Here is a 53,848-nt window from a genome sequence, read left to right on the forward strand (position 1 = left end):
TTTGTAAAACTAGGCCATCCACATCCACTATCAAATTTATCTAGAGAAGTAAACAACGGCTCACCTGAAACGATGTCTACATAAAGACCTTCCTCTTTATGGTTCCAATACTCATTTCGAAATGGTGGTTCTGTACCATTTTCCTGCGTTACATAAAACTGCATCTCATTGAGTTTTTCTTTTAAATGAGCATTATCCTTTGGCCAATGTTGCTTAATAAAAGCATCTCGTCCTGAGCCTTTACGATATAACTCATAACGGAATGTATTTTTCTTATGATATCCTTGATGATATTCTTCAGCTGGATAAAATGTAGCTGCTGGCAATATTTTTGTCGCAATTGGTTTTGAAAAGCGCCCACTCTGCTCAAGTTCTTCTTTTGAGGCTTCTGCTTTTTTATGTTGTTCTTCATTATGATAAAAAATCACTGTTTCATAAGACTGTCCGCGGTCGTGGAATTGTCCTCCAATATCGGTAGGATCAATTTGTCTCCAATATATATGTAACAATTCCTCATACGGCATTTTGTTTGCATCAAATGTAATTTGTACCGCTTCATAATGTCCTGTTGTTTCTGAGCACACTTCTTTATACGTTGGGTCCTCTTTATGACCGCCTGTATAACCTGAAACAACTTGTATAATTCCCTCCATCTCTTCAAATGGAGAAACCATACACCAGAAACACCCTCCAGCAAATGTAGCCACTTCTACCTTTTCATTTACAGCCATTACTTCACCCCTATTCTATATTCTCCTTACAGTATGGCATAAGAAACATAATGTTATAAAAGAAAAAGCATCGAACATCGATGCTTTTTCTCTACTTCACTTTATTTCGTTCCAACATCCTTCTCCATTTCATCACTTGTCACATCTAGGACATCTAATAAGAAAATGAAAATTGGAATACCGATAATCAGTCCCCATACACCTAAGAAGTGCTCTGAGAAAATTAATACCATAAAAGTATAGAAAATCGGTAAATTTGTTTTTTGCGACATAAACTTCGGATTTAATACGTAACTTTCAAGCGCATGAATCACTGTTACGATAATTAAAATATAAACAACGTACATAATACCGCCAATATTGTAAGCAATCATACAAAGTGGGAATAACGAAATGATAACCCCCGCTACTGGAATTAAGCCAAGCAAGAAAATCATTAACGCTAAACCTAATAATTGCGGGAATCCTAATATCCATAATGCGATAACTGAAAGAACACAGTTAACAACAGCAATTAAAAATTGTGCTTCGATTACCTTTCCAAATGAGCGTGCAAATTTCTTTCCAAAGTACTCAATTTCAGTATAGAAAATTGCAAGCCTGCTTTCTTTAAACTTTGCAGTAAAACCAACAATACGAGATTTTTCTAGTAAGAAAAACAAACTCAAAATTAAAGAAAGTAAAACTTGAAGGCCAAATTTACCAACATTCGTAATCGATTTATACAAAATGTCTACGCCTTGTCCTACATATTTAGAAAGCTCCATATGATTGACAGCATTAACTGCATACCTAATTAGTTCACTATCTGGTGGGTTTCTTAAAAATACATTGAATTGGTAAATCAATTGTGAAATTTGTATCGTTAATACTGGTAAATATTTAAATAGCGTAATAGCAATTCCACCAATTAACATTACATATAGAAATGCTATAATAATTTTTCGATTAATAGGCATGAAATGATCTAATTTGCGGGAAATAAACTTTTGGAATCGATCCATTAAATACGTGAGAATAAACGTAATTAATATTAAATTCACCATACTTTGCAGCCCGTATAACACGAGAGCAAGTATTACTAATACGAGTAACCTCTGAAATCCTTTGCTTTGAAACAGGTTTTTTATTTGCATAATCGACGAATACTCTCTCCTGTCCTATAAACTAAAACGTTAATAAGTAGATTTCTCTCTCTTTTCTACTTTTAATTATTCATTCATATTAAGATTTTTATAAACTCATTATATGCCTACCTTAACAGGTATATAGTAGCTTACTTCTTATTTTACAATACAATGACCTAATTCAAAACGTATTCTACATAGTATTAATGAAGATTTAAGGAAACTTACATTTTTTTAAATAGGTCTTACCACTACTGTAACATAAAAAGCAAGCTATCAGTAGAAATCTGTCCTACAAATAGCTTGCTTTTCTTATTTTTTAAGTAAGTTTTACTATCCAATGAATGGCATGAACATTGGGATGACAACTACTGTTACAACCCCAACTACCGTTACAGCAATACTTGCCATCGCTGCCTCTACCTCACCCATTTCAATTCCTACTGCAACTCCTAATGCATGGCCCGCTGTTCCAAGTGCTAAACCTTTTGCAATCGGATGTTTCACTCTAAATGTTTTTAAGAATAATGCTCCTAATGCATATACGATAACTGCGTTGAAAATAACCGCAAACGATGTAATTGCAGGAATACCACCAATACTTTCTGAAATTGGTAACGCAATTGCTGTTGTTGCTGCTTGCGGTAGCATTGAATTCATTACTGCTGTATCTAAACCGATTGCTTTTGCAACAATGAACACGACAATTACTGAGCAAATAGATCCAACCACGATAGCTGATAAAATTTGCCACCAATATTTTTTCAACTTATCAACTTGTTTATATAGTGGGATAGCGAATGCAATTGTTGCTGGCTCTAAGAAGAAACTAATCATTTTTCCACCAGTATTATATTCTTCAAAAGTAAAGTTACCTACCTTTAGAAAGACAATGCCTAATACCATCGCTACGAATAATGGTGTAAATAGGAAGAACCCTTTTGAATGCTTGAATAATAATGTTCCGATTCCGTATGCGATTAATGAAACGACGATTCCGAAATATGGAGTCATTGTGCTTGCCATATTCATTACCTCCTAACAATATATAAATGCAATGGTTACGCAACCTTTCCGTGCTTGCGTCCTTTATTTACTACTTTCAATTCTTTTGTATCTTCTGTTTCTTTTTCATCTTTTCCTAAAATGAATTGTGCAAATAATCCTGTTACAGCGAGTAAAATAACTGTTGCTACAACAATTACAGTTAAAATTTGTACAAAGTATTGCCCCATTACACCAAGAGAATTAATAACTGAAATACCTGATGGGACGAAAAGGAATCCGATAATACCGGTTAAAGCTGTTCCAAGTGATTCAACTTGCTCCAATTTAATTACTTTTAAACATAATAGACTAAATAAAATAACTAACCCGATTACCGATGAAGGCATTGGAATTGGTAAATGCGTTGCAATAATATTTGAAATTAACATAATAGCTGAGAATATAAATGCTTGTGATAAGAAACTATATACTTTTTTCGTACTCATTTTGGCCACCTCTTTCGATTTGGTACCTTTATTGTATAGGATATAAACACCCAAGTAAGCGTTTACATAATGGAACGTCAAATATACAGAATCAGTTACAAATATAAAAGGATGAAATACAAAAGCCGCTTCTTAAATACGAAGCAGCTTCTTGAGTTCTTTTGCATATGTACGGCTAACAGGTACTTTCGATCCTTCTTTCATGATTAAATTATAAGTAGAATTGAACCATGGCTGAATTTCAGTAATATGATTAATATTCGCAATAAAGCTACGATGGATGCGCATGAAGCTTGCTTGTGGTAACTTCTTCTCTAAAATTACAAGTGTATCATGTGTTACATACGTTTCCCTCATTGTTTTTACTGTTACTTTCCCATCTACAAGCCCTACATATATAATGTCTTCAATATTCACAAGTACGATTGATTCTTCAATTGGTAATGCTAATTTATGCATCTCTGCTGCTACATCTGTCCCCTTTATTTCGTGCTTCGTTTCTATTTGCGCTTGTTTTTGTTTTTTATACTTCTTTAATGTTTGCACAATACGTTCTTCATCAAATGGTTTTAAAATGTAGTCTAATGCATCTACTTCAAATGCTTGCAACGCATATTGATCATAGGCAGTAGCAAATACAATTGCAGGTGGATTTTTCATCTTCTTTAATATATTCGCGATTTCAAATCCGTTATCATCGGATAATTGAATATCTAAAAACACAATATCTGGTCTACTTTGCATTAGTTCTTCTAATGCATCTTCCACACAATCAGCCTCACCAACTATCTCAACTTCTTTCGTTCTCTCTAATAAATACTTTAGTTCATCACGTGCTAACATTTCATCGTCAACTACTAATACTTTTAACACCCGGCTCTTCCTCCCCTGCTTTTTTTGGAATAATAAAGGTAATCTCCGTCCCTTTATTTAATTCACTTTCGATATGAAGCATCGTTTCTTTCCCAAATAACCCAATAAGACGTTCATTAATATTATATAAAGCTGTTCCAGTCCCTTTCTTTGATGAAACTACCATCTTTCCTAATTGTTCTAAACGTTCTTCCTCAATTCCCTGTCCATTATCTTTTACTTCAAAGTGAACCATACCCTCTTTTTCAAAAACATGCACTTCCACTTCGCATATTGGTTGCTTCTTCGGAAAAGCATGTCGCAATGCATTTTCAACCAATAGTTGAAGAACAAATGGTGGTACTAAAGTTGTTTTTAGCTCATCCTCAATATACATCTTTACCTCATACTTATTTGGGAACCTTGCTTGTTCTAGTGATAAGTATGCCTGTACGTGGTTTAATTCTTGCTCTAGTGGAATCAATAACTGACGTGCCCCTTGCAAATTACAACGAAAATACACGCTAAGCTGTAATAATAACTTCCTTGCTTTTTCTACATCTGTTCGGCATAAAGCTGATACTGTATTAATCGCATTAAATAAAAAGTGTGGGTTAATTTGCGCTTGTAATGCTTTTATCTCCGCATCTTGAAGTAATTTACTTTGCAACTCAGCTTCTCCTAACTCTAACTGCGTGGAGAATATTTTTGCTAACCCTTCTGCTAATTCTTCTTCAACGCGACTTAACTGGTTAGAATTTTTGAAATACAGTTTTAATGTACCTATCGTATTTCCATGTGAAGTTAGTGGAATAACAATAGCGGCTTGTAAGGGACAGCTTTCATGTTGGCAATTAATAACCTCACGTGATTTCGCCTTCATTATTTGCCCTGTATGTAAAACTTCTTTTGATAAACCAGTTATTAAACTATGTGAAGGAATATGGTGATCTGATGCTAATCCAACGTGCGCTAATATTTTCTCTGTATCTGTTAAAGATACCGCATCCGTTCCTGTAAAGCGGTGAATAATTTGTGCCACATGCTTACACGATTCTTCTGTTAAGCCTTGACGAAAATACGGTAACGTTTTATCAGCAATACGCAATACTTTATGAGTCTGAAGTGCTTTTGCATTCTCCTCCTGACGCAAAATAGCTTGTATCATAGAAAGTAAAATAAAACTCCCAAAACTATTTACAAGAATCATCGGTATCGCTATTGTTTTCACAACGCTAATTCCATCCTCTATAATTAATAAAATCATAACCATTTCTAAAGATACGATAAAAACACTTAAAACTGCTGAAAACTTAGGAGTAATTGTACGATTATATTTTTTGAAAATATATCCGATATAACCAGTTATAATCCCCGCTAAAATAGAAGAGATTGCGCAGCTTAGCGCTGTCGTACCACCAAGCATATAACGATGAATACCAGCAATAAACCCGACTCCAACCCCTACGATAGGGCCACCAAGTAAGCCACTAATACCAACACCCATAATACGCGTATTCGCAATTGTACTTGACGAAGAAACACCTTGTAACCAATTTTCATTCATAATCGTATTTCCTGCTATTTCAATCCCAGTGTAATTGCTTACAATTGTAAATACCGAAAAAATACAAATAAGCTTAAGCTTATCTACATAGCCGTCCTGTTTATGAAGGAGGCGCCTGAAAGTTTTAATATGAGAGAGTAAAAATCCTAAAATAACTATAAGTCCGACTCGTTCAATCATCATGAGTACTAAATTTAGCATCTTTGATTCATTCCTTTTTATTTAGTTAGTTTTATTATGGGAAAATAATGAAGTCGGCGTCAAGAAGAACGAAATGTTTTTTGAAATATTTTACACATAATAATCCCCTCTTTATTTGACAATACAATAGAAGAGTGCTAAAAATAAAGTAATATAATACAGTCCTTTAACACACCCCCGTGAGGTTGAGAAGGAAGTCGGAATACAATATACGTATGTTCTTTTTTGGGGATACGTATGCTTTTTTGGCCTTCTCATCATATCAGGTGAGAAGGCCTTTTGTTATTCTTCCATAGCGACTGTAGAAAATAAGGAGGAGTAATAATGAACGTCATTACTGATGTACAACAAACAACAGAGGAGACGAAAGCGAAAAGGTATAAAACATTATTTGGTTCTGCGCTAGGATATGCAGCAGAAGGTTTAGATATGTTGCTATTATCTTTCGTACTTGTCTATATTTTAAAAGAGTTTCACTTAAGTCCTGTTGAAGGTGGAAACTTAACATTAGCTACCACAATAGGGATGTTAATTGGTTCTTATTTATTTGGATTTATTGCTGATTTATTTGGACGTATTCGTACAATGGCCTTCACAATCTTACTGTTTTCACTAGCAACCGCACTCATTTATTTCGCAACAGACTACTGGCAATTATTAATTCTTCGCTTTTTAGTTGGAATGGGAGTTGGTGGTGAATTCGGAATCGGAATGGCCATTGTAACAGAAACATGGTCTAAAGAAATGCGCGCTAAAGCGACATCGGTTGTTGCACTTGGATGGCAATTTGGTGTACTAATTGCTTCACTCCTTCCAGCATTTATTGTCCCGCACTTTGGATGGAGAGCCGTTTTCTTATTTGGATTAATTCCAGCTTTACTAGCTGTCTATGTCCGTAAAAGTTTAAGTGAACCGAAAATATGGGAGCAAAAACAACACTACAAAAAGGAACTATTGCAAAAAGAAGCTGCAGGTAAATTAACACCTACTGAAGCAGAACAACTAAAACATATAAAAAAATTCCCACTTCGAAAGTTATTTGCCAGTAAAAAAGTAACAATCACAACAATCGGTCTTATTATTATGTCGTTTATCCAGAACTTCGGATATTATGGAATCTTCACATGGATGCCAACTATTTTAGCAAATAAATATAACTATACATTAGCAAAAGCAAGTGGCTGGATGTTCATTTCTACCATCGGTATGCTAATTGGAATTGCAACCTTTGGTATTCTGGCTGATAAAATTGGTCGTCGTAAAACCTTTGCAATTTATTATATTGGCGGTACAGTATACTGTCTCATTTACTTCTTCTTATTCACAGATTCAACATTATTATTATGGGGAAGTGCATTGCTTGGATTCTTTGCAAATGGCATGATGGGAGGATTTGGGGCAATTTTAGCTGAAAACTATCCTGCTGAAGCTCGATCTACCGCAGAAAACTTTATTTTCGGTACAGGACGTGGGTTAGCTGGATTTGGGCCTGTTATTATCGGCTTACTCGCTACAGGTGGCAACCTACTTGGAGCATTGTCCTTGATTTTTATCATCTACCCAATCGGGTTAATTACAATGCTACTATGTGTACCAGAAACAAAGGGAAAAGTATTAGATTAAACATAAAAGAGGAAGCAACTCATTTAAGATGCTTCCTCTTTTACGTTTTTATTTATTTTGATTTACTAGCCTTCTGAAATAAGAATGCAGTTTTATCTTCTTCTTTTACAATACCTTGTTTTAGTGCTAATTCTCCCGCAACTTTAGGCGCTAACCATAGCATTGGGAATAACAAAATTGATACCGGAACTGCCGTCACCACGATAAACGATTGTAGCGCATTAATGCTTCCTTCACCCATATATAAAAGAATTGCTGCAACTGCGCCCATAATAAGCGACCAAAAAATTCGCAAACTAATTCTAGGATCTCCGTCTCCAGTCACTGCCATCGAAATGGAATACGCCATTGAATCTCCTGTTGTCACTACAAACAAAATTGTTAATAAAAGAAATGCTGGTCCAATAATATTAGAAAGTGGCAATTGCCCTGTAATTGCAATCATAGCTGCCGGCATACCAGATTCGCTTAATGCGTCCGAGATAGACCCAGGATTCATTAACTCATAAAACACACCTGATCCCCCTAATATAGTAAACCAAAACGTTGTAATAATAGGTGCGATAATTCCAATTGCAACGATGATTTCTCGAATCGTTCTCCCTCTTGAAATTCGACTCACTAAAATTGCCATCATTGGTCCGTATCCAATAAACCATCCCCAGAAAAAGATTGTCCAAGATCCTAACCAACTTGTATCACCACGGTATGTGCTCATCGGTATAAACTCACTTACATAAAATCCAAACGAAGAAACAAACGAATCAATAATAAATCCACCTGGCCCAAATAGTAATATGAATGCCATTAATAAAATTGCTAATCTAACATTTAAATTACTTATAATTTGAATCCCTTTATCAATACCTGTTACTGCCGATATGGTAGACACGGCCACTACACAAACAATAATTGCTAATTGAGTAGTAAACACATCAGAAATTCCAAATAATTCTTGTAATCCATAACTTGCTTGTAAACCTAAAAATCCAATTGGGCCAATTGTACCTGCAGCTACCGCAATAATTGCAGCTGCATCAATTATCGTTCCAAGCAGGCTCTTTCTTAATTTTTCCCCAAAAATAGGATATAAAAGCGTTCGAGGTTTTAGCGGCATACCTTTATGATAATGTCCATACATCATAACTACCGCACTAATTGTACCTAAAATCGTCCATGCTAAAAATCCCCAATGCATATAACTTTGTGCTAAAGCAGGCATGACTGCTTCTTTCGTTCCAGCAGATATACCGTCATGTATTGGTGGCACCGTCATCAAATGGTACATTGGCTCTGCTGCTGCCCAAAAAACGCCACCTCCGGCAAGTAATGTAGACATAATAATAGCAAGCCATTTTGCCGTACTAATCTCAGGTTTTTCTAAATTACCTAGTTTGACCCTCCCATATTTCGAGAACGCCATACACATCGCAACAATAAATGTACCTAACAATAAAACTTGCCAGAAGGCACCGAAATATTTAATTGAAAAAGCAAAACTGGTATTAATCGCACTCTCTACATAATCCTTATTCAAAAAAACTGCAATTACAAATAATAAAAGTGAACCACCACTAATAATAAATACAGGCCAATCAGTTTTTCGACTCTTCATCCTCATTTACACTTCCTCCTTCCTCAGCAATCTAAAAAAACAACTTTATTATGTTTTATTGTTTAAACCCAAAACATAATAATTATATATGCATAATAATTTATCGGCTTTCCACATACTTATGTTGTCCCTAAAAATATGCCAAATCCCTTATTTAAAAGAAAAAAATCTCTTCCTCTTACATAAAAAAGCAAAACAAAAGACCTTATATTTCTATAAGGTCTTCGAAACAGAAATTTGATTATAACATAAGGAACTCCTTGGTTCAAAAATCCTCTTCCAAAAATAACCGAGAGTAAAGGCTTCCATTTGCTACATAACAGTAATTTAAAAAAATTATATTTTGCAGAAAAAAACTGCACTAAATATTATTTATGAAAGAAATTTGGCTTCAAAATTTCATTCGGATACGGTTTATGATAAATATGAGTGGTAGCTGGAGATAGCGGTGGAATAAGCCACACCCAATTACCTGTTACAACACGACCGCAAGCAGCTTCTTGCTTCTCAAATTGCTGAAATTGTTGTGCAGCAGTATGATGGTCAACAATACTAACTCCTTGTTTTTTAAAAGAGTGTAGTACGGCAATATTCAACTCAATTAGCGCCTTATCTTTCCATAACGTACCGTTTCTCGATGTATCTAAATCCATCATCTCCGCAACAGCCGGAAGTAAATTATAACGATCATAATCCGCTAAGTTGCGCGCCCCAATCTCTGTTCCCATATACCATCCATTGAACGGAGCGGCTGTATAAGAAATACCGCCAATTTCTAAGCGCATATCTGAAATCATTGGAACCCCATACCATTTTGCTCCAAGTGATGAAATAGGGTATTCTGGGTGTTCAATTCGCACTTCTTTTACTTCTTCTCTCGGAATTTCTTTATATATAGGCGCCTGCCCGTTTATAGAAAACACAAGTGGCAATACATCGAAATTCGTACCTTCTCCTTGCCAGCCAAGCTCCTGACAAAAGTCCGTAAATGCAGCGGAATCAGAGTCACCGATCACTCCCATTTCTGTTTTATATCCTGCATATCGAATCAATTGGTGATTATAAATTCGTATATTATTTTCCTCACCTTGATATTGCTTAAAAATCGTAATGGTTGGTTTAACTTTTCCGTCGTTCGTTGCATATTTAATATGATGAATTAATGCATTATATACACCCTCTTCATCATTTACTTCGCGCGCATCTAATATGTGCATCTTACTCCAAAATAGTCTTCCAATACATCTATTACTGTTACGCCATGCCATTCGTGAACCATGAACAAGTTCTTCAAATGTATGCTCATATGTCCCTGTCTTCTCTATCTCAATTTGAACTTCTTTTATACGTTCTTCTATCAATTTCTCTTTATGAAGCTCCTTATAACAAATCGTAATAAAATTACTTGCTTCCTCTATTAATTGTTTCGTTTTACTCATAAACGATCTCCTTCTATTTCAACAAAACGCTACTACTTTACAGTATAAGCAAAAAGGATAGGAGTCACAAATGAAAGTGAGAGTGTTACTTTTATTGTAATATTTTTCAGAAAATTAACAAGCTTACTATTGACTTACATGGAAAATGAGTGTATTTTTGACTCAGGTAAAGTATTTTTACCTAGACCAACTTTTAAATAGAAAGGAGGTAATCTTATGTCTTCATTCCAATTGCCAAAGCTTTCATATGACTATGATGAACTAGAGCCACATATCGATAGCAATACACTTTCCATTCATCATGGAAAGCACCATGCGACATACGTAAATAATTTAAATGCTACTTTAGAAAATTATACTGAATTACATAATAAATCTTTAGAAGAATTGCTATGTAATTTAGATGCTTTACCGAAGGAAATTGTTACGGCTGTACGAAATAACGGTGGTGGTCACTATTGTCATAGTCTTTTTTGGGAAGTGATGAGCCCACGAGGTGGCGGTGAGCCTAATGGAGACGTTGCAAAAGTAATTGATTATTATTTCAATACCTTTGACAACTTAAAAGATCAACTTTCCAAAGCAGCTATTAGTCGTTTTGGAAGTGGCTATGGATGGCTTGTTCTTGACGGTGAGGAACTCTCTGTTATGAGTACACCAAATCAAGATACGCCTTTGCAAGAAGGGAAAATCCCCTTACTCGTAATTGATGTATGGGAACATGCTTATTATTTAAAGTATCAAAATCGGCGCCCAGAGTTTGTTACCAATTGGTGGCATACAGTAGACTGGGACCAAGTAAACGAGAAGTATTTACAAGCAATTCAATCGCAAAAACATTAGTCGTACGTATAAGGTAAATTTGGTAATGTAAAATCAGTATTGTCGAAATCCTCCAGAATCCCCCGGATTGCCACCGGGGGATTTATGATTACTTCATTTTATTTATATAATGTTTTAAAACATTTTTTATTTCTAGTTTCAGCTCTCGGAATAAAAATCCGGATTCACGAGCCTTTCCATTATGTAGCGTACAGTTAGTTACTTCATTATAAGGAGCTATATTTTCCCCAACTTCCTGGATAAGTGCTTTTATTCCCGTCTTCTCTTCTATGAAATGAATAATTTCTTCCGTAGAAACTACTCCGTTACTACAGGCGTTAATTGGTCCTTTCACATTTTCCATTCCGCACCAAGCTAGAAACTCTCCTGCCTCTTTTTCATGTATAAATGACAAAGCTCCATCTATATAATCCACAACGATAGGGTTTTGGTTCACAACACATTCAACGTAAAATTGTAACCTTTTCGTATAGTCATTTTCTCCAATAACAACTGGAAAACGCACTGCAACGACTGGGAATGTTGCATATTGAAATAAAACCGATTCGGCTAATCGCTTTCCTTCACTATAATTAAAATCATTCCTATCTCCATATGTAATTGCATATTCGTATGGATTAAAGTCCTCTTCTAACAAGCTTAATGCAGGTTCATAGACAGCCATTGAAGATGTCATAATATACTTCTTCGTTTTTCCTTTCAAAACTTCACATACCATTTTCGCTGCATTTGAGCTATAGCATAAATTATCGTATACAATATCATAACTTTTTCCTTCTAGACGCTTTTCTAGTAGCTTTCCATCTTCTCTATCAACAATTATTCTTTTTACTGCGCTACCAAAAGAATCTTCAGTAACTCCCCTCGTGGCAATTGTTACATCGTGTCCAGCTTGCAAAAGGTACTCTACTAAATGTTTACCAAAAAACCTTGTTCCTCCTAGCACCAACACTTTCTTCAATTTCATCATCCCCATTTTCATGATTTATGAGATACCACCTTTTTTATTATAAAACGCTAATATATAAAAAAGCATGAAATCAGTTTAACGATTCCATGCTTTTATGCAGATCATATATTAACGTACTCGATATTTATAAATACAATAACAGAAGTACAAAATAGAAATTACTGATACATAAACCCATAGTTCATATACGAATCCCTCTCCCCATACTCCCATAAAATAAAATAGTGAAGGTAAAGTCAATGTTACCCATGATTGTACGAAGGCAATCCTTCCAAGATATTGATTGATATTCTTCTTTTGTGTATTTAGCACAAAGAATAAATACCAAAGTAATGCCCACATAAACCACGTTAATGCATTAACAACATCATGGAATTGAACAAATGAAACAACCATATAGAATAAAGCAATAATTGCTACCCAAATACAAAACCATCCTAGACCACTACTATCCATTCCTTTTATAAAAGTAACACCTACATATAAATAAGTTAATCCAAATAAGAACGTAGCCGCATATGAATACACTGTCCAATTGCTTTGGTCAGAAATCATGATCAAATAAAACGGAATGATAATTTGTAGTGCACCCACAAATAAATTAAAAACACCCGCACTTTTCATCTCTGCTTTCCCTAATATAACAAGACTATTTAAAAATAAAGCTGCCCCTGAAAGTAATAATCCTACATAACCCATATATATTCGTGTGAAAATCTTTACCTTTCACACTTTTAACCTCCCCACACTATAAAGTGATACTTATATTATTTTTCTTCTCATTTAAAACTACATACATAATTTTTCATCCAAATAAGTCAGACCTCCTACCTTAAAAAGGAGCGAACTTAAAACGCTTTCAATAATAAATAATCCTATCAAAACATGAACTAGGATTCCTTGATTATAAACGGACTCTAGCAATGATACAAGTGTTGGAATACTTTTCAATAATACGCTTTCAATTTCTATAAAAAATTAATAAAATAATACATTCCTCTATCTCATTCTACTACCTTCTAGCATAAGATATTGTAAAATCATATCATTTTAAGAAAGGTTTGATATTTATGCCTCTTCATTATCCAAATCATTCTGTTTTTCACTCTACAGGTGTGTTAACAAGAGAGCCTGCAACTATTTCAGCAGTCGTAAACATTGTAAATTTAGATGCATATTACGCTCACTATGTAAATATAGAAGTGTGGGATTGGTCTAATTATTCTAATCCTGTAAAGTTACCTGTATTAATTGGTGAAAATGTAGAAGTAGAATTCCCATATGTTTTACAAGGCAATCATCTCGCAGTCTTTTATGCTAATTTAGATGAGACTGTTGATTTGTATGAAATACGTATTTCTTATCCCGCTCACTCCAATATTATTGCAAATTGTTTCGGGCGAAGTCTCCCACCATATACAAGTCAAGAGGGAAACACAGTATATCACAAACAACTTGTTCGAATTCATTAATTCCTCCTATTATGTAATAGGTGGTGGTCCGTAATACATTCTTTCTTATAAGAAAATTGTATTACGGGACCTAAAACGCGATAGTACCCCTTAGCAGTTTTTGATTGTTTCAAACCCTCAATTTTGTATAAGGAATAGGCTTGATTCAAAACCTTTAATTTCTTTTAATAAATTTACATATGCTCGCTGAAATTTCTCTTGTGTTGCTGGCTGATCATAAAGTGAAACTTTAATTAGTGGGGGATTTTACGGACAGTTGATCCCCCATCTATATCCTTTCCGATAATTTTCCTGATTTATAACAATACCTCTGTAGCACTTTTCAATCTTCATTCACTTACTACTAGGCTATATTAAATACAATTTCGTTCTAAAACGAGAAATAGAACGCATACTTAATAATCAATACCTTTACTTACATTGAAAATATTGATTCCTACATGTGTTGCCAGCCAAATATTCCTATAAAATAGCGAACGTTCTTTTCTAGGTTCGCTAATAAACTTAATAGAAAATGAATATAAAAAATGACCTCTTGCTTTTATGCAAAGGTCATTTTTTTATATTCATCATTAAACTTCTAAATAGCCATTTTTATTATTTGATTGCCATTTCCAAGAATCTGCACACATTTCTTCTAATCCACGTGTTGCCTCCCAGCCTAATTCACGCTTTGCTTTCGATGCATCAGCAAAACATACTGCCACATCACCTGGGCGACGCTCTGTAATTTTATAAGGAACTTTCTTGCCCGAAACTTTTTCAAACGCTTCAACCATCTCTAGTACACTATAGCCCATACCTGTGCCCAGGTTATAAGCATCTACTCCTGTTGTACTCAGTACTTTCTCAAGTGCCTTTACGTGACCATTTGCTAAGTCCACAACATGGATGTAATCACGGACTCCCGTTCCATCTTTCGTTGGATAGTCATTTCCGAATACACTTAATTCTTTTAACTTACCTATTGCTACTTGCGTTACATATGGCATTAAGTTATTTGGGATTCCATTTGGATCTTCTCCGATACGCCCACTTTCGTGTGCACCAAATGGATTGAAATAGCGAAGTAATGCAATACTCCATTCTGCATCTGCAAATGCTACATCACGCATAATTTGCTCAATCATTAATTTCGTTTGACCATATGGATTTGTTGCACTTAATGGAAACTCCTCCGTAATCGGTGACGTTTCCGGGATACCATATACAGTTGCAGATGAACTAAAGATCATCTTCTTAACATTATGTTTCTGCATTACTTCACATAGCACTAACGTGCTTGTAATGTTGTTATGATAATATGTTAATGGAATCGCTACTGACTCCCCTACAGCTTTAAATCCTGCAAAGTGAATAACTGCGTCAATTGCATTTTCTTCAAAAATTGCGTCAATTGCTTCATGATTTAAAACATCTTCTTTATAAAACTTAAATTGTTTTCCTGTTATTTCTTTCACTCGATTTATAGATTCTACCGAGCTATTCGAAAGGTTATCCACTACTATAACTTCGTAACCGCTATTTAGTAATTCTACACATGTATGACTACCAATATATCCTGCTCCACCTGTTACAAGTATTGCCATAATTATAGTCCTCCATATTTCATTCATTATAAACTTCTCAAAGTATATCACATATTTCTTATCCTATGTTTAACATGCGAACACAGAAACTTACATTTTATCCCATAATAATTTTATAACATATACGATTCTCATCAGGTAATAAAAAAACGCCACATAATTTTTATTATGTGGCGTTTTTTTATTAAATTACGTAACAATATACACTTAGAAAATGCGCAAGACTACCTAATAATACAAAAACATGAAAAATTTCATGATGCCCCATATATTTAAACTCTAACCATTTTGGCTTTGTTCCATAAATAAATCCACCAATTGTATAAAAAATGCCTCCAAGTACTAAGAAAATAATGCCTCCTGTACTTAAATTCTCAGCTAACGGTGCAAAGAATAAAACAATTAACCAACCCATCGTAATATAAATTGCTGTCGATAACCATCTTGGACAATTAAACCAAAACATTTTAAATACAATGCCACAAATCGCAGTTGCATAGACTAAACAAAATAATAGTAAACCACTTGCTGAATTTAATGTAATCAAGCAAAAGGGTGCATATGTACCTGCAATTAATATAAAAATCATAGAATGATCTAGCTTCCTAAAGAAGTAAATAACACGTTCATTGGCCACAACACTATGATACACAGCTGACGCCGTATAAAGGACCATCATTCCAATACCAAACAAAATAACAGCTGTAATTGCAGCAAATGATGGCATCTTAATAGAAACTTTCACAAGCATAGCTAATAAGGCAATAAATGATAATATCGCTCCACCTAAGTGAGTAAATGCGTTAACTGGTTCCCTTACATAAGTATTCATAATAACACCCCTCATATAATTACATGTAGTTTTGATAACTACATGTAATTATATACACATTTCTTTTTAAGGTCAACATTTACAATTCATTTGTTTCGTAATACCATATTTAAAGATATATTAAACATTAAGTTCCACTAAGTTATAAAAGTGAGGGATTCTACGTGGAAAATATAAATGAATTACTTGAGACATTACATTTAGAAAAAAATATTAAACTTGAGGATATTCCAAATGTTGACTTATATGTAGACCAAGTTGTCCAACTATTTGAGAATACTTATGCAGATACAACGAGAACTGATGATGAAAAAGTATTAACAAAAACGATGATTAATAATTACGCAAAAGGGAAACTATTTATCCCTATCAAAAATAAAAAGTATTCAAAAGAGCATATGATTTTAATTAGCCTGATTTACCAATTAAAGGGCGCACTCTCCATTAACGATATAAAAAGTTCATTAGAAAATATAAATGACTCCTTATTAAACGATGATTCATTTGAATTAAATGCGGTATATAAAAATTATCTTACTCTTACTGAAAGCAATGTCGAAAGCTTTAAACAAGACGTAAATAAACGTGTTACAGAAGTAAATGAGATTTCTTCCTTAGAAGATACAAAGCTAGAAAAATTTCTACTACTAACATCCTTCGTGACTATGAGTAATATGTATAGACGTTTAGCAGAGCAACTAGTTGATGATTTGAAAAAATCATAAATAAAAAACTATCCACCTATTAAAGTGGATAGTTTTTTATTTACTTAATTGCCTCATGAACTTTTAATTGTTTCCCTTTAATCGTTGTAGTCTTCATGACTTTCAAGACAAGTGGTCCTTTTCCATTTAATATTTCAACGTAAGAAACGTTATCTTGTATCGTAATAATGCCTATATCTTCTGCTGTAACACCTTTAATTTTAGCAATTGTACCGACGAAATCTACCGCTCTAATTTTCTTTTTCTTCCCGCCATTAAAGTACAGCTTCATAATGCCTTTGTTTATGTCCGCATTTTTATCTTTCTTTATAATTGGTTTAGCATGTATCTTTTCTTCAAATGCAGCTTTCTCTTTCATAACTTCTTCTTTTGAAGGTCCAATTGCCTTTGGAATTTCAAAACCAATATAATCCTCAATCTCTTCTAAAAATCTATTTTCATATGGTGTTATAAATGTAATAGCTTTTCCACTATTTCCAGCTCGTCCCGTTCTTCCAGTACGATGTACATAGCTTTCTTTTTCAAGTGGAATATCATAATTAATAACATGTGTAATATTATCAATATCGATTCCTCTCGCAGCCACGTCTGTTGCTACTAAATAACGGAATTTCCCTTTTCTAAAATCATCCATGACTTCAAAACGATCTTCTTGTACCATACCACCATGTATTTTGTCGCAAGGATAGTTTGCTCGTTTTAACTGTCTATATACATGATCTACATTTTCTTGTGTACGACAGAAAATAATACAACTATCAGGATTCTCAATCGTTGTTACATCTTTAAGTAGTGAAAGCTTCTCGTCTTCTATCACCTCAAAAAGAGTATGTTCAATTTTATCCGTTGTAATCCCGGCCGCTTTAATTTCAATATGAATTGGTGAATTCATATATGTACGAGATAATTTTTCAACATCTTCTGGAAGTGTTGCTGAAAATAACATTGTCATTCTTTTTGTAGGTAATTCATCAATAATTGCCTCTACTTGATCGATAAAGCCCATATTTAGCATCTCATCTGCTTCATCAATAACTAAATACTTCAAACACTCTAAAGAAAGGGTACCCTTTTCAATATGATCCAACACACGACCAGGAGTCCCAACTACAATATGTGTCTTTTGCTTTAATTCTAATTTTTGACGTGCAAATGGAGATTTCCCATAAACTGCCGCAGCCTTAATCCTTTTGAATCGACCTATATTCGTAATATCTTCTTTTACCTGTACCGCAAGCTCTCTCGTTGGTGTTAAAACTAATGCTTGTGGTTTATTCTCTTCCCACTCCACCATTTCACAAAGTGGAATACCAAATGAAGCTGTTTTTCCACTTCCAGTCTGGGACTTCACAACAAGATCCTTCTTTTGTAATGCGACTGGAATAACCTCACCTTGTACTTCTGTTGGATGATCATATCCTAACCCAGTAAGTGCCCTTACAATTTCCTTACTTAATTTATAATCAGAAAAACTTTTTTTACTCATATATTAACCTCATTTTATTCTGTATTATTTTCTTTTTTATCTTTTGTATACGTTACTATCACCCTACTTATTATACTTGAAACCTCACATAAAAAGGTGGATCATGCCAGATTCATCTTTTTATATAGAAATAAACCTTATCATTTCATATATTGTTCAACTAATTGATAACATCTTTTGCTCGTATTGTTAGCATTAACCCTTTCATAGTACCCTCGCCCTACCAAAAAATAAAAAGAATACATACAACCTTGTGTAATTATCTCAATTTTTCAACCTTTCCCATAAACGAACAATACAATTGAAAAAACGTTTTAAATTCGTTTTTAACGTTGTTTTTCAGATATAAAATCTACTTTTTCAAAAAATGTTAAGAAATCCTTTGACTTCTTAATAAAAATAATGTAAATTATCCTATGGACGAACATTTTTGATTAATAAAAATAAAATATTCGTATTTTAGGGGTGTAAATGATGGAAAACGTATTCGACTATGAAGATATTCAATTAATTCCTGCAAAATGTATTGTAAATAGCCGCTCTGAATGTGATACAACTGTCACTTTAGGAAAACATAAATTTAAATTACCTGTCGTGCCTGCAAATATGCAAACGATTATTGATGAAAGAATCGCAACTTATTTAGCTGAAAACAATTACTTCTATATCATGCATCGTTTCCAACCAGAGAAACGAATCTCATTCATTAGAGATATGCAATCACGTGGATTAATCGCTTCTATCAGCGTTGGTGTAAAAGAGGACGAATATGAATTCGTACAACAATTAGCTGCTGAGCAACTTACACCTGAATATATCACGATTGATATCGCACACGGTCATTCTAATGCTGTGATCAACATGATTCAACATATTAAAAAACATTTACCAGAGAGCTTCGTTATCGCTGGAAACGTTGGAACTCCAGAAGCGGTAAGAGAATTAGAAAATGCTGGTGCTGATGCAACAAAAGTTGGTATTGGACCTGGTAAAGTTTGTATTACTAAAATTAAAACAGGCTTCGGAACTGGTGGTTGGCAGCTAGCTGCACTTCGCTGGTGTGCAAAAGCTGCAAGTAAGCCAATTATCGCTGATGGTGGTATTCGTACACACGGCGACGTAGCTAAATCTATTCGATTTGGGGCAACTATGGTAATGATCGGTTCTCTATTCGCTGGTCACGAAGAGTCTCCAGGGGAAACTATCGAAAGAGATGGCAAACTTTATAAAGAATACTTCGGTTCTGCTTCTGAATTCCAAAAGGGTGAGAAGAAAAACGTTGAAGGTAAGAAAATGTTCGTTGAGCATAAAGGTTCTTTAGAAGATACGTTAATCGAAATGGAACAAGATCTTCAATCTTCTATCTCTTACGCTGGTGGAACAAAACTAGATGCTATTCGTACTGTAGATTATGTTGTCGTGAAAAACTCGATTTTCAATGGTGACAAAGTATATTAATTCTTAAATTTAAAAAGAAGGAGAAGCATTTCTATGCTTCTCCTTCTTTTTCATATATAAAAATGTAAAATATTTTTATTTTACTGAATTTTCTAGTATCATATTTTTAGATGCTTTTAATAAGGGGGATGTAAGACATGAAAACTATAATTGAGAATCGTCTTGTTCGTGCGGAAGTACCTAACGAACTAAAATGGGATTTGTCTGATTTGTATAAGTCTGATGATGAGTGGCATACCGCATTAAACGTATTAGAAAATAATATACAGAAACTTGATGCATTTAAAGGACGGTTACATACTAACTCCACAACTTTATTAAATTGTCTACTTTTAGAAGAAGAGCTTTTAATGAAGTTAACAAAACTGTACTCATATGCAAATTTAAAAGAATCTACTGATCGTACAAATCCAATCATTCAAGCGAACTCTTCCAAAATTTCTGCTTTATGGACGAAAGTACATACTGCACTATCCTTTATTCATAATGAAATCCTCTCATTCGACGAAGGAACAATTGAAAAATATTTAACTGAAGAAACAAAACTCGAACCTTTCCGTAAGTCGTTACTAGAAATACTCCAAAAAAGGCAGCACACACTCTCTCCTGAAACAGAAGAAGCACTTGCTACACTTGGCGAAGTTCATAGTTCTCCATACAAAATTTACGGCATGACTAAATTGGCAGATATGGATTTCACTTCTATACAAGACGAACAAGGAAACGAACTCCCTGTTTCTTTCGCATTATTTGAAAGCAAATATGAATTTTCTCCAAGCGCATACATACGTAGAAAAGCATACTCATCATTTGTTTCCACTTTGAAGCGCTATAAAAATACAGTTGCGACTACATATGCTACCGAAGTAAAAAAACAAGTAACACTTTCTCGTTTACGTAAATATGAATCCGTTACCCATATGCTATTAGAACCACAAAAGGTTCCACTTGAAATGTATAACAACCAACTTGATATTATTTATAAAGAATTAGCACCTCATATGCGCCGTTTTGCAGATTTAAAAAAGAAAGTATTAGGACTCGATCAAATGCTTTTCTGTGACTTACATGCACCTTTAGATCCCGAATTTAATCCGGCGATTACTTATGAAGAAGCAGGCACGCTCATTCAAGATTCTTTAAAAGTATTAGGCGATGAATATAGTTCCATAATCGAAAAAGGATTCAAAGAAAGATGGGTAGATCTTGCAGATAACGTAGGCAAATCAACAGGGGCATTTTGCTCAAGTCCATACGGCTCTCATCCCTATATTTTAATTACATGGCAAAATACGATGCGTGGATGCTTCACATTAGCACATGAATTTGGACATGCTGGTCATTTCTATTTAGCAAATAAAAATCAACGTATCATGAACGTACGTCCATCTATGTACTTTGTTGAAGCACCATCAACTATGAATGAATTACTATTAGCTCAGCATTTACTAGCGACTACCGACGATAAGAGAATGCGCAGATGGGTCATTCTACAACTACTCGGCACATATTATCACAACTTTGTTACTCATTTACTTGAGGGTGAATATCAACGTAGAGTATATGCTCTAGCAGAAGAAGGACAGGCCCTTACAGCTACAACTTTAACTGAAATTAAAACAAATGTCCTTTCGACATTCTGGGGAGATTCTGTGGAAATCGATGAAGGTGCGGGCTTAACTTGGATGCGTCAGCCTCATTATTATATGGGGCTATATTCTTACACATATTCCGCAGGCCTCACTGCATCTACTGCAGTAGCTCAAATGATTAAAGAAGAAGGACAACCTGCTATTGATCGCTGGTTAGATGTGCTTCGCGCTGGTGGTACAATGAAACCACTTGAACTAATGAAACATGCCGGAATAGATATGTCAAAACCAGATGCAATCCGTAAAGCTGTTTCTTACGTTAGTTCATTAATTGATGAATTAGAGCATTCTTATCAAGAATAAAAAAATAAGCCCTCGCTTTATGAGGGCTTATTTTATATTTACTTCCCAAACCTTTTGCGGTATCCACATTTCCTACAAAGTTCTTCAACCGCAACTCTTTTTGAAAATCCATCGACAATGTTTGTTGCTCTTTCACCTTCTATAATGTTAGAAAATGAATCATTATTAATATTTCCAAGGTTAATAATCCCTTCACCATCTAAACAACAAGGAATAACCGTCCCATTGGCTAAAATCCCTGCCTGATTACGAAGTCCATGACAGAATCCTTTCCCATCATCCTCTTCTTCATGTAATGCTGGCCACTGGAATTCATAGTCTTGATTAATAAAGACACGTTCTGCAATTTTTATACCTTTTCCTGGTGTAAGCTTCTCTTCAATCTGATAAGATAGATCAAATTCATTTTCAATTATGGATAATAACTCTCTATTTTTCTGGATTTCAGCATTTGTTTTATTATCCTGAGTTAAATTCCATAACCTTAACGATACAATTAAATCTGATTGACTTGTCGCTTCCCTAATGAAGGAAAGTATACTCCTTACATAGCCTTCTTTATCTTGCGAACCTGGGTGCCCATCAAAACTATGCAGTGAAAAATTCATTTGTCTTAACGCGGGCTTATTTAACAGTCTATGCCTTCTCTTATTAATTAACGTTCCGTTCGTTGTAATATTAACTTTAAACCCTTTTTCATGACTTAAGTCTAATAGTTGATCTATTTTCGGATGGAGCAATGGCTCACCCTTCACGTGCAAATAAATGTAGTCTGTGTGAGGTTTAATTTGGTCTAATCTTTTAGCAAAATCCTCTACAGAAATGAATTGCTTCTGCCTTTCCGTCGGCGGACAAAAGCTACACGCAAGATTACACACACTCGTAATCTCCAAGTAAAACTTCTTAAACTTCTTCACCTTTAATTCCTCACTTCTCTAACTACTTATACTTTTTCCTCTTCATATTACAGCATATTTTTATGGAAATAGAAACATACTTATTTTAGGAAATCTACATACCATCTAATAATATTTAAAAGACCATCGGTAATTTTTGTCCAATGGTCTTTTTATCCTTTTTATATGCAAAGAATAAATTTATTTATGATACGGTTCATCATAACTAACCTAAATAAGGTTATTTTTTATTATCTTTATAATTAAATTTAACAAAAAATGTAGTGCCTTCTGATCCTGTTTTAATTTCTATTTTTGCATTATGGCGGGCAGCAATGGCATAACATACACCTATCCCCAATCCAGTTCCATTATCTTTGGTCGTGTAAAATGGCGTACCCAGTTTCTCTAATACTTCAGGCCTAATACCTTTTCCTTGATCGCGCACTGCAAGCACCACACAATTTTGACCTTCCTTGTAGGTGCTAATGGTTAGAACTTTCCCTGTATTCATCGCTTCTAAGCCATTACGATATAGATTCATTAATAATTGCCGTATCTCATTACGATTTAAAAGTAATTCCGGAATGTCATTTGTATCGACTTGAATATACTTATTTTGATTGTGCGTATCAACCTTTATTAAAGGAATAATATCGCGGATAATTGAATTTAAATCTAACATCTGCAAATCCAATTTCCTTGTATTCCCCATTGAGAGAAATTCAGTAATAATAGAATTGGCACGGTTAAGTTCTTCAATCATTAAATGAAAGTACTTATTATGTTTCTCATAGGTATTCTCTTCTTTTAATAACTGCAAAAATCCTAGTACCGTTGTCATTGGATTTCTAATTTCATGGCTGATACCTGCTGCCATTTGCCCTATTAAATCAATGTTAGATAACCTTTTCAATTCCTGTTCATATTTCTTTTTTTCCGTTATGTTTTTAAAAATACAGCAAATACCATCATCATACGGGTATGCAATAACTTCGTGCCAATATTCATCTGCAGTAGAAAGAAATTCGAAATGAACTGTAGTTCGCTCTGACATTGCACGATGAAATTCCTTATACATAACTGTGTCGATGTCACTCGGGAAAACATCCCATATATTCTTTCCTAATACATCTTTTGCTGTTTTTCTTTGCGGAAAATATTGGTGCTTATTTACGTACGTAAATTCCCATTTATTATTTAAAGTAAAGAATCCATCCGTAATACATTCAATCACACTTGTAACTTTTTCATTAGCAGCAGCTAGCTCTCCCGTTCGCTCTTCCACTATACTTTCTAATTTATCCATATATAACAAATTTGAAAACGTAGGGGCTGTGGCATCAACGATAGATTTTGCTAGTTGAATTTGAGAATTATCATAATTGTGAGCTTTTCCTTCTTTGCCAACGACGATTACCCCTAATACTTCTCCCATTGAAACCAATGGAATCATCAATAAATCCTTACTATCTATATTTTTTGTTTGAATAACCTCTTGGATCTTGGCTTCATAGCTTTTCTCTGTCCAATCCGCTTCTGTCCAATCACAGCCCTTACTTAATTTCGTTGTTTTAATCGTTGTTTTGTCTAGCGGATCTAGAAGATGGGCAGTCATATTTTTACTTTCTAAAATCTGTTCTAAGTAAAAAAAGCATTTATCAAAACTCTCCTGTATCGAGGAACACATTGATAAATCACGGGTAACATTTAGTAACAGCTGCTTCTCAGCAATAAGGTTTTCCTTTTGTGTTAAATTATTTGCGTTTTGAATTGCGACCGCGGCCATATTTACATAAGCTTCAACACTTTGAATTTCTGAATCTGTTAAGTTCATCGGAATCCCATAATCAAATAAAAAAACCAGACCAAATAACTCTTGCCTAAATGAGATAGGCAGAGCTAATAAGGACTTAATTTTAAACGCATCAACTGGTCTCGGATCTGGTCGATGATCCTTTGAGGTATCAGGAATATAGATGGTTTTTTTCGTTTCAATAACTTCTTTTGCCAATAAATCTACTTCAGGATCAATTACCTGAGTATCGAGCGTTACGCCATTTATGGTCTCTGGTTTTCCTGCAAATCCTCTAAATGTTCCATCTTCCTGGGGTAAATAAATTCCAACAGCATCGCACCTAACAATCTCCTCTGATATCGCCATTGTCACACGCTGTAATACTTCACGTAGTTCTAATTTTGTATTTATTATTTTTGTTATATTCGCGAGCCTAGAATATCTCGTCTGATCACTTACCATTCACATAGCCTCCAGTTATAGGCATAATAAAATAAATATGATAATATCAGCGTCTTACCTTTGTTTTACATAGAATACCTTACTTATGGTAAGGTTCCCCACGATTAATCCGAAACGCTCTATACACTTGCTCAAGCAACACTAATCGCATCAATTGGTGTGGTAATGTCATCTTTGAAAAAGAAAGTGATTCGTTTGAACGCTTCATCACTTCTGAACTTAGTCCAAGTGATCCACCAATTACAAATGCCACTTTACTCTTTCCGTATGTAGCAAGGCGATCTAGACTTACCGCAAATTCTTCTGATGACTTTTGCTTTCCTTCTATAGCTAAAGCAATCACATGCGTGTCATCAGAAATTTTATCCAATATACGTATACCTTCTTTTTCCTTTACAATTAACATTTCTGCTTCACTTAAATTTTCTGGAGCCTTTTCATCAGGCAATTCAATTACTTCTACTTTTGCATATGCTGATAATCGTTTTAAGTATTCTGCTATACCTTGTTTTAAATATTTTTCTTTTAATTTCCCAATTGAAATAATCGAGATATTCACACGTATCCTCCACCTTACAAACATGTTATCCACAAAACTTATCCACATATCCACAAATACTACCCACATATTGTGTGGGAATCTGTGTTCGATACAACATATGTCGCCTCATTTTGACAAAATTCACATGTTTTTTTCTCTTTTTCTGAGTTATCCACATTGTTGATAACCGGCGCAACTTCACACTCATCCACAATAATATCTAATGCTAATTCAACATGTTCTAAACAACAAGGTAAATTCATTTTCTTCACCTCACTTTTCTACAATAGAAAACAGGAGGTAGGCCCTCCTGTTTTTAATACTTTTGAATGCCTAATTTCACTGTTGTTGTTACTCTTTTTGTACCACGATAAAACGTAAGAGTCATTTTATCATTAATTTCCTTATCATATAAGGCCGTGCGGAATCCAATAATATCACGAATCGGTTTTCCATCTACTGCCACAATAACATCATGTTCTCTTAAACCAGCATCCGCGCCTGGCGAAGGACTTTTCACATCCAAAATACAAACTCCTTCTGTTACAGTACCTGGCAAATGTAATGTTTTTGACCAATAATAGTTTGGAATTTCATTTAATGACCTAAGTTCAATCCCAACATACGGTCTTCTTACTTTCCCATACTTCTCAAGCTCATTCATAATTGGAACAGCCCTAGTCACCGGAATAGCAAGTCCGATTCCTTCTACTTCTTTTGCAGCAATTTTCATTGAATTAATACCAATTAATTGTCCTGCTGCATTTACAAGCGCACCGCCACTATTCCCCGGATTAATCGCCGCATCTGTTTGTAACACTTCTACTTGCCAATCATAATGTCCATCTTGATCTAAATCTACGGGGACAATACGTTCATTAGCTGAAATAATACCCTGCGTAACAGTTCCCGAAAATTGCAGTCCAAGTGGATTTCCAATCGCAATGACTGGCTCTCCTCTGCGAACAGTATTAGAATCGCCAATTTCAATTATTTTTTTCACATGCTTTGCATCTATTTCTAATACAGCTAAATCTGTGACTACATCGGTTCCTAATACTTTTCCAGGAACCTTCTTACCGTCACTTAGACTTACTTCAATACGATTCGCTCCAGCTACAACATGATTATTCGTTACAATATAAGCTTGACCATCTGTCTTTTTATAAATTACTCCTGATCCTGTACCAGCCTCTGAATCTGCCTCTGAAAAGTTATCTCGTTGAATGTTAATAACACCCACAACAGCTTCAGATGCACGATCAACAGCATCTACAAAGCTAATCTGTTTAATTCCTTGAGCTTCGGCCATCATATTACTTCCACTTGCTTCAGCTTGCGGAAGCGTATCAGCAGAATTTGAAAATAAAGGGGCTCCAAACGCAAATAAAGAAGCCCCTACAATTGTTCCCGCTATACTAGAAAGAACTATACCTTTATGCTTCTTTTTTCCTGCACGTTTCATACGATAATTTTCTTCATCAATAAAGGACATATTTGTTCACCCATCTTCCTGAAAACAACTATATTCATCTTTATTGTTTACTAAAATGAAGAATTATACGTATTGAATTTTTGTAGGCATTTTTGGATCTGTATCGTGAATTTCAAAGGATTCACCCACTCCAAATCCTTTTTCCTCTAGTACTTGTGATACTGACATACGGGCTAGTTCTTTCATGTTATTATCTAAGCTTAAATGGGCTAAATAAATATGCTTTGTCTCATCTGTAATTACATCTGCCATTGCTAATGCAGCATCCTCATTACAAACATGTCCAACGTCGCTTAAAATACGTCGTTTAATGCTCCATGGGTAACGTCCCATACGAAGCATTTCCACATCATGATTACTTTCAAATACGAAAGCATTAGCTCCCTTAATAACGCCCTTCATACGGTCGCTTACGTATCCCGTATCTGTAATAAGCGCTAATTTCCTATTATTATTATGGAAAGCATAAAACATCGGTTCTGCCGCATCATGAGAAACTCCAAATGATTCGACTTCAATATCACCAAATGTTTTCACATCCCCAACTGAGAAAATGAATTTTTGCTCAGTTGGGATATTTCCTATTAAATGTTCCATTGCATTCCATGTTTTCTCATTCGCATAAATGGGTAAATCATATTTTCGCGCCAATACACCTAACCCTTTAATATGATCACTATGCTCATGTGTTACAAGAATACCTGATACATCATTTATATTCAGTTCTGCTTGTTTAAATAAAGCCTCTGTCGCTTTACCACTTAAACCTGCATCGACTAGTAATTTTTTTTCATCGGTTCCTACGTATAGCATATTTCCTGTACTTCCACTTGCAAGTACGCTAAAATGCAACCCCATTATTTCTCACTCCAGTATGTTCATCAACCACTTGATTTTCCTTTTCCCCTAATTCCATAACTTGTCCTTCAATTGCATTCACAAAGAAGTCCTGCTTCTGCTCCGTTTTTAAATTCCATGTTGGAGCAAGTACTTGGTTATTAGAAGTAGATGCGGTAAGAGTGGCATAACCAATTTGCGCTTCTTTAACATGTGTATTTCCATGAATTTTATTTTTTAAATATAAATTTTCTAAAGCTGTTTGAGCCGTAATAATTTCTTGCTCTTTCGTTTTTTCACCTTCGCCCATTTCTTTTAAATCAGTTAGCATTGTCTGCGTATATGAAACAAGTTCATTTTTTTCATTTAATTCCACAACAATCATCGCCTGATTATTATAGAAAATAGGCTTATCTTTATATTTTTGGAAGAAATAAATTTTAGAGTCTTTCACCGCTCCAAATTCATACTTTTGTCCATCCAATACATAGTTCTTCAAAAATTCATTATACTTATCTTTTGATAATGATTTCGTATTTAAAAAAGGCTCTTTTAGCTTACTTTCTATCTTGTACATATTTTGTATATGCGCCGTTTGATTTTTCAAAGATTGTATATCATCTTCTTTAAAGGCTTTATTTTCCGCTCTAATAAATGACTCTTTTTTCGGTTCCTTAGGGATATTCCCTATAGTAATTTTGTTTGCTTTTAATTCTTGATCTATCTTTGTTTCTGCAATAAGCTCCAATTGATTACTATCTTGCTTTTGAATGAATTGAAAAATGAGAAAGAGGTCCAAAACAAAAAAGGTCACAATAAATATGGTTTTAATTCGATCCCAATCCATTTAGTCCTCCCTCACTCCACTCATAGATTTTCTGTTTACCCGTTTCACCTTCAACAAGCTTTACATACCAAATTGGTTGTAGTCGAACTACTTGACCATCTAGTGATAACTTGTATCCAATACCAATATCCTTAATTACTTGTTTCTTTATCTCTGGATTATTTTCTAGGGATGCTATTACAACATGCCCTGACGGAAGAGTAACCTTCTGTTCTATGCCTTTAGTATTTAAAGACAGCAACGGTCTTTCATATTCCATTACTTCTTCTGATCCCCATTTTTGTCTCAATTCAGCTAATCCATCTGTATTGAATACGGAATATCCATCTTCATGTAAGCGAAATACTGTCTCTCCTTTATTCATATAGTCCAAACGATATGAATCCAAACTTCCACTGTGACCACTTACGAATTCAAAGCTTTTTTGTAACAGCATTAAATTATCTATCGTTTTCTCAGTTAAGACAGAAGAGTTTTTATAATTTAGCATGTGACGATCGTTTTCAATTTCCATGGATCTAATACCATCTGTAAATGTTTCTTTCGATATCTCAGTAATCGGACTTAAATAACGAGGATCACTAAACAGAGCATTCTTAAACGTATCAACTGCTAAATTAGATGAAATATATGTTATATTGTTTAACTCTGTCGTTCCATCTGGTAAAAATAACTTTTTCATATCATTGATTTGATAATCAAAATAGGGCTTTGCTGATACTATAAATTGATTTTGAGCATTTACAATATCTTTTAAATACACACCACTTAATTTTGCCTCATATATTTTAAAGTTATCACCATCAGAAACAAAGTTAATTTTAATTTCTTGATCCTTACTCCTAGAAGGATCAAGGAGAATACGATTAAAATGTTTAGGCTTATCTGTACTTTTCTCTTCCATGTTAAACATGGATTTAACTGCATCAAATGGGATATCGGTAGGGAAAACAAGTTCAATTTTCCCTTCACCATGCACATAGGAAAGGAAATCCCCCTTAGTGATTGATATCTCTCTAAACTCATGTAGTTCCCCTACTTCCAAGGGCTTATAGATTGATTCTATATCTGCCTCTCTTCTGCTCCCATAATGATTTTTATCTTTATGCACGATGATAGAAGTAGGACGGACAACATCGGAAATTTTAGTTTGATTCGTTCCTTCATTCCCTTGTACAAATTTCGCATTCTGCATGGATGTAGAATCTGGCACATACGTCCATAGGTTAAAAGTAAGAAATAGACTAATTACAACTAGGTTAATTAAAACTATTGTTTTAAAGTTTTCCATACTCATTCCCAATCGTCCTCTTCATCCGCTGCCATTGGTAATGTGAAATAAATAGTTGTCCCTTTTCCTTCTTCACTCTTCGCCCAAATAGAGCCACCATGTGCCTCAATCATTTCTTTTGCAATTGCTAATCCAAGTCCCGTACCACCCATTTGCCTTGAGCGAGCTTTATCTACGCGATAAAAACGTTCAAAGATTTTATCAACGTTTTCTTTTGGAATACCCATTCCTTGGTCACTTACGCTAATTTCTAATAAATCACCACGATCACGTAAGCGATATGTTACTGTTCCACCTTCTGGTGAATACTTTAATGCGTTTGAAATAATGTTATACAGCACTTGAGTAATTTTGTCAGTATCCATATCAATAAATCTAGATTTCTTAGAGAAAGATCGTTTGAAACTTACATTTTGCTCTTTAGACATTTCAAAGCGATCAATAATATTATTAAAGAAATCAGTAAAGTCAACCCATTCTTTCATTAAACGGTGCTCTGTACTATCAAGTTTAGATAGCTGTAACAACGCATTTACAAGTCTAATCATTCTTTCTGTTTCTTCTTGTGTAACTGTTAAAAATTGCGGTGCGATATTCGGATCTTGCCACGCACCGTCCGTAAGTGCTTCTAAGTAACTGCGCATTGTTGTTAATGGCGTTCTTAATTCATGAGAAACGTTTGCCACAAACTCGCGGCGTTCCCTTTCTATACGCTCCTGCTCAGTTACATCATATAATACGGCAATTAAACCATTTGCTTTCCCTGTTTCTTTTTGAATAACAGAGAAACTAGCACGTAAAATATATGGTTCGTTTCTCGTACTAAAATCTAATAAAACAGAATCTGGCTCTTCATATAAATGATCGAGCGTAAATTCTTCCTGTATCCCTAATACCTCTAAAACAGATTGATCGAGCGCTGTTTCACGAGAAACATTTAACATCTTTTCCGCAGGGTCGTTTAGTAAAATAATATCCCCTTTTCGGTCAGTAGCAATTACTCCATCTGTCATATGTGATAAAACAGATGATAATTTACGCCTTTCACTTTCTGTAGAAGAACGAGCTTGTTGTAATTTTTTTGATAAATTATTGAAGGATAATGCAAGTTGTCCAATTTCATCATGGCTATGCACTTTTACTTTTCTCGAATAATTTCCTTTTGCCATTTCAATTGCTTGTCTCCGCATATCTGAAATTGGTCTTGTAATTGTTTGAGCCAATAAAATTCCAAGTACGGCTGTTACTAATAAGGCAATTACTGTTCCCGTAGCAAAAATTTGATTTATATCCTTCATTTGTTTATATACATCTTCCATAGATGCAACGATGTATATAACACCAAGCGCATCCTTGCCATTATCATCTAGAATCGGAGTAAGCATAACTTGAACACGATGGCCTGTACTACCATCCTTCTCAATTTTCACTTCTGGCTTTTTTTGTACTAACACTCGCTGAACAGCTATATCAGTTGATGTTCTATTCACCTTATTCTGCTTTGACTCATCTGAAATAGCCAGTAACTTTCTATGCGAATCAAATACACTTACCTCTTGTATAACTTTCTTTTGATCAGAGGCAAATTTTCGAATAGAAGTTTTAATTGTTTCATCTGTTGACTCTGTTTCTGCTTTTGTATAACTTTTTTTAAACTCTTGTTTCAAGTTATATGATAATAAGTTTGTTTGCTGCGTTAAAGAATCCCTAAAACCTTGTACTAGGCTCTTCTCTAATTCCCTTACGAAATACACCCCAATAACTTGCATCGCTATTAATATTAATAGCATATATATAAGCACAAATTTCAAATGAATAGATTGAAAAAAACCAACTTTCTTCATATACTATTCCTGCTCTGGGTCACGCAAGTAATACCCTACTCCACGTCTAGTTACAATTAAAGTAGGATGGCTTGGATTATCTTCAATTTTTTCACGCAAACGACGTACTGTTACGTCTACTGTGCGCACATCTCCAAAATAGTCATAACCCCAAACTGTTTGTAATAAATGTTCGCGTGTCATAACTTGTCCTAAATGTTTCGCTAAATAATGTAGCAACTCAAATTCACGATGTGTAAGCTCGATATTTTCCTCGCGCTTCGTTACACTATATGCATTTGGATTAATAACAATTGGTCCAATAACCATTTCTGTATTTTCTTCTTTTTCTGCAGCACCACCTTGTTGGTGACGGCGTAAATTCGCCTTCACACGAGCAAGTAATTCTCTCGTGCTAAATGGCTTCGTTACATAATCATCTGCCCCAAGCTCAAGCCCTAATACTTTATCAATCTCAGAGTCCTTTGCTGTAAGCATAATAATCGGCATTTCTGAACTTTTACGTATTTCACGACAAACCTCTAAGCCATCTTTACCTGGTAGCATAATATCTAATAAAACCATATCTGGTTGTTCTTCATTAGCCTTTTCAATTGCTTCATCACCATCATGCGCCATTACTATTTCAAAACCTTCTTTTTCTAGGTTAAACTTCAAAATATCTGCAATCGGCTTTTCATCATCAACTACTAAAATTTTCTTTCCCATCATCGTCTATTTCCTCCTTATAAAAATATGGTCAATAATCCCTAAACATATTGATGTTTACATAGTATGTCCTATATGACCGCATCCTTTGTTTAAGTATTTTCTCCTCTATTCTCATAGACTCATGTATGATCCACTTTTACACGGAATCCTATACGATCTATAGAAAAACCTCTAGCTTCAACTGCTAGAGGCTCCTCGTTCTATTTTAAAATAACTACTCAGTTTTGTAAAATTACATAAATAAAAAGGATATTAAGTGGGCCCACTTAATATCCTGAGAGTGGCTCGGGACGGAATCGAACCGCCGACACGAGGATTTTCAGTCCTCTGCTCTACCGACTGAGCTACCGAGCCAAAACTATATATAAAACCACTAATGGTGGTATAAACAAAAGTGGCGGTCCCGACCGGGGTCGAACCGGCGATCTCCTGCGTGACAGGCAGGCATGTTAACCACTACACCACGGGACCAAAAATAAACAAAAAAAAACATGACCCGTACGGGATTCGAACCCGTGTTACCGCCGTGAAAGGGCGGTGTCTTAACCACTTGACCAACGGGCCACGAAAAATAAAATGGTGAGCCATGAAGGATTCGAACCTTCGACCCTCTGATTAAAAGTCAGATGCTCTACCAACTGAGCTAATGGCTCATACTCACCAACGTCATATTTTCGTGACGACAAGATGTATCATAACATGTATTCTGTATTTTTCGCAACACTTTTTTTCATTTTTTTATAAAAGATAAGAAAAAACTCATGCGGACATGAGTTTTTTCTTAAAATATCAATTAAGCTTCGTATACATTACGAACAATATTTGTTTGGTTACGATCTGGTCCAACTGAGAACATAGATAATTGAATTCCTGTTAACTCAGAAACACGTTCTACGTATTTTCGTGCATTTTCAGGAAGCTCGTCTAATGATTTTACACCAGTAATATCTTCTGTCCAACCTGGAAGCTCTTCATATACAGGCTCACATTTCGCTAAAATGTTTAAGTTTGCTGGAACTTCATCAATAACTTCGCCATTGTATTTGTAAGCAACACAAATTTTAAGAGTTGGAATATCTGTTAGAACGTCGATAGAATTTAATGATAGATCCGTTAAACCACTAACACGACGTGCATGTCTTACAACAACGCTATCGAACCAACCTACGCGGCGTGGACGACCAGTTGTTGTTCCGTACTCACGACCAACTTCACGAATTTGATGACCAATTTCATCATTAAGTTCAGTAGGGAATGGACCGTCACCAACACGGCTTGTATATGCTTTACATACACCTACAACGCGAGTAACTTTCGCAGGGCCAACTCCAGTTCCAACTGTTACACCACCCGCAATCGGGTTAGAAGATGTAACGAATGGGTACGTACCGTGGTCAATATCAAGCATAACACCTTGTGCACCTTCAAATAATACACGGTGATTGTTATCTAGTGCATCATTTAATACAACAGATGTGTCGCATACATATTGTGCGATTTGTTGTCCATATTCGAAGTACTCTTCAAAGATTTCTTCTACGCTGAAACCTTCTGTATCGTACATTTTTTCAAACAAACGATTTTTCTCTACTAAATTGCGCTCGAGCTTCTCTTTAAATGCTTCACGGTCTAAAAGATCAGCCATACGGATACCAATACGAGCAGCTTTATCCATATATGCAGGACCGATACCTTTTTTCGTTGTACCGATTTTGTTATCACCTTTGCTAGCTTCTTCTAACTCATCTTGTTTTAAGTGATAAGGTAAAATAACGTGTGCACGGTTACTTACACGTAAATTATCAGTACTTACACCACGGTCGTGTAAGTATTTTAACTCTTCAAGTAATGCTTTCGGATCTACTACTAAGCCATTTCCGATTACACAAATTTTCTCTTTATAGAAAATACCAGATGGAATTAAGTGTAACTTATATTTAACTCCGCCGAAAACAATTGTATGTCCCGCGTTATTTCCACCTTGATATCTTGCAACTACTTCCGCATGCTCAGAAAGAAAATCAGTGATTTTACCTTTTCCTTCGTCGCCCCATTGTGTTCCTACAACTACTACTGAAGACATTATTAAAGCACCTCCGCAATTTTCAAACGATCTATTCAAACAATATAATTGTACCAAAACCGAAAAAGAAGTCAACCAAAAAGCGAACATTTTTTTATTAAAAATCATTTTCGTTCGTAAGAATTATATTTTCACCTTATGAAAGCCTTATCTTTATCCCATAAAAAAAGAAACACATTTTATTATAAGAAATGTGTTTCTTTTTTATACTGCCTTTATGCCCCATCTTCAAAGCGTCGTTCTAAATTGACGAATTTATTAAATTCTTTAACAAACGCGAGCTCTACTGAACCTACCGGACCATTACGTTGTTTTGCAATGATAATTTCAATCGTATTTTTATTTTCCGTTTCACGGTCATAGTAATCTTCACGATATAGGAAAGCTACAATATCAGCATCCTGCTCAATACTTCCAGATTCACGAATATCAGACATCATCGGGCGTTTATCCTGACGAGATTCTACACCACGAGATAACTGTGATAAGGCAATAACAGGCACTTGCAATTCACGTGCAATCCCTTTTAAAGTACGAGAAATCTCAGATACTTCCTGCTGACGGTTCTCACCTGATTTCCCACTTCCTTGAATAAGCTGTAAGTAGTCAATTAAAACCATGCCAAGACCTTGTTCTTGCTTTAGTCTACGACATTTTGCTCGAATCTCATTTACCTTAATTCCCGGTGTATCATCAATATATATACCGGCATTTGAAAGACTACCCATCGCCATTGTTAATTTCGCCCAATCATCAGAAGTTAATGACCCGGTACGAAGTCTTTGCGCATCGATATTTCCTTCTGCACAAAGCATACGCATAACAAGTTGATCGGAGCCCATCTCCAAACTAAAAATCGCTACATTTTCATCCGTTTTCGTCGCTACGTTTTGTGCGATATTTAATGAAAATGCAGTTTTCCCCACTGACGGACGTGCTGCTACGATGATTAAATCATTTCGCTGGAAACCTGCCGTCATCTTATCTAATTCAGTAAATCCGGTTGGTATCCCAGTAACTTCACCTTTTTGATTATGCAAAAGTTCAATTTTATCATAAGCATCTACAAGAACATCTTTAATATTTTGAAATGCTTTTGCATTTGTTTGATGGGATACTTCTAATATTTTTTTCTCGGCCTCATTTAAAAGGCCGTCCACGTCATCTTCTCTCTCATATCCATCCGAGACAATATGAGTCGCTGTTCGAATTAAACGACGTAAAAGTGCCTTTTCAGCGATGATACGTGCATAATATTCAACGTTAGCAGCTGTTGGAACAACTTCTGCTAACTCTGCTAAATAAGACACTCCACCAACTTCTTCTAGTAATCCTTGATCAGCCATCGCTGATGTCATTATTACTAAGTCGATCGGTTCTCCTTTATCAGATAACCCAAGCATGACCTCAAAAATCTTTTGATGTTTCGTTCGATAGAATGAATCAGGTACCAATAACTCCGATGCTGACGTTAACGCATCTTGATCAATTAATATGGCCCCTAAAACCGCCTGCTCGGCCTCTATATTATGCGGAGGGGTACGATCAGCAAGTACATCACTCATACGCAATCCTCCTTGCTTAATTTATTTTTATTGTTCACTAACATGAACTTTTACTGTCGCTGTTACTTGCGGATGCAATTTCACTGTTACATTTGTGTAGCCTAATGCACGAATTGCATCATCCATTTCAAATTTACGTTTATCAAGTTTAATTTTATGTGATTTTTGCATCGCATCTACGATTTGTTTGCTCGTAATAGAACCGAATAAACGGCCACCTTCTCCAGATTTCGCCTTTACTTCTACAGTTAATTTCTCTAATGTTTCTTTCAGCTCTTTTGCATTCTCAACTTCTGCTGCTGCATCTTTTTCTTCTTTACGCTTTTGAGCTTCTAAAGTTTTCATACTGCTATTTGTTGCTTCAGCAGCCAATCCTTGTTTTAGTAAGAAGTTATTTGCATAGCCATCTGGTACGTTTTTTACTTCTCCTTTTTTACCTTTACCTTTTACGTCTTTTAGAAAAATTACTTTCATGATTGTGTGCCTCCCTGTAAATAGTCATCAATAACAAATCGAAGCTTCTCCTCAGCTTCATCTACTGTAACATTTTTCATTTGTGTGGCTGCATTTGTCAAATGCCCGCCACCACCTAAGTTTTCCATAATTAGCTGCACATTCACTTCACCTAAAGACCTGCTGCTAATTCCAATGAGATTCTCGCCACGTTTCGCAACAACAAATGATGCAATAATTCCTGTCATTGTTAGTAACGTGTCAGCTGATTGCGCAATAAGCACTTGATCGTAGTAATCATCACTATCAACTTTAGCAATCGCAATTCCATTTTTATAAATGTACGCATTTTTTATAGCTTTTGCAACCCGTAAATACTGATCCATATCTTCCTTTAAAAGTTCTTGTACAAGTACAGTATCTGCACCATGTGAACGTAAATAAGAAGCAGCATCAAACGTACGAGCCCCCGTCCGGAATGTGAAACTTTTCGTGTCGACAATAATACCCGCTAACAATGCCGTTGCTTCTAACATTGTCATCTTTAAATTTTTCGGTTGATACTCAAGCAATTCTGTAACCAATTCTGCCGTTGAAGAAGCATATGGTTCCATGTAAACTAGCAATGGATCTTCAATAAAATCTTCTCCACGGCGATGATGATCAATAACTACTACATTTTCAATTTTATGTAACAGTTTTTGCTGCATCACCATAGAAGGTTTATGCGTATCGACAACAACAAGCAACGACTCATCATTTGCAAACTCCATCGCTTGCTCTGGAGTAATAAAATGAGACCATAACTCCTCATTTTGTTTCACTTTGTCCATCAAGCGCTTAATTCCTTTATCGGAATCATTTTCATCTAACACAATATATCCTTTACGCTCATTTAGCTGAGCCACTTTTAAAATACCAATCGCAGCACCAATTGCGTCCATATCAGGAGCCCTATGCCCCATAATAATGACATTACTACTTTCTAATACTAAATCCTTTAACGCATGCGAAATGACCCTAGCACGTACACGGGTACGTTTTTCAACCGGATTTGTCTTACCTCCATAGAACTTAACTTTACCTGTCGCTTGTTTAATAGCTACTTGGTCTCCCCCACGCCCAAGCGCAAGGTCTAAACCAGATTGAGCCATTGCCCCAAGCTCTGATAAAGGTAAATCACCTGATCCGACACCTACACTTAATGTAAGTGGTATATTCCTTTTAGATGTTTCCTCACGCACCTGATCTAAAATACTAAATTTCCCTTTCTCCATCTGCGTCAGAATACTTTCATTTAACACAACGAAGAATCTTTCTGAAGATGCACGTTTTAAATACGCACCATACTTAAGTGCCCATTCATTTAGTCGCGATGTCACAAGACTTGTTATATTCGTACGTAATTGATCATCTAATCCTTGTGTAACTTCATCATAATTATCCAAATAAATGACAGCTAAAACAGTTCGTTGATCCTCGTACATCTTTTCGATTTCTGTTTGTTCCGTTACATCAAAGAAATAAATTAACTTTTCTTCTTTCCTTACAAAAACGCGAAACTTTCGATTATTTAAAGAGACTATATCATCAGAAGTTTCTCCTTTAATGAAAAGAAGTAATGTTTCTGATACATCGTAAAGGTGCCATCCAGCTAATGCATGCTGTCCCAGACATGAAGATAAATAAGGATTTGCCCAATCAATCCCATAATCCTTATTGTATAACAAAATACCAATCGGCATTTGGTTAAATGCTTCGTTACTTACTTTCTTTACCCTCGTAATCATATCTGTCGTATGCTTTTCGAAATTCCTTTGAAAATTAAGTTCAAATCGTATAACGATAAAGAATACGATACAAAAAATGACAAAAGCAGCTATCCCCATAATTAAATGAAAATAACAGAGAATTGAAATGAGAACAAATACAAAAAATGCCAATACATAAACAGGATATAAAAACCACTGTTTCTTATCAAATTCAGGCATGTATACAACTCCTATAAAGTAAAACTAACTCACCTTCCAGTTAGTTAAACAGATTAAAATAGTATAAGGAATATTACCCTATTCCCCTATTTTAGAACGCAATGAAATCCCTAAGTCAATTATACCTAAGATTGTCACAAGAGGAAACAGCATCGGAATAAACATGCATACAATAAAACTAATAATAGGAACCCCTTTAGTAAAACCTTTTCTATACGCTAAAAAGGAGATGAATGTCAGACCTTGCAGTACAAGCAATAGTGCAAATATGACATATAGGTTAGAAAATACCATATGTAAATATGATGTTGGTTCTACTTTTATAAAAGTTGCTAACAAAATAAATATAACGTAATACCAAACAATACTCTTTGGTAATTGTATATCTTTAAATTTAGGCCAAGGTATAATGTCATGTTTTAACTTTTTCAAAACACTACCTGATATTATCACTGTAATCCAAGAAAAACATACTGAAACTAGAACAAGTATACTTGGAAATAACGATTGTAATATATCGTTCATTTGTGTAAGTAACTCTTTTTGTTCCTTACTAATCGGCATACCTATAGCACTTACTATCTTTTCACTTTGCACCATACTTTCACTAAACACACTTTGCATTTGCTTCATTATATCTATGTTGAAAAACTTTATACTCGCAACATAAATAAGTACAAAACCAATTAAGTATGCAAGCGTCCCCGCTATTAAGATTTCCACTGGTTTTTTTCTTGTTTTATACATATATCCTAAAACAATCCCTATCAATCCAAACATAATGGTCTTCACTAAATTCATGGGTTGACTCACAATAATAGTAACAAAAAGTGCCGCTACAAAAACCACAAGCACATTAGATAGTTTATGTCTTATCGTTAATAGTATAAATGGTAACGGCAACGCAAAAGTTACAACAGTACCCAAAATCGGAACATACATAGATATAAGCAATAAAATTGCATATATAGCTAATAACGCTGCGCCTTCTGTAATAAACTTTGTTTGTTTCACATTTTAACCTCTCTTTCAAAAAAGAAAAGCATAGCAAAATGCACAGTAGAGTCCGACTCTACTGTGCATTTCATACGCTATTATTCACCAACATATGGTAAAAGTGCCATTTGACGAGCACGTTTAATTGCAACTGTAAGTTTGCGTTGGTATTTTGCGCTTGTCCCTGTTACACGACGAGGTAAAATTTTACCACGCTCAGAAACGAAACGTTTTAATAAATCAACATCTTTATAGTCAATGCGAGTGATGCCGTTAGCTGTGAAGAAACACACCTTACGACGTTTCGCACGTCCACCTTTGCGTCCTGCCATGTCTATTTCCCTCCATTCTTTGTTAAAACTAACAAATTTACTGTATTAGAACGGTAAATCGTCGTCGGAAATGTCGATCGGTTGACCTACATTTGAAAATGGATCGTCATTCTTCGTAAATCCAGAGTTACCTTGGTTACCTTGGTTACCTGAATTACTAGATTGACCAAATGGGTTAGAGCTTTGGTTACCGAAACCAGCTCCTGATGGTTGCTGATTGAATGAACCACGTTGCTCCCCACCGCCATTACGCGGCTCTAAAAATTGTACGCTTTCCGCAAGAACTTCTGTTACATATACACGTTTACCGTCTTGTCCATCGTAATTACGAGTTTGAAGACGTCCATCTACGCCTGCTAAGCTTCCTTTTTTCAAATAATTTGCTACGTTTTCTGCTTGTTTACGCCATATTACACAATTAATAAAGTCAGCTTCACGCTCACCTTGTTGATTCGCAAATGCGCGATTCACAGCTAACGTAAAAGTAGCTACTGCAACACCATTGGGCGTGTAACGTAAGTCAGGGTCCTTAGTTAAACGACCAACGAGGATAACACGATTCATCAATCGAACCACTCTCCCTTATATATCAATTATTTTTCTTCTTCTTTAACAACGATATGACGAAGGATGTCTTCGTTGATCTTAGCTAAACGGTCGAATTCGTTAATCGCTTCTGCGTTAGAGTTCACGTTTAAGATCATGTAGAAACCTTCACGTAAGTCGTTGATTTCGTAAGCTAAACGACGCTTACCCCACTCTTTCGTGTTAATGATTTCTGCACCATTGTTTGTTAAAACACCTGCAAAACGTTCAACTAAAGCTTTTTGAGCTTCTTCTTCAACGCCAGGACGAATGATGTACATAATTTCGTACTTTCTCATTACACTTTCACCTCCTTTTGGTCTAAACGGCCCATAATGGGCAAGGAGCAATTAATTTATAGTAATTACTCACGAGTTTAGATTATATCATAGTAAGTTATATGAATCAACTCACCAATACATAAAAAACTTGGCAAACATATAATATATTCGCCAAGCTCATATCTTTATTTTTCCTAGGAAATATTAAATTAAACGTTAAAACGGAAGTGCATAACATCTCCGTCTTTTACGATATACTCTTTTCCTTCTAAACGTACTTTTCCAGCTTCTTTTGCAGCTGTCATAGAACCGTTTGTCATTAAGTCATCGTAAGAAACTGTTTCTGCACGAATAAATCCACGCTCAAAGTCTGTATGGATAACGCCAGCACATTGTGGTGCCTTCATACCTTGTTTAAATGTCCAAGCACGTACTTCTTGAACGCCAGCTGTAAAGTAAGTAGCAAGTCCTAATAGGTCATATGCTGCACGAATTAATTGATCTAAACCAGACTCTTCAATACCTAATTCTTCAAGGAATACTTTTTTCTCTTCCTCGTCTAATTCAGCAATTTCTGATTCGATTTTTGCACATACAACGATTACTTGAGAATTTTCATTTTCTGCAAATTCTTTTACCATTTGTACGTATTTATTTTCTGAAGGATCGATAACATCGTCTTCACTTACGTTCGCTACGTATAACATTTCTTTTGTTGTAAGTAAATGAAGGCCTTTAACAATCTTCATTTGCTCTTCTGTAAATTCAACAGTACGAGCTGGTTTCCCCTCTTCAAAAGCTTCTTTTAAACGAACTAAAATTTCATGCTCATATACAGCTTCTTTATCTTTTTGTCTTGCTAATTTCGCAACACGCTCGATACGCTTATCAACAGACTCTAAGTCCGCTAAAATTAGCTCTAAGTTGATTGTTTCGATATCATCAATTGGATCTACTTTCCCTGAAACGTGCGTAATATTTTCGTCTTCAAAACAACGAACAACTTGACAAATTGCATCTACTTGACGAATGTGAGATAAGAATTTATTTCCTAAACCTTCACCTTTACTAGCACCTTTTACGATACCTGCAATATCAGTAAACTCGAATACAGTCGGAACAGTCTTTTTCGGTTCTACTAATTCCGTTAATTTATTTAAACGCTCATCTGGTACTTCTACAATTCCTACGTTTGGATCAATTGTACAGAATGGATAGTTCGCAGATTCTGCTCCTGCTTGTGTAATTGCATTAAATAAAGTGGACTTCCCTACGTTAGGTAATCCAACAATCCCAGCCGTTAATCCCATATTTTTCACTCCTATGTCTCAATCTTTCATCATTATAGATAGTAACGAAAAAAATGACAAGTTTCCGCCAAACGAAAAAAAGTAACAGTTACCTACTGTAACTGTTACTCTCCCTCTATTCTTCGTGCTTCACAAGTATTTTTTTCACCTTACGATCAAACTCTCTTCGAGTAATCATTACTGAATGGTCACATCCCTCGCACTTAATGCGGATATCCATTCCCATACGAATAATTTTCCAACGATTCTCGCCACATGGATGTGCTTTCTTCATTTCCACAACATCGTACAAGTTATATTCCTTTTGCTCCACTCTTCAAACTCCTCTCCATACTAAATTGCTTTTCCACTAACCAATTCTTCACGATTATATAAAACCATACGTGGATATGGAATTTCAATTCCATGTAAATCAAGACGATTTTTAATCTCTTTACGAAGTGCCCTTGCAATAACTGCATGTTGCATCGGCTCTACTTCAGCAATAACGCGTAATATAACTTCTGATGCAGCTAATGTTTGCACACCTAATAATTGAGGTGTTGTTACCATTTTTTCGTACTTTGAAGGTAACTCTACTAATAAATCTTCAATAACCTGCTCTGCTTTCGCAATATCAGCCTCATATGAAATAGATACATCAACAAAAGCTACACTATTACTAACTGAGTAGTTAGTAACTTGAATAATACTTCCGTTTGGTAAAGTATGAATTTCACCTGTCCAACTCTTTACTTTCGTTGTGCGGAGTCCAATTTCTAAAACGACTCCTTCAAATTGACCGATTTTAACATAATCGCCAACTGAAAACTGATCTTCTAGCAAAATAAATAAACCTGTAATAACGTCTTTCACTAAACTTTGAGCACCAAATCCGACTGCTAAACCAATTACCCCGGCCCCCGCTAATAAACCTGATGCATTAATATCAAACACACCTAAAATCGCAATTAGCATAATGAACATAACAACGTACGCTACAATATTTTCAAGTAATTTCGCTACTGTAACTGTACGACGTTCTGAAATTTGAATTGGAGAACGACTCCCCATACGAAACGCATTTCGTACAACCGCTCTTGCAATTCGCACAACAACTGCACCAATTATTAAAATAATACATATTTTTAATGTCGCAACTCCAATATGAGCCCAACGATCAGCATCTAATAAATACTGTTTCGTAGAATTAAACCACTTCGTTAATAAATCCATGTACCTCTACCTCTCTAGCTAAAATTTCTTTTTAGTTATCCTTATTATTGTATCAGAAGTCCTCTAATTGCTGAAAAAATTTTATGATTTTAATCCTATTTTATACCCGCCATTCAGGTATAAAATGGAACGAATATATATATACTAGTACTATTATTTCCGTTTTCATTCACATTTTGCAAAAATTACGCACTTATAGCTTTCCATTTTTCTCACCATATAACATATATTGAAAATTTATTAAAAGGATGGGTGCTTCATGAATATTGGAAGTTTTCGCTTACCATTTTTTGAGAAAGAAACTCAAAACGTTATGCACCAAGATCTAGAAGCCTCTGAGATAATCAGTAATTTCTTACTTACCCATATTCCTATTAAAACTAATATACCACTCATTCTCGTTTGTATCGGAACAGATCGTTCTACAGGTGACGCACTTGGCCCGTTAGTTGGTACAAAACTTGAACAAATAGACATCAAAAACCTCCAAGTATTCGGTACACTCGATGAGCCCGTACATGCGCTAAATCTAGAAGAAAAAATTCAGAATATACAGAAAGAATATCCTACTGCATTTATAATTGCTGTTGATGCATGTTTAGGAAAGTCCCAAAATATCGGGTCAATTACTACTGGAAAGGGACCTAGTAAACCTGGAGCTGCTATGAATAAGAAATTACCTGCAGTTGGTGATTTGCATATACACGGTATCGTCAATCTAAATGGGTTTATGGAGTTTTTCGTTCTTCAAAATACAAGATTAAGTTTAGTCATGAAAATGGCTGATGTAATCGCACAAAGTATAAAAGAGACAGATCAAAAATTATCCGCATTAAAAAAAGCAAACCATCTATAAATAATAAGATGGTTTGCTCTTTAATTTTTCTGTGATAATAGTTCTAAAATACGATTTAAATCTTCTTTATTAAAAAATTCAATTTCGATTTTACCTTTTTCTTTTTTCGTCTCTTTAATTTTCACATCTGTGCCAAACTTTTCTCTTAAGAACGTTTCACGTTCTACGAAAAATATATTTCGCTCTTTTTTCACTTTTTTTGTTTCACGTGAAACGTGTTGATTAATCTCTTGGACGATTTTCTCTAATTGACGAACATTTAATCCTTCTTTTTCAATGCGTTTCAATAAGGACTTCAATTGCTCTTCATCTTTTATCGTAAGTAAAGTTCTCCCATGAGCCATTGAAAGTTGACCATTTGCAATCATATCTTGGACGAACGAAGGGAGGCTTAATAACCGAGTATAATTTGCAATGTAAGGTCTGCTTTTGCCAAGACGTTTTGCTAATTGTTCTTGCGTTACATTTAGCTCATTCATTAACATCTGGTATGCCATTGCCTCTTCCATAGGATTTAAATCTTCTCGTTGTAAGTTTTCTAACAAAGCAAATTCCATCATTTGCTGTTCAGTTAATTGTCTTACAACCGCAGGTACTTTTTCTAAACCAGCTTCTTTTGCAGCACGAAATCGTCTTTCACCTGCAACGATTTCATATCCTTTAATACTCTTCCTAGCAATTAATGGTTGTAGAATACCGTGTTCCTTAATCGAAATTGCTAATTCCTGAATAGCCTCTTTATTAAAGTGTTTACGCGGTTGATATGGATTTGGCCTTAATTCAGTTACAAGAATCTCCTGGATTGTTTCCTCTTCTTTCACATCTAAATCAGGAAAAAACACATTAATTCCTCTTCCTAATCCTTTAGCCACCTGCAATCACTTCCTCTGCTAAATCTATATATACTTCTGCTCCTCTTGATTTAGCGTCATACTGCATAATAGGTTTCCCATGACTTGGAGCCTCGCTCAAGCGTACATTACGCGGAATAATCGAGCGATATACTTTATCCCTAAAATACTTTTTCACTTCATCTATAACTTGGATCCCTAAATTTGTACGGGCATCCAACATCGTTAACAATACGCCTTGAATTGCTAAATTTTTATTTAAATGTTTTTGTACAAGTCGAACTGTATTTAATAGCTGACTTAAGCCTTCTAGTGCGTAATATTCACACTGTACCGGAATAATAACCGAATCTGCTGCTGTTAATGCATTAATCGTTAATAACCCTAAAGACGGGGGACAGTCGATAATAATATAATCATATTCATCACGAACTGGCTGTAATGCTCTTTGCAAACGTACTTCCCGGGAAATAGTCGGTACCAATTCAATTTCAGCACCAGCCAATTGAATTGTAGCGGGTAGAACATCTAAGTTTTCAGTTGCGGTTTTCTGTATAACCCCTTGAACATCTGCATCTTCCACAAGAACATTGTAAATACATTGATCTAATTCAGATTTTTCAATCCCCACACCAGTCGTTGCATTTCCTTGAGCATCAATATCTACAAGAAGGACTTTTTTACCTACTTGTGCCAATCCAGCCCCTAAATTAACAGATGTTGTGGTTTTTCCAACACCGCCTTTTTGATTAGCAATAGCAATGATTTTTCCCATGATGTCACCTACTTTCAACCTTTCTATCTTATTCTAGTAACAATTACGTTTATTGTAACATGAAATAAAACTTTTTCTTTTACGTCCTTTATTAAACTTCAAAATTTATTTCTAAACTCCTTCTTCATTTAACAAGAAAATATAGTAAAAGAGACCTCTCCAATAGGATAAGGTCTCTAACACGTCATTATTATTTTTTCTTTGGAATTTTAATTGTAATTTGATAGTACTCATCAAATTCTTCTTCCTCAGAATTAACATTCAAACCACTTTCAGTAACCATTTGTAAAGATTGTCTAATTGTATTCATAGCAATCCTCGTATCTCGACTTACTGCTTTTTGCTTTGCCTTACGCTTCGGTTTTGCTTCCTCTAGTAACTTCGCAATTCGTTCTTCTGTTTGCTTTACATTCAGTTGTTTCTCCACAATTTCCTGTAAAACCTTCAGTTGTAATTCCTCATTTTTTAAAGGAATGAGAGCGCGGGCGTGACGTTCTGTAATGCTTTTTTCTAATAATGCACTTTTTATTTCTTCAGGCAACTTTAACAATCGCAACTTATTTGCGATTGTAGATTGTCCTTTTCCAAGTCGTTGTGCCAATGCTTCTTGTGTTAAATTATGTAACTCAATTAGCTTTTGATATGCCACAGCTTCCTCGATTGCCGTTAGTTCCTCACGTTGCAAGTTTTCAATTAAAGCTACAGAAGCTGTCTCTGTATCATTTAAGTTCTTTATAATTGCAGGAACCTTTTCCCACCCTAACTTTGTTGCTGCACGAAAACGTCTTTCTCCAGCAATAATCTCGTACTTGTCATCCTCATATTGCCTTACAACAATCGGCTGAATAAGTCCATGTGTACGAATCGTTAATGCTAGCTCATCAATACGCGCATCATCAAAAACTGTTCTTGGTTGATAACGGTTAGGGGTAATATTTACTATCGGAATTTCTTGTATTTCTTCATATACCTTTTTATCTATCTCTTCATGGCTTTCGTCTTGTAATTCGAATTCGCTCTCTTTATCTCCAAAGCCAAATAAACGAGAAAACGTATTTTTCATACATATTCCACCACCTTTTAGGCCTATTGACTATTCTCCATAAAATGTTTCCTATGAAACATTTACGTTTTCATTTATATAATTTAATCTTACGTCTAATAAGATTTATTTTTCAATAGGTAATTTATTGGGTGTTCCCGGTTTGCGTGGATATTTCTTTGGTGTCTTGCGCTTTTTCTCGATTAATAAAATATTACGTTCACTCTCTTCAAACGGTAATTGGAACGTAGACATCTCTTTTAACTCTCCGCCTAGCACCTCTAAAGCATACTTGCCATTTTCAATTTCCTCGTTTGCTGCTGCACCTTTCATTGCAATGAATGTTCCTCCAACTTTTACAAGTGGTAAACATAGCTCACTTAATACAGAAAGACGCGCAACTGCACGTGCCATTACAATATCGTATGATTCACGTACACCTTCTTTTTTCCCAAATGTTTCAGCACGATCGTGACAAAATGCAACGTCACTTAATTCTAACTTTTGTGCTAAGTGATTTAAGAAATTAATACGTTTTTGCAATGAGTCTACAATCGTTACTTTTAAGTGCGGGAAACAGATTTTCAAAGGAATACTTGGGAATCCAGCCCCTGCACCAACATCGCAAATTGAGAATGGTTTTGAAAAATCATAATAAAAAGCAGCTGTAATGGAATCAAAAAAGTGTTTTAAATATACTTCTTCTTTTTCTGTAATAGCCGTTAAATTCATTTTTTCATTCCACTCTACTAATGTTTCAAAGTAGATTTTGAACTGCTCTAACTGTCTAGAAGAGAGGGTGATTCCCTTCTCTTCTAGCATAGATTGAAATTGTTCTATGTTCATCTAGCAATATCTCCTTACTATTTATTGGTTCGATACGCGCGCAATTTTTCCTTGTTCAATATACACAAGTAAAATGGAAATATCCGCTGGATTTACACCCGAAATACGTGAAGCCTGCCCCATTGAAAGTGGACGAACATCTTTCAATTTCTGTCTAGCTTCTGAGGCAAGGCTAGAAATCGCGTCATAATCAATATCTACAGGGATTTTTTTATTCTCCATTTTCTTCATACGCTCTACTTGCTGTAAAGATTTTTCAATATATCCTTCGTACTTAATCTGAATTTCAACTTGTTCTGTAACTTCATCGCTTAATTCTACTTCACTTGGTACTAAAAGATGAATATGCTCATATGTCATCTCTGGACGACGTAATAAGTCACTTGCACGTATTCCATCTTTCAATTCACTTCCACCAATATTGCGAATTAATTCTTGAACTTCAGGACGTGGTTTAATAATAATGCTGCTTAAACGTTCCTTTTCCTGTTCAATTTGTAATTTTTTATTTGTAAATCGCTCATAGCGCTCTTCTTTAATTAACCCAATTTCACGACCAACTTCAGTTAAACGAAGATCAGCATTATCATGGCGTAATAATAGACGGTATTCTGCACGAGATGTTAATAAACGATATGGTTCATTTGTACCTTTCGTTACAAGATCATCAATTAAGACACCAATATAAGCATCCTCGCGGCCTAAAACAACTTCTTTTTTACCTAAAGAACGGCATGCTGCATTAATCCCAGCCATAAGCCCTTGTCCTGCGGCCTCTTCGTAACCAGAAGTTCCATTAATTTGTCCTGCTGTATATAAATTTTTAATCTTTTTCGTTTCAAGTGTTGGCCATAATTGTGTTGGCACAATTGCATCATATTCAATTGCATAACCTGTGCGCATCATTTCAACATTTTCTAGGCCTGGAATTGTTCTAAGCATGTCACGTTGTACATCTTCTGGTAGGCTTGTGGATAAACCTTGTACATATACTTCTTGTGTATTACGCCCTTCTGGCTCTAAGAAAATTTGATGACGTGGTTTGTCATTAAATCTTACTACTTTGTCTTCAATAGAAGGACAGTACCTAGGACCTGTTCCTTTAATCATACCAGAATACATAGCTGAACGATGTAAATTTTCATCTATTAAACGGTGTGTTTCTGTACTTGTATATGTCAACCAACATGGAATTTGATCCATAATAAATTTCGTTGTTTCAAAAGAGAACGAACGCGGCTTATCATCACCTGGTTGAATTTCTGTTTTACTGTAGTCAATTGTATTACTGTTTACACGCGGAGGTGTCCCTGTTTTAAATCTAACAAGATCAAATCCGAGCTCCTCTAAATGCTCAGATAATGTAATAGACGGTTGTTGATTATTTGGACCGCTTGAATATTTTAAATCGCCCATGATAATCTCGCCACGTAAAAATGTTCCAGTCGTAATTACAACGGTTTTCGCTATATATTCTGCACCAGCTTGTGTAACTACCCCTTTACATACACCTTCTTCAACGATTAAACGCTCTACCATTCCTTGGAACAACGATAAGTTTGGTGTTTCCTCAATTGTTTTCTTCAATTCATGTTGGTAAGAGAATTTATCAGCTTGTGCTCGAAGCGCACGTACAGCTGGGCCCTTACCTGTATTTAGCATACGCATTTGAATATGAGTTTTATCAATATTACGTCCCATTTCTCCGCCTAATGCATCAATTTCACGAACAACAATCCCTTTTGCTGGTCCACCAACAGAAGGGTTACATGGCATGAACGCTACCATATCTAAGTTAATTGTTAACATTAATGTTTTTGAGCCCATTCGTGCTGCCGCAAGACCAGCTTCACATCCTGCATGACCTGCACCGATTACTATGACATCGTATGAACCGGCATTGTATCCCATTGTTTATTCCTCCTAATAATCTCTATCTTTCTAAAACATCACTATATTATTTTCCTAAACAAAATTGAGAGAACAACTGGTCAATTAAGCTTTCATGAACTGTGTCACCAGTAATTTCACCAAGTATTTCCCACGTTCTTGTTAAATCAATTTGTACCATATCAATTGGCACACCATTTTCTATCGCCTCAATTGCATCACCGATTGTTTGTCCCGCTTGTGTTAATAATCCAATATGTCTCGTATTAGAAACATATGTCATATCTGCAGAATCAATTGTTCCTTCAAAGAATAAATCAGCTATTGCCTTTTCTAGTTCATCTATTCCTTGTTCCTCGATTAAAGATGTTGTAATAACACGATTTCCCGCGGCTAACTCTGTAACACGTTCCATATCAATCGTTTGCGGTAAATCAGTCTTATTCACAATAACAATAAAGTCTTTTCCTTGTACCGCACGGAATAGATCTTCATCCTCATTTGTTAAAGCCTCGCTATAGTTGACAACAACTAATACTAAATCCGCTTGGCTCATCATTTCTTTTGAACGCTCCACACCAATTCGTTCAACAACATCTTCTGTCTCACGAATACCGGCTGTATCTATAAGTTTAAGAGGTACACCACGCACATTAACGTACTCTTCAATAACATCACGAGTTGTTCCTGCAATATCAGTTACAATTGCCTTTTTCTCCTGAACAAGACTATTTAATAACGATGATTTCCCAACGTTAGGTCTACCGATAATTGCTGTAGCAATACCTTCACGTAAAATTTTCCCTTGTTTTGATGTTTCTAATATTTTTTCGATTTCCGAACGAACATGCGTCGCTTTCTCAATTAAAATATTATGTGTCATCTCTTCTACATCATCGTATTCTGGATAATCTATATTTACCTCAACATGAGCTAACGTTTCTAATATTTCTTGACGTAGGCGACCAATTAATTTAGATAATCGCCCTTCCATTTGATTAATTGCTACATTCATCGCACGATCTGTTTTTGCTCGAATCAAATCCATAACAGCTTCTGCTTGTGATAAATCGATACGTCCATTTAAAAAAGCACGTTTTGTAAATTCGCCCGGTTCTGCCAATCGTACTCCTTGTGCTAGAATAAGTTGCAATACTTTATTTACTGAAACAAGTCCACCATGACAGTTAATTTCAACTATATTTTCACGTGTAAAAGTCCTTGGTGCGCGCATAATAGACACCATAACTTCTTCAATAACTTGATTTGTATCTAAATCAATGATATGACCATAATGAATAGTGTGAGAAGGAACCTCTGTTAAATCCTTCCCTTTAAAAATACGGTCAACTTTCTCAACCGCATCATCCCCACTTACTCGAACAATGGCAATTGCACCCTCTCCAAGCGCTGTGGAAATCGCAGCAATTGTATCAAATTCCATGTCCTTTCACCTCACTTGCTTATTTATCTCTATTTCAACATGATTATTTCTTTCACTAAATTATTAGGATACCATAACGAACCTATCTACAAAAGAAGAATAACTCATTTTATTATATCCCCATGTAAAAAACACTAAACTTATTCACAGTGGATAAGTTTAGTGTTTTTTAGTTATCCACATCTATTTTTCGCTCAAAAAAACCGGCACTCATTTGAGCAACCGGTCATTTAGGAGATATTACAACATGCCGATGTGGTTCATTTCCTTCAGAAGTTGTTTTGATACCTTGATGATTTGATAATGCCTGATGAATAATTTTTCGTTCAAAAGATGGCATCGGTTCTAAAATAACTCTTTTTTTCGTATTAGATACTTGTTTCGCTAATCGATAAGAAAGTGATTCTAACGTACTTTTTCTTTTACTACGATAATTTTCAGCATCTAGTGTAATACCGATATACTGCTTCGTGTTACGATTCGCGACAAGTTTTGTTAAATACTGTAAAGAGTTCAATGTATTACCTCTTTTTCCAATTAAAACCCCTACATCATCACCAGAAATTGTAAATTCGATTTCGCGTCCTTTTACAATTTTACTAATTTCAACTTCCACACCCATATTGTGAATAACATTTCTTAAATATTCTTCACATTCCTGAATTGGATCTTTCTTCAATACAACTTCTACTACTGCAGGACGATTCCCAAATAAACCAAGGAATCCTCTTTTACCCTCATCGACAATATTTATATCTACTTGATCTTTTGATGTATTTAATTGCCTTAAAGCATCCTCTACTGCCAGCTCGACTGTTTGTCCTTTAGCAGTAATTACACTCACTTGCTTGAGCCTCCAGCTTTGCTAGCCTTAATCTCTGGCCCTTTGATAAAGTACATTTGAGCAATCCCAAAGATATTACCAACAACCCAGTAAAGTGATAATGCTGCTGGGAAGTTAATCGCAAAGATTAAAATCATAATCGGCATAAGCCAAAGCATCATTGCCATTTGCGGATTTTGACCAGCTGTTCCTGCCATTGCAAGCTTTTGCTGAATAAATGTCGTAATTGCTGCAACAACCGGTAAGATATAGAACGGATCTGCCTGTCCTAAATCAAACCATAAAAATGTATGTTCACTAATTGCTGTTGTTCTCATAATCGCATGATAAAACGCGAATAAAATAGGCATCTGAACAAATATCGGTAAACATCCTGCCAATGGATTTACACCATTCTTTTGATATAACTGCATCATTTCTTGTTGTAGTTTTTGCTGTGTTGCTTGATCTTTAGAACTATATTTCTCTTTTAACTTCACCATTTCTGGTTGTAACGCTTGCATTGCCTTTGTACTCTTTGTTTGTTTAATCATTAATGGTAATAATGCAAAACGAATGATAAGAGTTGTAATAACAATTGCTAAACCGTAATTACTGTTAAATAAGTCGGCAAAATACGTGATTAACTGAGAAAGCGGATATACGAAATATTCATTCCAAATCCCAGTACTTTTCGATGTAATCGGCTGACCTGTTTCACTACAACCGGTGGCAATCGCCATTAATGCAACGACCATGGCTAGTAAACCTAATTTCTTTTTCAAAGCCTACTCCTCCTTGTATCGGTATGTATATAGTGTAATTCATTTCCTTACGCTACTTTTTTATTCTTTTCATACCAGAGCGTTTAAAGACATGAATTAAGCTTTTCTTTACTTCTTCATATGTCATCTCTGCACAAGGCTTCCTTGCTATTATAACAAAATCTTTTCCAGAATCTATCTCATCTTTTAACTCTGTAATAGCCTGACGGACCATGCGCTTAATTCGATTACGAACTACTGCATTTCCTATTTTCTTGCTAACAGAAAGGCCGATGCGAAAGTTTGGCTGTTCTTCTTTATCTAATTGGTATACAACAAACTGACGATTCGCATTTGATTTTCCTTTTTGAAAAACCGCCTGGAATTCATCATTCTTCTTTATACGATGTTTTTTCTTCATATCAATTGACACTCCTGTATTTCATCAGCGGAAATTCACTATTATTAGAAAAAAAGACCACTGAACGATCAGTGGTCTACGCAGATAATACTTTTCTTCCTTTACGACGACGAGCTGCTAGCACTTTACGTCCGTTCGCTGTGCTCATACGGCTGCGGAAACCATGTACTTTGCTGCGCTTACGTTTATTTGGTTGGTAAGTTCTTTTCATTATATGACACCTCCCTGAGGAATATCTGTTAAAGACAGTCCTATAAATTATAGTTAATCAACTAGGAAAATGTCAATGGTTCTAGAAATTTTCATCAAATATTCATTTTGAACCTATTCACATACTTTTTCACAGCATCTATATTTCCTTGTGGATAAATGTTTTTTCACGTTTTTTATATCCACAAACTTTTTTCCCACTTTTACACAGTATATCGTGTTGTGGACAAGTTTATTCCACAAGGTATTGATTTTGTGGATAACTTTCTTAAATTCATTGCTATAGCCACTTTTTTTTGATATTATAGTTGTGTTTTCACTTTGAATAAGTTTTCCACATCTTTATCTTATCCACAATTTGTGTATAACATGTGGACAGTTTTAATCACATGTGGGTAAATAGTTGTCCACATTT

The 53,848-nt window shown here is 35.2% G+C and carries 51 protein-coding genes and 4 tRNA genes (1 of these 55 cut by a window edge); 7 read left to right on the forward strand and 48 right to left on the reverse strand.

What is annotated here, in order from left to right:
• From msrB to lytS, 6 genes are all read right to left on the reverse strand, one after another.
• Positions 1 to 731, reverse strand: partial view of a peptide-methionine (R)-S-oxide reductase MsrB gene (gene msrB / locus AC241_RS27010; protein WP_016079565.1) — the 5' portion only. The gene continues 235 nt to the left of window position 1, outside the view; the window shows 731 of its 966 coding nt (coding positions 1–731); it begins with the start codon at positions 729 to 731; the stop codon falls past the left edge of the window.
• Positions 732 to 832: 101 nt separating this feature from the next.
• Positions 833 to 1,867 carry an AI-2E family transporter gene (locus tag AC241_RS27015; RefSeq protein ID WP_050844775.1) on the reverse strand — a complete coding sequence of 345 codons (1,035 nt, stop codon included), beginning with the start codon at positions 1,865 to 1,867 and terminating at the stop codon, positions 833 to 835.
• A gap of 324 nt (positions 1,868 to 2,191) precedes the next feature.
• On the reverse strand, positions 2,192 to 2,884 hold the full coding sequence (gene lrgB, locus AC241_RS27020) for an antiholin-like protein LrgB (protein ID WP_000168869.1): 693 nt from the start codon (positions 2,882 to 2,884) through the stop codon (positions 2,192 to 2,194).
• A gap of 35 nt (positions 2,885 to 2,919) precedes the next feature.
• Positions 2,920 to 3,351 (reverse strand): antiholin-like murein hydrolase modulator LrgA, encoded by a 432-nt coding sequence (gene lrgA, locus AC241_RS27025; RefSeq protein ID WP_000104901.1) that lies wholly within the window; start codon positions 3,349 to 3,351, stop codon positions 2,920 to 2,922.
• Between the two features lie 132 nt (positions 3,352 to 3,483).
• Positions 3,484 to 4,224 (reverse strand): LytR/AlgR family response regulator transcription factor, encoded by a 741-nt coding sequence (locus tag AC241_RS27030; RefSeq protein WP_000921848.1) that lies wholly within the window; start codon positions 4,222 to 4,224, stop codon positions 3,484 to 3,486.
• Positions 4,202 to 5,971, reverse strand: coding sequence for a two-component system sensor histidine kinase LytS (lytS, locus tag AC241_RS27035; protein WP_050844777.1), 1,770 nt, complete (start codon positions 5,969 to 5,971; stop codon positions 4,202 to 4,204). The genes AC241_RS27030 and lytS overlap by 23 nt, the downstream gene beginning before the upstream one ends.
• 324 nt (positions 5,972 to 6,295) lie before the next feature.
• On the opposite strand from lytS, the gene AC241_RS27040 reads away from it, so the two are divergent.
• The gene (locus tag AC241_RS27040) at positions 6,296 to 7,594 is read left to right on the forward strand and encodes an MFS transporter (protein ID WP_050844779.1); all 1,299 of its coding nucleotides are present in this window, start codon (positions 6,296 to 6,298) and stop codon (positions 7,592 to 7,594) included.
• 52 nt (positions 7,595 to 7,646) lie between these two features.
• Here the strand turns inward: AC241_RS27040 and AC241_RS27045 are convergent, their stop codons facing one another.
• On the reverse strand, positions 7,647 to 9,215 hold the full coding sequence (locus tag AC241_RS27045) for a BCCT family transporter (protein WP_043937454.1): 1,569 nt from the start codon (positions 9,213 to 9,215) through the stop codon (positions 7,647 to 7,649).
• 362 nt (positions 9,216 to 9,577) lie between these two features.
• Positions 9,578 to 10,648 carry a nitric oxide synthase oxygenase gene (locus AC241_RS27050; RefSeq protein ID WP_050844781.1) on the reverse strand — a complete coding sequence of 357 codons (1,071 nt, stop codon included), beginning with the start codon at positions 10,646 to 10,648 and terminating at the stop codon, positions 9,578 to 9,580.
• A 216-nt stretch (positions 10,649 to 10,864) separates the two neighbouring features.
• On the opposite strand from AC241_RS27050, the gene sodA reads away from it, so the two are divergent.
• Positions 10,865 to 11,491 (forward strand): superoxide dismutase [Mn], encoded by a 627-nt coding sequence (gene sodA, locus AC241_RS27055; RefSeq protein ID WP_050844783.1) that lies wholly within the window; start codon positions 10,865 to 10,867, stop codon positions 11,489 to 11,491.
• 88 nt (positions 11,492 to 11,579) lie between these two features.
• Here the strand turns inward: sodA and AC241_RS27060 are convergent, their stop codons facing one another.
• Together AC241_RS27060 and AC241_RS27065 are read right to left on the reverse strand one after the other, a co-directional pair.
• Entirely contained in the window at positions 11,580 to 12,473 is an 894-nt protein-coding gene (locus AC241_RS27060) for an NAD-dependent epimerase/dehydratase family protein (RefSeq protein WP_050844785.1), read from the reverse strand.
• 96 nt (positions 12,474 to 12,569) lie between these two features.
• Positions 12,570 to 13,160 (reverse strand): AmiS/UreI family transporter, encoded by a 591-nt coding sequence (locus AC241_RS27065; protein WP_000542569.1) that lies wholly within the window; start codon positions 13,158 to 13,160, stop codon positions 12,570 to 12,572.
• A 371-nt stretch (positions 13,161 to 13,531) separates the two neighbouring features.
• On the opposite strand from AC241_RS27065, the gene AC241_RS27070 reads away from it, so the two are divergent.
• Positions 13,532 to 13,933 (forward strand): hypothetical protein, encoded by a 402-nt coding sequence (locus AC241_RS27070; RefSeq protein ID WP_016079559.1) that lies wholly within the window; start codon positions 13,532 to 13,534, stop codon positions 13,931 to 13,933.
• 572 nt (positions 13,934 to 14,505) lie between these two features.
• Here the strand turns inward: AC241_RS27070 and galE are convergent.
• A complete protein-coding gene (gene galE, locus AC241_RS27075) occupies positions 14,506 to 15,522 on the reverse strand; it encodes a UDP-glucose 4-epimerase GalE (RefSeq protein WP_016084366.1) in 1,017 nt (338 codons plus the stop codon).
• A 184-nt stretch (positions 15,523 to 15,706) separates the two neighbouring features.
• A complete protein-coding gene (trhA, locus tag AC241_RS27080; protein ID WP_001099728.1) occupies positions 15,707 to 16,354 on the reverse strand; it encodes a PAQR family membrane homeostasis protein TrhA in 648 nt (215 codons plus the stop codon).
• 164 nt (positions 16,355 to 16,518) lie between these two features.
• On the opposite strand from trhA, the gene AC241_RS27085 reads away from it, so the two are divergent.
• The gene (locus tag AC241_RS27085; RefSeq protein ID WP_029443708.1) at positions 16,519 to 17,079 is read left to right on the forward strand and encodes a DUF1836 domain-containing protein; all 561 of its coding nucleotides are present in this window, start codon (positions 16,519 to 16,521) and stop codon (positions 17,077 to 17,079) included.
• Between the two features lie 40 nt (positions 17,080 to 17,119).
• Here AC241_RS27085 and AC241_RS27090 read toward each other — a convergent pair whose 3' ends face one another.
• A complete protein-coding gene (locus tag AC241_RS27090; RefSeq protein WP_016079555.1) occupies positions 17,120 to 18,565 on the reverse strand; it encodes a DEAD/DEAH box helicase in 1,446 nt (481 codons plus the stop codon).
• 474 nt (positions 18,566 to 19,039) lie between these two features.
• Here AC241_RS27090 and guaC point away from each other — a divergent pair, with 474 nt between their 5' ends.
• Positions 19,040 to 20,023: a GMP reductase gene (gene guaC, locus AC241_RS27095; protein ID WP_000432447.1), complete on the forward strand. Its 984-nt coding sequence runs from the start codon at positions 19,040 to 19,042 to the stop codon at positions 20,021 to 20,023.
• Between the two features lie 137 nt (positions 20,024 to 20,160).
• Positions 20,161 to 21,978, forward strand: a complete 1,818-nt coding sequence (gene pepF, locus AC241_RS27100; protein WP_050844787.1) for an oligoendopeptidase F — start codon at positions 20,161 to 20,163, stop codon at positions 21,976 to 21,978.
• A 38-nt stretch (positions 21,979 to 22,016) separates the two neighbouring features.
• On the opposite strand, the gene AC241_RS27105 is transcribed toward pepF, so the two are convergent.
• The 25 genes from AC241_RS27105 to AC241_RS27225 all read right to left on the reverse strand — a co-directional run bounded on the left by AC241_RS27105 (position 22,017) and on the right by AC241_RS27225 (position 43,511).
• Positions 22,017 to 22,895 (reverse strand): radical SAM/SPASM domain-containing protein, encoded by an 879-nt coding sequence (locus AC241_RS27105; RefSeq protein WP_000713633.1) that lies wholly within the window; start codon positions 22,893 to 22,895, stop codon positions 22,017 to 22,019.
• Positions 22,896 to 23,115: 220 nt separating this feature from the next.
• Positions 23,116 to 25,134, reverse strand: a complete 2,019-nt coding sequence (locus AC241_RS27110) for a GAF domain-containing sensor histidine kinase (RefSeq protein ID WP_050844789.1) — start codon at positions 25,132 to 25,134, stop codon at positions 23,116 to 23,118.
• 79 nt (positions 25,135 to 25,213) lie between these two features.
• Positions 25,214 to 25,693 (reverse strand): 23S rRNA (pseudouridine(1915)-N(3))-methyltransferase RlmH, encoded by a 480-nt coding sequence (rlmH, locus tag AC241_RS27115; protein ID WP_001027003.1) that lies wholly within the window; start codon positions 25,691 to 25,693, stop codon positions 25,214 to 25,216.
• 59 nt (positions 25,694 to 25,752) lie between these two features.
• Positions 25,753 to 25,938, reverse strand: a complete 186-nt coding sequence (locus AC241_RS27120) for a CxxH/CxxC protein (RefSeq protein ID WP_001052827.1) — start codon at positions 25,936 to 25,938, stop codon at positions 25,753 to 25,755.
• Between the two features lie 53 nt (positions 25,939 to 25,991).
• Positions 25,992 to 27,170, reverse strand: coding sequence for a S1C family serine protease (locus tag AC241_RS27125; RefSeq protein ID WP_016079550.1), 1,179 nt, complete (start codon positions 27,168 to 27,170; stop codon positions 25,992 to 25,994).
• A 63-nt stretch (positions 27,171 to 27,233) separates the two neighbouring features.
• Positions 27,234 to 28,028, reverse strand: coding sequence for an MBL fold metallo-hydrolase (locus tag AC241_RS27130; protein WP_016079549.1), 795 nt, complete (start codon positions 28,026 to 28,028; stop codon positions 27,234 to 27,236).
• Positions 28,012 to 28,854: a two-component system regulatory protein YycI gene (locus tag AC241_RS27135; RefSeq protein WP_016079548.1), complete on the reverse strand. Its 843-nt coding sequence runs from the start codon at positions 28,852 to 28,854 to the stop codon at positions 28,012 to 28,014. Before AC241_RS27135 ends, AC241_RS27130 begins: the two co-directional genes overlap by 17 nt.
• Positions 28,835 to 30,151: a YycH family regulatory protein gene (locus AC241_RS27140; protein WP_050844791.1), complete on the reverse strand. Its 1,317-nt coding sequence runs from the start codon at positions 30,149 to 30,151 to the stop codon at positions 28,835 to 28,837. Before AC241_RS27140 ends, AC241_RS27135 begins: the two co-directional genes overlap by 20 nt.
• The gene (gene walK / locus AC241_RS27145) at positions 30,148 to 31,989 is read right to left on the reverse strand and encodes a cell wall metabolism sensor histidine kinase WalK (protein WP_000755367.1); all 1,842 of its coding nucleotides are present in this window, start codon (positions 31,987 to 31,989) and stop codon (positions 30,148 to 30,150) included. The genes AC241_RS27140 and walK overlap by 4 nt, the downstream gene beginning before the upstream one ends.
• A gap of 3 nt (positions 31,990 to 31,992) precedes the next feature.
• A complete protein-coding gene (gene walR / locus AC241_RS27150; RefSeq protein WP_000971865.1) occupies positions 31,993 to 32,700 on the reverse strand; it encodes a cell wall metabolism DNA-binding response regulator WalR in 708 nt (235 codons plus the stop codon).
• A 281-nt stretch (positions 32,701 to 32,981) separates the two neighbouring features.
• A tRNA-Phe gene (locus AC241_RS27155) sits at positions 32,982 to 33,054 on the reverse strand.
• Between the two features lie 41 nt (positions 33,055 to 33,095).
• A tRNA-Asp gene (locus tag AC241_RS27160) sits at positions 33,096 to 33,171 on the reverse strand.
• Positions 33,172 to 33,192: 21 nt separating this feature from the next.
• Positions 33,193 to 33,264 (reverse strand) — tRNA-Glu (locus AC241_RS27165).
• 13 nt (positions 33,265 to 33,277) lie between these two features.
• Positions 33,278 to 33,353 (reverse strand) — tRNA-Lys (locus AC241_RS27170).
• 140 nt (positions 33,354 to 33,493) lie between these two features.
• Positions 33,494 to 34,783 carry an adenylosuccinate synthase gene (locus AC241_RS27175; protein ID WP_000100230.1) on the reverse strand — a complete coding sequence of 430 codons (1,290 nt, stop codon included), beginning with the start codon at positions 34,781 to 34,783 and terminating at the stop codon, positions 33,494 to 33,496.
• A 215-nt stretch (positions 34,784 to 34,998) separates the two neighbouring features.
• Positions 34,999 to 36,348 carry a replicative DNA helicase gene (gene dnaB, locus AC241_RS27180; RefSeq protein WP_001286147.1) on the reverse strand — a complete coding sequence of 450 codons (1,350 nt, stop codon included), beginning with the start codon at positions 36,346 to 36,348 and terminating at the stop codon, positions 34,999 to 35,001.
• Positions 36,349 to 36,375: 27 nt separating this feature from the next.
• Complete coding sequence (gene rplI, locus AC241_RS27185; protein ID WP_000864237.1) at positions 36,376 to 36,822, reverse strand: 50S ribosomal protein L9; 447 nt, start codon at positions 36,820 to 36,822, stop codon at positions 36,376 to 36,378.
• Positions 36,819 to 38,792 carry a DHH family phosphoesterase gene (locus AC241_RS27190; protein ID WP_016079546.1) on the reverse strand — a complete coding sequence of 658 codons (1,974 nt, stop codon included), beginning with the start codon at positions 38,790 to 38,792 and terminating at the stop codon, positions 36,819 to 36,821. The genes rplI and AC241_RS27190 overlap by 4 nt, the downstream gene beginning before the upstream one ends.
• Before the next feature lie 78 nt (positions 38,793 to 38,870).
• On the reverse strand, positions 38,871 to 39,806 hold the full coding sequence (locus AC241_RS27195) for a YybS family protein (RefSeq protein ID WP_050844793.1): 936 nt from the start codon (positions 39,804 to 39,806) through the stop codon (positions 38,871 to 38,873).
• An 80-nt stretch (positions 39,807 to 39,886) separates the two neighbouring features.
• The gene (gene rpsR / locus AC241_RS27200) at positions 39,887 to 40,120 is read right to left on the reverse strand and encodes a 30S ribosomal protein S18 (protein ID WP_000918873.1); all 234 of its coding nucleotides are present in this window, start codon (positions 40,118 to 40,120) and stop codon (positions 39,887 to 39,889) included.
• Positions 40,121 to 40,165: 45 nt separating this feature from the next.
• A complete protein-coding gene (ssb, locus tag AC241_RS27205) occupies positions 40,166 to 40,687 on the reverse strand; it encodes a single-stranded DNA-binding protein (RefSeq protein WP_000981963.1) in 522 nt (173 codons plus the stop codon).
• Positions 40,688 to 40,713: 26 nt separating this feature from the next.
• Complete coding sequence (gene rpsF / locus AC241_RS27210) at positions 40,714 to 41,004, reverse strand: 30S ribosomal protein S6 (protein ID WP_001233781.1); 291 nt, start codon at positions 41,002 to 41,004, stop codon at positions 40,714 to 40,716.
• A 191-nt stretch (positions 41,005 to 41,195) separates the two neighbouring features.
• A complete protein-coding gene (ychF, locus tag AC241_RS27215) occupies positions 41,196 to 42,296 on the reverse strand; it encodes a redox-regulated ATPase YchF (RefSeq protein WP_000524670.1) in 1,101 nt (366 codons plus the stop codon).
• 115 nt (positions 42,297 to 42,411) lie between these two features.
• The gene (locus AC241_RS27220; RefSeq protein ID WP_000435486.1) at positions 42,412 to 42,609 is read right to left on the reverse strand and encodes a DUF951 domain-containing protein; all 198 of its coding nucleotides are present in this window, start codon (positions 42,607 to 42,609) and stop codon (positions 42,412 to 42,414) included.
• 20 nt (positions 42,610 to 42,629) lie between these two features.
• The gene (locus AC241_RS27225) at positions 42,630 to 43,511 is read right to left on the reverse strand and encodes a mechanosensitive ion channel family protein (RefSeq protein ID WP_000365111.1); all 882 of its coding nucleotides are present in this window, start codon (positions 43,509 to 43,511) and stop codon (positions 42,630 to 42,632) included.
• A gap of 259 nt (positions 43,512 to 43,770) precedes the next feature.
• Between AC241_RS27225 and yyaC the strand changes: the two genes are divergently transcribed.
• Positions 43,771 to 44,367, forward strand: coding sequence for a spore protease YyaC (gene yyaC, locus AC241_RS27230; protein ID WP_016079544.1), 597 nt, complete (start codon positions 43,771 to 43,773; stop codon positions 44,365 to 44,367).
• Positions 44,368 to 44,387: 20 nt separating this feature from the next.
• On the opposite strand, the gene spo0J is transcribed toward yyaC, so the two are convergent.
• From spo0J to rpmH, 10 genes are all read right to left on the reverse strand, one after another.
• Entirely contained in the window at positions 44,388 to 45,239 is an 852-nt protein-coding gene (gene spo0J / locus AC241_RS27235) for a stage 0 sporulation protein Spo0J (protein WP_080117058.1), read from the reverse strand.
• Entirely contained in the window at positions 45,232 to 45,993 is a 762-nt protein-coding gene (soj, locus tag AC241_RS27240; protein ID WP_000516114.1) for a sporulation initiation inhibitor protein Soj, read from the reverse strand. The genes spo0J and soj overlap by 8 nt, the downstream gene beginning before the upstream one ends.
• 190 nt (positions 45,994 to 46,183) lie before the next feature.
• Complete coding sequence (gene noc, locus AC241_RS27245) at positions 46,184 to 47,056, reverse strand: nucleoid occlusion protein (protein WP_000799016.1); 873 nt, start codon at positions 47,054 to 47,056, stop codon at positions 46,184 to 46,186.
• 105 nt (positions 47,057 to 47,161) lie between these two features.
• Positions 47,162 to 47,881 (reverse strand): 16S rRNA (guanine(527)-N(7))-methyltransferase RsmG, encoded by a 720-nt coding sequence (gene rsmG / locus AC241_RS27250; RefSeq protein ID WP_001019628.1) that lies wholly within the window; start codon positions 47,879 to 47,881, stop codon positions 47,162 to 47,164.
• A gap of 21 nt (positions 47,882 to 47,902) precedes the next feature.
• Positions 47,903 to 49,792, reverse strand: coding sequence for a tRNA uridine-5-carboxymethylaminomethyl(34) synthesis enzyme MnmG (mnmG, locus tag AC241_RS27255; RefSeq protein WP_050844794.1), 1,890 nt, complete (start codon positions 49,790 to 49,792; stop codon positions 47,903 to 47,905).
• Positions 49,793 to 49,838: 46 nt separating this feature from the next.
• The gene (mnmE, locus tag AC241_RS27260) at positions 49,839 to 51,215 is read right to left on the reverse strand and encodes a tRNA uridine-5-carboxymethylaminomethyl(34) synthesis GTPase MnmE (protein WP_029443714.1); all 1,377 of its coding nucleotides are present in this window, start codon (positions 51,213 to 51,215) and stop codon (positions 49,839 to 49,841) included.
• A gap of 226 nt (positions 51,216 to 51,441) precedes the next feature.
• Positions 51,442 to 52,059 (reverse strand): RNA-binding cell elongation regulator Jag/EloR, encoded by a 618-nt coding sequence (gene jag / locus AC241_RS27265; RefSeq protein ID WP_016079540.1) that lies wholly within the window; start codon positions 52,057 to 52,059, stop codon positions 51,442 to 51,444.
• Positions 52,056 to 52,823, reverse strand: coding sequence for a YidC family membrane integrase SpoIIIJ (gene spoIIIJ / locus AC241_RS27270; RefSeq protein ID WP_000727741.1), 768 nt, complete (start codon positions 52,821 to 52,823; stop codon positions 52,056 to 52,058). Before spoIIIJ ends, jag begins: the two co-directional genes overlap by 4 nt.
• 52 nt (positions 52,824 to 52,875) lie before the next feature.
• Positions 52,876 to 53,223 carry a ribonuclease P protein component gene (gene rnpA, locus AC241_RS27275; protein ID WP_000726621.1) on the reverse strand — a complete coding sequence of 116 codons (348 nt, stop codon included), beginning with the start codon at positions 53,221 to 53,223 and terminating at the stop codon, positions 52,876 to 52,878.
• A 76-nt stretch (positions 53,224 to 53,299) separates the two neighbouring features.
• Positions 53,300 to 53,434: a 50S ribosomal protein L34 gene (rpmH, locus tag AC241_RS27280; RefSeq protein WP_000831901.1), complete on the reverse strand. Its 135-nt coding sequence runs from the start codon at positions 53,432 to 53,434 to the stop codon at positions 53,300 to 53,302.
• Positions 53,435 to 53,848 lie beyond the last annotated feature (414 nt).

The organism is Bacillus thuringiensis, from assembly GCF_001182785.1.
Lineage (GTDB): Bacteria > Bacillota > Bacilli > Bacillales > Bacillaceae_G > Bacillus_A > Bacillus_A thuringiensis_S.

Coding starts and splice junctions, on each gene's coding strand:
- AC241_RS27175 (WP_000100230.1), bottom strand. CDS start 34,783: ATGTCTTCAGTAGTAGTTGTAGGAACACAATGGGGCGACGAAGGAAAA.
- lytS (WP_050844777.1), bottom strand. CDS start 5,971: ATGCTAAATTTAGTACTCATGATGATTGAACGAGTCGGACTTATAGTT.
- lrgA (WP_000104901.1), bottom strand. CDS start 3,351: ATGAGTACGAAAAAAGTATATAGTTTCTTATCACAAGCATTTATATTC.
- rnpA (WP_000726621.1), bottom strand. CDS start 53,223: ATGAAGAAAAAACATCGTATAAAGAAGAATGATGAATTCCAGGCGGTT.
- yyaC (WP_016079544.1), top strand. CDS start 43,771: ATGAATATTGGAAGTTTTCGCTTACCATTTTTTGAGAAAGAAACTCAA.
- rsmG (WP_001019628.1), bottom strand. CDS start 47,881: ATGAACATAGAACAATTTCAATCTATGCTAGAAGAGAAGGGAATCACC.
- rpmH (WP_000831901.1), bottom strand. CDS start 53,434: ATGAAAAGAACTTACCAACCAAATAAACGTAAGCGCAGCAAAGTACAT.
- mnmG (WP_050844794.1), bottom strand. CDS start 49,792: ATGGGATACAATGCCGGTTCATACGATGTCATAGTAATCGGTGCAGGT.
- AC241_RS27015 (WP_050844775.1), bottom strand. CDS start 1,867: ATGCAAATAAAAAACCTGTTTCAAAGCAAAGGATTTCAGAGGTTACTC.
- AC241_RS27040 (WP_050844779.1), top strand. CDS start 6,296: ATGAACGTCATTACTGATGTACAACAAACAACAGAGGAGACGAAAGCG.
- guaC (WP_000432447.1), top strand. CDS start 19,040: ATGGAAAACGTATTCGACTATGAAGATATTCAATTAATTCCTGCAAAA.
- AC241_RS27130 (WP_016079549.1), bottom strand. CDS start 28,028: ATGGGGTTGCATTTTAGCGTACTTGCAAGTGGAAGTACAGGAAATATG.
- noc (WP_000799016.1), bottom strand. CDS start 47,056: ATGAAAAATACGTTTTCTCGTTTATTTGGCTTTGGAGATAAAGAGAGC.
- AC241_RS27110 (WP_050844789.1), bottom strand. CDS start 25,134: ATGGTAAGTGATCAGACGAGATATTCTAGGCTCGCGAATATAACAAAA.
- AC241_RS27065 (WP_000542569.1), bottom strand. CDS start 13,160: ATGGGTTATGTAGGATTATTACTTTCAGGGGCAGCTTTATTTTTAAAT.
- dnaB (WP_001286147.1), bottom strand. CDS start 36,348: ATGAGTGATGTACTTGCTGATCGTACCCCTCCGCATAATATAGAGGCC.
- AC241_RS27225 (WP_000365111.1), bottom strand. CDS start 43,511: ATGGATTTATTAACGAAGTGGTTTAATTCTACGAAACAGTATTTATTA.
- AC241_RS27045 (WP_043937454.1), bottom strand. CDS start 9,215: ATGAGGATGAAGAGTCGAAAAACTGATTGGCCTGTATTTATTATTAGT.
- AC241_RS27050 (WP_050844781.1), bottom strand. CDS start 10,648: ATGAGTAAAACGAAACAATTAATAGAGGAAGCAAGTAATTTTATTACG.
- soj (WP_000516114.1), bottom strand. CDS start 45,993: ATGGGAAAAATCATTGCTATTGCTAATCAAAAAGGCGGTGTTGGAAAA.
- AC241_RS27120 (WP_001052827.1), bottom strand. CDS start 25,938: ATGAATTTACCTTGTTGTTTAGAACATGTTGAATTAGCATTAGATATT.
- trhA (WP_001099728.1), bottom strand. CDS start 16,354: ATGAATACTTATGTAAGGGAACCAGTTAACGCATTTACTCACTTAGGT.
- AC241_RS27070 (WP_016079559.1), top strand. CDS start 13,532: ATGCCTCTTCATTATCCAAATCATTCTGTTTTTCACTCTACAGGTGTG.
- ychF (WP_000524670.1), bottom strand. CDS start 42,296: ATGGGATTAACGGCTGGGATTGTTGGATTACCTAACGTAGGGAAGTCC.
- sodA (WP_050844783.1), top strand. CDS start 10,865: ATGTCTTCATTCCAATTGCCAAAGCTTTCATATGACTATGATGAACTA.
- AC241_RS27140 (WP_050844791.1), bottom strand. CDS start 30,151: ATGAGTATGGAAAACTTTAAAACAATAGTTTTAATTAACCTAGTTGTA.
- rpsR (WP_000918873.1), bottom strand. CDS start 40,120: ATGGCAGGACGCAAAGGTGGACGTGCGAAACGTCGTAAGGTGTGTTTC.
- pepF (WP_050844787.1), top strand. CDS start 20,161: ATGAAAACTATAATTGAGAATCGTCTTGTTCGTGCGGAAGTACCTAAC.
- lrgB (WP_000168869.1), bottom strand. CDS start 2,884: ATGGCAAGCACAATGACTCCATATTTCGGAATCGTCGTTTCATTAATC.
- rpsF (WP_001233781.1), bottom strand. CDS start 41,004: ATGAGAAAGTACGAAATTATGTACATCATTCGTCCTGGCGTTGAAGAA.
- walK (WP_000755367.1), bottom strand. CDS start 31,989: ATGAAGAAAGTTGGTTTTTTTCAATCTATTCATTTGAAATTTGTGCTT.
- walR (WP_000971865.1), bottom strand. CDS start 32,700: ATGATGGGAAAGAAAATTTTAGTAGTTGATGATGAAAAGCCGATTGCA.
- AC241_RS27125 (WP_016079550.1), bottom strand. CDS start 27,170: ATGTCCTTTATTGATGAAGAAAATTATCGTATGAAACGTGCAGGAAAA.
- galE (WP_016084366.1), bottom strand. CDS start 15,522: ATGGCAATACTTGTAACAGGTGGAGCAGGATATATTGGTAGTCATACA.
- mnmE (WP_029443714.1), bottom strand. CDS start 51,215: ATGGAATTTGATACAATTGCTGCGATTTCCACAGCGCTTGGAGAGGGT.
- AC241_RS27060 (WP_050844785.1), bottom strand. CDS start 12,473: ATGAAAATGGGGATGATGAAATTGAAGAAAGTGTTGGTGCTAGGAGGA.
- AC241_RS27135 (WP_016079548.1), bottom strand. CDS start 28,854: ATGGATTGGGATCGAATTAAAACCATATTTATTGTGACCTTTTTTGTT.
- AC241_RS27190 (WP_016079546.1), bottom strand. CDS start 38,792: ATGCCTGAATTTGATAAGAAACAGTGGTTTTTATATCCTGTTTATGTA.
- AC241_RS27090 (WP_016079555.1), bottom strand. CDS start 18,565: ATGAGTAAAAAAAGTTTTTCTGATTATAAATTAAGTAAGGAAATTGTA.
- rplI (WP_000864237.1), bottom strand. CDS start 36,822: ATGAAAGTAATTTTTCTAAAAGACGTAAAAGGTAAAGGTAAAAAAGGA.